Genomic DNA, 57671 nt, shown 5'->3' with positions numbered 1-57671 from the left:
CGAGGCCGGGAGCGAGGGCGAAGCGGCGGCCGAGGCGGCAGACGAAGAAGCCGAAGCTCCGGTCGAGGGGGAGGCAGAGCCGGCCGACGACGGCGAGGAGCCGGCCGACGACAACGACGACGACGGCGTGGACGCCGATGATGACGACGCCGATGATGACGACGCCGACGATGACGACGCCGACGATGACGACGCCGACGATGATGACGACGACGATGACGACGACGACGATGACGACGACGACGACGATGACGACGATGACGACGACGACGACGATGATGACGACTGAGCCGTCCGGCGGCGGAGTCGCTCAGTCGTCGACGGGGTCGGGCATCTCGTCCGCCAGTTTCTTCACCTGACGGTAGAGCGCGGGGTGCGCCAGGAGCTTGCGCAGGATCTTCCAGAGCTCGGGATCCGCCAGCCGCTCCATTTCTGTCGCGTCGCCCTTGCGGCGCTTGGGAAACGCTTCAGCGCCGCGCTGCTCGAGCTCCGTCATCTTGTCGACGAAGCGCTTGGTCGGAAAGCGTTCTCCGGACTCCCAGGCGAACACCTCGTCCGCCTCGATGCCCAGGACACGCGCGAGATCCTTGGCGGTGCAACCGAGCTTCTTGCGAAGCGCCTTGACGTCCTCCGGAGTCACCATCGCGGAAGCTAGCCGTCGCTCGGAAAAATGACAATCGCGGCTGGGGCAATTCCGATGCGGGTCTCCCATGCGCACCCCGATCCTGCTCGTCGCCATCGTGATTTGTGCCTGCGCGCCGGAGCTGCCGGCCCCGGATGCTCAGCGTGAGCCGCCGCTGGCGGTGGAGCTGATGCCGGACGCCCCAGTCGACGCCGCTCCCAGCGTGTTTCACGTTGCCGTTCGTGGCGCGGCGGCACGGGAGGCGCCGGAGGCCATCGTGATGGTGACGGGGGAGCTCAGCGACTATCACTTGCGGCGCATCGAACAGGAAGATCTGCCCGGTACTTTGCTCGAGCGCCTCGTGCCGGTGAGCGCGTGGGCCAGCGGAGACGACCTGTGGGTCGCGCCGGAGCGGCCGCTGGCAGCGGACGAGATCGCGAGCTTGGCCTCGCCGCGTCTGGGGCGCATCGCGACCGTCCGCGTCGCAAGCAGCGCCCCGTTGGCCCACAGGGTGTGGCCGCCGCCGGCGGTCGAGAGCGCGGATACGACCAGCGTGTATTGCACCGAGGCCGACGTGACCTTCAGCGCCGGCGCCGTGAGCCTCGAGCCCGGTGCGATCGTGGCGTGGCTCTCCCCGGGGGCGGACGACGAAAAGACCCTGGCGCAGCGTTGCCTGCACGTCGTCCCCCTCGCGCCCGTGGCGCCGCCGGCTCGCCTGGTGCTTCCCCCTGTGCAGGGCGACGTGGCCCTCGACCCCACGCCGTTGTCCATCGTGGCACCGAGCGCGCTGCGGCCGGCGAGCTGTGGCGCCGAGGAGCATCCCTTCGGCCCCGGCTGCATCACCGTGCTCGACGACCGCGCGCGCGTCCGTTCCGGGGACGCGGCGGCGCTTTGGGTCGTGCGCGCGCTGCCCGCGCCGACCCTGCGGGCGACGGCTGCGGGAGGCTCGTTCCTGATTTCCGGCTTGGCGCCTTCGTCCCAGGTCCCGCTATCCGTCGAGTACCGCGACGTGGGAGGCAACGTTCAGCGCTTCGACGCCACGTTGTTCACCGCCATGCCTCGGCCGCACGTGGTGATCACCGAGGTCATGGCCAATCCCTTGGGGCCGGAGCCCGCTTCGGAGTGGGTGGAGCTCGAAAACGACGGCAGCCTCGCCGTGGACGTCGCTGGGTTCGTGCTCTCGGACGGTGCTGGGGAGTCGGTCCTGCCCGAGCACGTGCTGCCTCCCGGGGCGCGGGCGCTGGTGGTGCGTCAGGACTTCGCGCCGGGGGTGGGCGGCGACGTGGCGCCAGCTCCCGGGACCGCGCTCCTCGCGGTGGAGGCTCTGGGCAAGTCCGGCTTGTCCAACGCGGGGGAAGCGCTGGAGCTTCGCGACGCTCAGGGCGGTGTGCTGTCGCGATTTCCGGCCCTCAAGGCCAAGGCCGGCCGCAGCATCGCGCGGCGCTCGCCGGCGACTCTGGACGACGACGCGAGCGGCTTCGGCGAGCACGCCGATCCCGGCGCGTCTCCCGGCGCGCCCAACGTGCTCGCGGAGTGAGCTCTCAGGTTCCGGCGATGGTCATGGAGGCGACGCGCAACGTGGGGGCGGCGGTGGATGTCTTGAACGTCAGATCGCTGCCGACCAGGTCCACGTTCTTCAGCATCGTGTCGAGATTGGACGACACGGTGATCTCTCCGACGGGGTAGGCGAGCTCGCCGTCCTCGATCCAGAAGCCGGCGGCGCCGCGGGAGTAGTCGCCCGTCACCGCGCTGAAGCCGAAGCCCATCATCTCCGTCACGTATAGGCCGCGCTTCGTCTGCTTGACGATGTCCTCCGCCGCCGTGTTGCCGGCGACCAAGTAGAAGTTGCTGGTGCTCGCCGAAGGGCTGCCGCCGCGGCGCGCGGCGCTGCCAGTGGAAGTCCGCTTCAGCTTCCGTGCGGAGTAGCAATCGAGCAGATAGGTCTTCAGCACGCCGGCATCGACCACGACGTTCTTGCGAGCGAGGAGGCCCTCGCCGTCGAAGGGATGCGAGCCAGGGGCGCGGGGGAGCAGCGGATCGTCGATCAACGTCACCAGCTTGCCGGCGACCTCGCTGCCCTCGCGTTCGACCAGGTAGCTGGCCTTGCGCCAAATCGCGCTGCCGAGGATGCAGCCTGCAAAGGTGCCGACGAGGGAGCGAGCCACGTCCGGGTCGAAGACCACCGGCGCCTCGCAGGTCGGCACCTTGCGTGCGCCGAGCTTCGCCAGCGTGCGCCGCGCTGCCTCGCGGCCCACGTCCTCGTCGGCTTCCAACAGCGACAGATGCCGACCGCCCGTCCAGTAGTGGCCTCGCCGGCGCTTGCCGCCTTCGTCCTCGACGACCGGCGCCACCGAGAGCGAGGCGTAGGAGCCGCGCTGAGTGCCCGTGAAGCCGCCGGAGAGCACCAGGGCGGAGGTGCCGGTGGCGCGGGAGAACGTCGCGCCCTCGCTCAGCTTGATGCGGGAGTCGCTTCCAAGGGCCGCTTTCTCCGCGGCCGTGGCGCGGCGGATGGCTTCATCCGCGGCGATGGACGCCACTCCGTCGTCGTACAAGTCGAGATCCGCGAGGTCGCCACGAGCGAGCTCCGAGGGATCCGCCGGCCCTGCCGCGGGATCCGGTTGACTCAGCTCGAGCAGGGCCATGGCATCGTCCACGGCGCGCTCGATGCCCGCCTCCGACAGATCGCTGGTCGACGTGAGCGCCACACGTTGGTCGCGCAGCACACGGAGCGCGACGCTCTTGGTGCCCGCTTCTTCCACCAACTCCGGCTCTCCCAGCCGGACTCGGGCACTCAGCTCCCAGCCGGCTCGCGCTTGAGCCTCGGCGATCTGGGCGCCCTTGCCGAGGGCACGTTGCACCAGTTTCTCGGCAAGAGAGACCAGCTCTCGTTCCTGCGAGTCCGTCATGGCTCGCGACCGTGTCGCGCCACGCGGCGGACGTCAATCGCGGCGCGCGCTTTGGCCGAGGCGCCGCAGGCTGTGAACCGTCCACGCCACCGCAGCGAGCAGCACGGCGCTCATCCACAAGAGCGCGTAGCCGAGGGGGCTGCCGGCCACCGGGCGTACCCCGAAATCGCCGTGGTACTGCGCGTAGGTAGCGGAAACCGTGAGCCGTGGTAGCGCCGCCGCGGCGAACACCAGTACGGCGAGGGCGGGCAGTGCGCCGAGCTTGGCCCAGGCCGAAGGTCGCGCCGTGCCCCGGGGCGCGGCGAGGACGAAACCGAGGGGTACGCTGAGCGCGTCGAGCAACACGAGGGACAGCTCGACGATGCGCGGCAATCGACGCGTGTCGATCACGTAGGCGAAGGACCAATCCGGTGCCAGGGCCAGGAAGTACGCCGCGATGGGCGCGAACACTATGGCGCCGAATACGCACACCACGACCAACGAGCGTGACAGCACCGTTCCAGCGCGACCGAGCTCTTCCCGCGCCGCCCAGGCAAAACCCACCCCCACCAGAAAGCCGATCAGCGGCGCGGGCGGGGCAGGCATGGTGGGCAGCAGACCACGAATCCCCCGCGATGGCGAGGCTACGGATTGCGGCTGCGCCGACCTGGCACTAGCTTCCCCGGACCGATGGATCCCGACAAACTGCGCGAGCTACTGGAACGAGTGCGTTCGGGGGACACCGACGTCGAGAGGGCCGTGGAGCAGCTCAAGAAGCTGCCGTATTCCGATCTGGGCTACGCCCGGGTGGACCACCACCGCGCGCTGCGCTTGGGAATGCCCGAGGTGATCCTCGGCGAGAGCAAGACGCCGGAGCAGATCGCGGGCATCGCTCGGCGGCTGATCGAGGCGGAGCAGAACGTGCTCGTCACGCGGCTGTCGGCGGACAAGGCCAAGGCCGTCGTGGCGGCGGTTCCCGAGCTGCGTTACGCGGAGCTGGCGCGGGTCGCGACCTTCGAGCACGAGCCTCTCGTGCCGCGAGCGGGGCATCCCGTGGCGGTGGTCACCGCGGGCACCAGTGACATCGCCGTGGCCGAGGAAGCCGTGGAAACCCTGAGGATGGCGCGGGTGCCGACGGTGCGCGTGTTCGACGTGGGCGTCGCCGGCATTCACCGAATGCTCGGCTCCTTGGACGAGCTCACGCGGGCACCCGTCGTGATCGTGGTCGCTGGTATGGAAGGTGCGCTGCCCAGCGTGGTGGGCGGCCTGGTGGGCTCACCGATCGTCGCGGTTCCCACGTCGGTGGGCTACGGCGCCGCCTTCGGCGGCATCACCGCGCTGTTCGGCATGCTCACGGGCTGCGCGTCCGGAGTCACGGTGGTGAACATCGACAACGGCTTCGGCGCCGCAATGGCGGCCGTCCGCCTGCTCGTCGGTCGCGCCGTGGCACCCGCGGATGAGGGCGCTCCGTGAGCGGACACGGGCACGGTCACGGACACGGTCACGGTCACGGAACGCAGGCGCCGAAGCGGCGGGAGCTCGCTGCGGGCGCGGGCCAGGGCAAGCTCTTGTTCCTGGACGCCGCGAGCGGCATCGCCGGGGACATGACGGTCGCTGCGCTGGTGGATCTCGGCGTGCCGTTCTCGGTGGTGAACGACGCGGTGGCCTGCCTCGGACTCCCCGGCATTCGCCTCGCGGTGGAGGCCGGCTTCGCCGGCGCCATCGGCGCCAGCCGTCTCGTCGTCGAGCTGGAGGCGCAAAACCGCGAGCGTTCGTACGCGGAGATCGAAGCGCTGATCGCCCGGGCGCCCCTCGAGTCGCGGGCGAAGGAGCTGGCCCAGCGCATCTTCCGCCGGCTGGCGGAGGCCGAGAGCGAAGTGCATCGCATCGCCATCGCGGACGTGCACTTTCACGAGGTCGGCGCGCTGGACGCCATCGCGGACATCGTGGGAGCCGCCGCGGCCTTCGCGCACCTGGGGGCCGAGGTGATCGCGAGCCCACTGCCCATGGGACGCGGACAGGTGGAGTGCCGACACGGTGTGCTGCCGTTGCCCGCGCCCGCTACGGTGAACTGTCTCCGTGGGGTGCCCACCTACGACGCGGGCATCGACGAAGAGCTGGTCACGCCGACGGGGGCCGCCATCGTCGGCGCCGTGGCGTCGAGCTTCGCGCGCTGGCCCGCGTTCGCTCCCGAGCACGTCGGTTGGGGGCGGGGGACGAAAGAGCTCACGGACCGACCCAACGTCTTGCGCGTGGTGTTGGGGACGGCCCAAGCGCCGGCCCGCGAGCACCACAGTCACGTGGTGGTGGAGGCGAACGTCGACGATCTCACCGGCGAGGTCGCCGCGCACGCCCTCGGGCAGCTGCTCGGCGCCGGCGCGCTGGACGCGTGGGCCCAGCCCATCACCATGAAGAAGGGACGCCCCGGCCTCACGCTCTCGGCGCTGGCTCCCGAAGACCGGGCCGATCACGTTGCGGAGGTGCTGCTGCGCGAGACCAGTACCATCGGCGTGCGCTTTCGGGAGGTGTCCCGTCGCGAGCGCCCGCGCCGAACCGTGGAAGTGGACACCGAGTTCGGGCGCATTCCGCTCAAGATCAGCGAGGGTCCCTTCGGTCCCCCGCAGGTGAAGCCGGAGTTCGACGCCTGCGTGAAGGCGGCCCAGGCCGTCGGCGTCCCGGTGCGGGAAGTGATCGCGCGGGCGCTTTCGGCGTACCGCGGTTGATCAATCCGGGCGCTCGATGGGCAGGCCCGACGCTTCCCAGTCGAGCACGCCACCGTCGAGGAAAGAGACGGGCACGCCCTGCTCGGCGAGCTCCGCCGCCACGTCACGGGTCTTGTCCCCCGCGCGGCAGTACAGCACGGGTGCGCCCGGCAGCATGTGAAGCTCCGCGAGCCGCCCTTTGATCTCGTCCAGCGGCATGTTCACGGCGCCGGGGAGGTGCGCGCGGGCGAACACCGGCGCTTCCCGCGTGTCGACCAACACCACCTGTCCTCGGCGCAGCAGCTCGGCGACCTCCATCGGTTTCAGGGCACCGGCGGCGCGAGGCAGAAATGGCTCCACCATCTCCTTCAGCTGAGCCTTGCGCAGGGCACCGACCTTGCCGCCGGCGGGGCGACCTTGGTGAAACACCACGAAGGTGGGGACCGACTGCACTCCGAGCTCGCGAGCGAGCATCGGCGAGCGATCGATGTCGACCTGCACCACCTTGGCCTTGCCTTCCAGCTCGCGCGAGAGGGCCTCGAGCTCCGGCGCGACCATCTTGCATGGGCCACACCATTCCGCGCCGAACTCGACCAACACCGGGATGTCCGTGGCGAGCACTTCTTGCTCGAAGTTCTGTTCCGTCACCTGCGGGAGGGGCATGAGCCGGTTAGTAGTGCCGCCCTCGACGTGTGGCAATGATCGGTTCAGGGACGGCCGCGGCGCGCCGACAGAGCGTCGTCGAGGCCGTCCGCGACCATGAACAGCGAAAGCGTGGTGATGCTGATGGCGGCGGCGGGGGCCAGCGCGAAATGGCGACCGAGGAGCGCGCCCCAGGACGGCAGCTCGGGGCCGAGCCCCAGCCCCACGAAAGACAGGGCGGCTTCCAGACCCACGACGTACGCGGCGGTGAGCGCGCCGCTCACCAGCACGGGGCCGAGGGCGTGGGGCAGCACGTGACGGCGAAGCAGCGCCAAGGAGCCGGCCCCGAGGGCGCGCGCGGCCACCATGAAGTCCTGGCCTTGTACGCGCAATACCTCGCCGCGCACCAGCCGCGCGAGCTCCAGGCCGCGCACCGTGCCGACCACGAGCACGAAGGCGGAAAGCGCGGACAGAGAGGCGAAGGACCGAGCCAGGATCAGCACCACCAACGTCGGCAGCGCCCCCGAGAGCTCGACGCTGCGACTCAACAGGGCGTCGAACAAGCCACCGCGTGTCCCGGTGACGGCACCCAGGGGCACGCCGATGGCGAGGCTCAGGGTCAGGCTCAGCACGCTCGCCAGCACCAGCGTGCGCGCGCCGTACACCAGCTCGCTGGCCCCCCGCAACGGCGCCCACACGGCCCATCCCTCCGCCGCCGTGAACACGTGCCCAGGCGCCGTGACGGCGGGCAGCAGGAAGAAGCCGTCCGCGGTGCGCGCCATGAGCGGCTGCGGCGAGGCGAGCACGTCTGCGAACACGCCGACGAGGGCGATCGTCGCCAGCACGCACAGCGCCACACGCGACGAGAGCTTCATTCGAGGGCCGCTCCCTGTCGATGGATGGCGACGCGCACCCGCGGGTCCAGACGCGCCAAGAGCAAATCGCTGCCGATCTGCGCCAAGGCGACGAACGCCGTTCCACCGAGGGCCATCGCCATCAGCCACGGGACGTCGCGAACCGCTGCCGCTTGCAGGGTGACCGGACCGAGGCCCGGGAGGCGAAACGCCTGCTCGAGCACGAAGGCCGCGGTGAGCAGTGTCGGCAGTTGCACGCCGGAGAGCGACAGCACCGCAGCGCTGGACGCGCGGAACACTCTGAGCGCCACCCGTGCGTCACTGGCGCCCTGGGCGCGCAGCGTGCGGACGTACTCCTGGTCCAGCGCCGTTCGCGATGCGGCGCGCTGGTAGCGCGAGACCAGCGCCAGGGACAGGAGCACCATGAGCGCGATCGCTCCTCCAGTTCCCGGGCGTCGTATGTCGGCGGGGGCCAGCAGGGTTGCCACGGTGGCGGTGGGCACGGCCACCACCAGCAGCGTCGCCGCCGTGGTCGACAGATCCAAAGGGCGGTGCGCTCGAACGGCACCGGCCAAGCCCACCGCGATGCCCCCGAGGTAGCCGGCCACCAGCGCCCAGAACACGAGCCACAACGAGACCGGTGCGCGCGCTTCGAGCAGGTCCAGCACCGGCTCCCCGCTCTCGGTGAGACCCAGGCGCTCGTCGGCGGCGCCGACGGCCCAGCGTCCGTACTGCGTCTGACTGAACATGGCGACGATGCGGCTCGGGCCGTCCAGCGTCGAGTACTCGCTCTTGTGCTTGCGCCACCAACGCCGCCACTCGGCGGCGACGCGTTCGGCGTCGGCGATGCTCGCGTCGCGCTCGACCCGGAGCGCCATCCCGGTCACGTGCGCGGCGGCGGCGGCGAGACGCCGCACGCGGCTCACGTCGTCTTCCGAGCGCACGTCTCCCATGGCGCCGACGAGCTCCGAGAGCGCGTAGGTGTCGAGCTGGAGCACGTCGTCGCGGCGCCCTACGGTGGAGCGCATTCCGAGCCGCTTGACCGCACGCTTGACCACCGCGGGGCGGAAGTCGATGCCGCGGTCTTGCCAGAAGCGCGTCCAGAACAGCACCGCGGTTTCGGGTCGTTCGAGCGCTTCACCGCCGCCCACGCCCATACGCCGCGCCACTGGCGCCAGCGCTACGGCCACCCGGGCGCGACCCGCGGGGGCGAGGCCGTCGAGGGCCGGCAGCACGAAGGGCAGCGCCGCGCCACCGAGGCGCGCCAGCTCGGCGTGCGCCTGCCGGTCGCCCTCCGCCACCCGCGCCATGGCGCCCAGTGCCAGGTCTCGGACGGACTGAGGAGAGGGCTGGAAGAAGCGGGGTAGGGCACCAGCGTCGCTGCGGCTCAGCGCCGCGAAGGAGAACAACGACACCAACAGCAGCGTCGGCACGATCCACAGGATCCGCCGCAGCGTGTGACGCATGGCTCAGCTCAACGCAGGAGCATGAATCCGGTGACGGCGACCAGAACCAGGGCGCACAGCACGGCCATGCCCACGTACTGCGGGGGCCACCCCGTGGTCGGGATGTCCACGGGCTCGTCCGCCAGATCGAACACCGGAGGTGGAGTGGAGTTTTGCCCGCGGGGCGCTTCGGGGGCCGACTCCGGGCTCGAATCCCCTTCGTCCTCTTCGGGGGGGTCGAGCGCCGGCGTGCTCATGCCGAACATCGTGTGGCCGACCTTGAGCTTGCGAGATTCCCGCGCGGCTTCCTCGCTGACCTCGGGAACCTGGACGTCTTCCGCCGAGACGGGCGCAACGCGCATGGTCACGTCGGAGCTGGGGGCTTCCGGCAGCGCGTACTTCTTGTACGCCAGCACGTCCTCGGCCGTGGGCGCGCTCAAGGCGGGTCCGTCGAAGCGAGACACGATCACGGTGATGTTGTCGTGTCCGCCCGCGAGGTTCGCCCGCTCGGTCAGCACCTTGCAGGCCTCCAGCGGGTCCGAGACGCTGACCAGCACTTCCCGGATTTCGTCCGCGCGGATCATTCCGGAGAGGCCATCGGAGCACAGCAGCAGCGTGTCTCCGGTCCGAAGATCGACGTAGGTGAGGTCCACCTGCACGGTGTCCGCCGTACCCAGGGCCTGCAAGATGATGTTGTTGTGCTCGAAGGTCTCGGCTTCTTCTTCGGTGAGCTGGCCGGCTTCGATCAGCTGATTCACCAGGGACTGATCCCGCGTGACCTGGACCAGCTTGTCCCCGCGCAGGATGTAGGCCCGGCTGTCCCCCACCTGCGCCACGAACAGCCGGGAGTCCAGCAGGGCGGCGATGGTGGCGGTGGTGCCCATGCCCCGGCGCGTGCGATCCGCCCGCGCCTCGTTGAAGATCCGGACGCCGGCGTCCTCCACCGCCTTGACCAGGCGCCGCGCCAAGTCGTCGCGGTCCAAGGGGGGATCGCCCTGGGCCAGGCGCTCGTAGATGATGTCCACGGCGAGCTGGCTGGCCACTTCGCCGGCGGCGGCGCCGCCCATGCCGTCACAAACGCCGAGCACGGTACCGCGGCGGCCCACCTGCTGGTGGCGGTCGGTCTCCATCAAGCTCCGGCTCTTGCGGGTGAGGTCCGCAACGAGGAAGTTGTCCTCGTTGTGCTCGCGGATCTGCCCGACGTCGGTGCGACCGAACACGTCCAGCGTCAGCTCGGCGTCGTCGCTCATCTCAGCCCTGCCCGCCGAGCTCGAGTCGGAACAGATGCTGGCCGACTCGCACGTGATCGCCATCCGTGAGCGGGTGTTCACCCCGGATTCGCAAGTAGGTTCCGTTCGACGAGCCGAGGTCCTTGAGACTGAACCCGCCCGTCGCAGTATCGCGAACGAGCGTCGCGTGTCGCCGGCTCATGAAGGGATCACCCGTGAACACGAGGTCGCCAGATTCCCGGCCGATGACCGTCTCGTCGCGTGACAAATAGTAGACATCCCGGGTAACGCCTTCGATGGTCCGTTGGCAGAGACGAGCGTGGCGCCCCGTCGCGGGCGACCCAAATACCTGGGTTCCCAGCTCGACGGCCGGCCCGAAGCCCTTCTCGGCGTCGTTCACGACCTCGAACCTTAACACCTCCAGCCCCACCAAGACCAAGTCCCCATCGTGCAGTGTCTCGCTGCCCCGGAGGCGAACGAAGACGCCGTTGGTGGAGCCCAGGTCCCGGACGAAATATTGGCCGTTTCGTCGGGTCACCCGGGCATGCCGGGGGGAGACGTAGGGGTCGCCGGGCAGCTGGATGTCGCCCTCTTCCCGTCCCACGTCGGTCTGATCGTCGCTCAGGGGGTACTGCCGGCCGGGGCTGCCGTCTTGAGCGATGACGATGAAGCGGGCGTGGCTCGCGGCGGGTGGTGGTGGCTCGGGACGCGGCGGCGGCGCGGAGGGCATGCGGGCCACGGGGGACTCGGGTCGCGTTTCTTGCGGCTCGCGATAGGGTCGCTCCGCCGCCTCGGCCGTGTCCAGTCGCGCACCACAGTACTGGCAGTAGGTCATGCCCGGCTCGTTCTTGCCGCGGCACCGTGTGCACACGATGGGACCCACGGGGGCCACGGGACCGGAAGCCAAGTTCACCACCGGCGCTGCCGCGACGGGAGGCGGCGGCTCTGCGAGGTTGTTGCCGCACTCCGGGCAGAAGCGGCTGCCCGGGGGATTCACCGTTCCACAACGACCGCAGGTCACCCCGTCACTCTCCATCTTGGGGGAGAAATCGAACTCCGGTGCGGGCGGCCGGGCGCGCACACCGGCCTCACCGCCGAGGGCGACTCCCCGCGGCGGCGTTGCTTCTACCCGAGGCGCGCTCAGACGATTGCCACAGTCCTGGCAAAACCTGAGATCATCCGGGTTGTCCCGCCCGCAGCGGTCGCACTTCACGACAGCGAAGAGGACCGCGCGCGCGGGGCCGAGTCAAGCCCAGTGTTGCCTACCAGCGCGCCAGCGGATCCCGCACCTCGAGCGACAGCTCCAGGGCGATGACGTGGGCCAGGCCGAAGCCCAGGTAGCGGTCGGCGCGCCGCTGCCCCGCCGTGTCGGTCCAACCCCGGAGCAGCAGCGGCCGGTAGGCGAGCCCGGCTCCCACGAGGGTGGTTCGGCTGAGCTGGAACTCCAGCCCGGCGCCGACGAAAGTGGTCACCCCCCCGGTCTCGGCCCCCCACTCGCTGCCGTACAGCGCCGCCCCCAGGCCGCCGGAGAAATAGGGGGTCAGGCGATTCCCTTGATCCAGGTAGTAGCGAGTTTCCGCCCGAATTTGCTGCAGGATGGCGAGCCGCAGCAGGTTCGAGGGGTCGTGTCGGGAGGCTTCGTAGGCGCCGCCCACGTACCACGGCCCCCGGGAGCGGTAGCCCACGCGGATGGTCAGGCCCCCACCGGAGCCGAAGATGCAGGGCGCGCTGGCGCCCGGGGGGCACACATCGCCCGCTGAGGCCACCGTCTCCGCCGTGAAGGCCACCCCGTACTGCAGATACTCGAAGCTCGAGGGCGGCGGATGTGCCGGCTGCCCTCGCGCTGGCGCCGCTACCCCCAGAAGGGCCGGAAGCAGAAGCCACGGTAGCCCGACCCGCATTGGCACTTCTTTACCGCGCTCCCGGCCTGGCAGCCATCCCCCGGTCCCCAGATTCGACGACTCTTGGCGTCGCTGGCCTTGACGTCGTCGCCGCGGTTCGTCTAAAGCCGGGGCCACAGCCAGGGAGCACGATCGTCGATGGACATCTACCTCGACCGGCGCGCGGTGCGCCATATCCGCCTTTCCGCCCAAGAGGCCGTGGAGGAAGGGGACACTGAGTCCCTACGCGAGGATATCCTCGAAGCCTTCACGGAAGATCAGGTCGAGGAAATCGAGCGCCGACTCGATACCGGAGACTTTTTCGAGTTCCTCACGGACGTTCTGGACGAATGGAATGGCGATGACGTGGACGAGCTCTTCGAGCTGCTGGAGACCCAGCTCGGCGAGGTCGGCATCGACATCAAGACCGACGTCAAGAGCGAAGAAGACGACGAAGAAGACGACGACGAAGACGAGGACGAAGACGAAGACGTCGACGAAGACCTCGATGACGACTTCGTCGACGAAGACTAGAGCGCATCTCACCAAGTCGTGAAATGCGCCCGAGTTTGTTGGTCCGGCGCGCTGGCCTCAGGGTTCGAGATCCCTGAGCACGTAGGCGTGACAGCTGTGGCTGCCCTTGGGCGTCGGCGCCGAGGGGCACAGGGCGCGCGCGCACGGCGCGTAGCGTGAGTCGGGCAGCTCTTTCGCCAGCGTGGTGACCGCGCTGCACACGCGGCGCCCATCGCCGGCCTTCCGCGCCAGCAGCGCTTCCTGCCACAGGGCGTCGTCTCGGAGCAGCGTGGTGGGGAAGCTCGCGTATACCTGGTGGAAGGCGTCCATCGCCCGTCCGGGTTGGTTCAACGCGTCGCGGTAGAGCTTCGCGATCTCGAACTGAGCCTCGGCGTAGCGCGGCTTTTCGTAGCTGCCCTGCAAGTGGGACGGCTCCCGCTGGTGCAGCATGCGCTCGAGGAGCTCTACGGCCTGGGCGGGGTGGGAGCGCTGCTTCTCGATCTTGGCGGCGTACCACAGGGCGTCGTCCCAGTAGGCGCCGTCGGGGTAGGGATAGTGATCGGCCACCCACAGATAGGCGGCCAGAGCGGCGTCTTGGTGGTCGAGCTCGTCGAGCTTCTTCGCTTTTGCGTAGGCGATGCTCTCGCCGAGCTCCGTCTTGCCCAAGCGCGCGTCGAGGCTCTCGAGCCAAGCCAGCGCCGCCTCGCCCCCCTTCTGGTCCTGCAGCCAGCTCGCGTACTGCACCAGCGCTCGGGGAGCGAGGCCGGAGGCAGGGCGGTCGACCATGCTTTGCTCGAGCAGTGCGTAACCTCGCGCCGGGTCGCCGGTGTCGATCTCGATTTGCGCGACGTCATAGGCGGCGCGCGCCGCGCGGGAGCTCTTGGGGAAGTTCTTCAGCAGCTCTTCCAGCACTCGCCGCGCGTCCTCGTTCTGCCCCGCGCGTCGCAGTGACGCGGCCTGTCGATAGAGTGCCTCCGCGCGGTCGCGCTTCTTGTCGGCGCTCTGGTAGGCGGCGCGCCAGTGGCGCGCCGCTTCCTCGTAGCGGCCGCTCGCATACGCGCGCTCTGCCGCCGCGCGATCCTGCAGGTACGGCTCCGGCAGGCTCGGCGCGCAGCCCGCCACGGCCCAGGCGACGACCAGCGCCAAGCCGCGCTTCACGTGTGGTGCTCCTCGGCGGCGTGGGTCTGCTCTTCGATCACGGCGGCGAGGAGCCCCGCGCCGCGCTCCACGTCCGCTGCGCTCGCGTCCAGGTGCATCACGGCGCGCAGCGTGCGCGGGGCGATGGTACCGAGCAGCACTCCGCGCTCCTTCGCGGCTGCCAGCACGGCGTCTTCGTTCGCGCGCTCGAGCACCACGTTGACGATGTTCGTCTCTACCGCCGACACGTCCACCCTCGCGCCCCGCGCCTGGCTCAGCACTCGGGCAAAGGCCTTGGCCTTGTCGTGGTCTTCGACGAGACGGCTCATGTTGGCGTCCAGCGCGTACAGCGCCGCGGCGGCCAGGATGCCGCTCTGCCGCATGGCGCCGCCGAGCATGCGACGGAAGCGATGAGCCTCGGTGAGCAGCGCGTCGGGGCCCACCAGCGCGGAGCCCACCGGTGCGCCGAGCCCCTTGGAGAAGCACACGCTGACGGTATCCGCGGGGCGCGCCAAGCGTTCGAGGGAGAGGCCGGTGGCCGCGGCGGCATTCCACAGCCGCGCGCCGTCGAGGTGCACCGCGAGGGACAGCTCCCGCGCGCGGGCGGCCACGCGCTCCGCGGCATCTTGGGGAAACACGCGGCCACCCGAGCGATTGTGGCTGTTCTCCAGCACCACCAACGCGGTGCGCGGCATGTAGAACGCCTTCGGCTTGAGGGCGGCCTCGAGCTCCGCCACGTCGAACAGGCCGCCCTGGCCCGCCACGGCAATCTGAACGCCGCTCAGGGCGCCCGCCGCCCCCGACTCGAACCAGGCGCAGTGAGAGCCCTCGCCGATCACGATCTCGTCGCCCCGCTTCGTTTGCACCATCAGCGCCAGCTGGTTGCTCATGGTGCCCGAGGGCACGAACAGCGCGCGCTCCTTGCCCAGCAGGGACGCCACGCGCTCTTCCAGCGCGCGCACGCTGGGATCTTCTCCGTAGATGTCGTCGCCCACCTCCGCGGCCGCCATGCGGCGGCGCATCTCGGCGCTGGGACGGGTGACGGTGTCGGAACGAAGATCGACGAGCATCGAGGGCGTATATAGCCTGCCGCGGCGTAGGCGTCCCCGGCGCTTCCGCGGCGGACCGACAAAATCAAGCGGAGCTTGGGCCTTGGGCGTGTGCCAGCGCCGACGTGAACAGCTCATAGGCGATGAGCTGTGTGGCCTGAGCCAGATTGACGGAGGGCTGGTTGGCGGCCATCGGGATGCGGACGCGGGCGCCGGCCAGCTCCAGATCCTCGCTGGAGAGGCCGGTCTTCTCGTTGCCGAAGACGATGGCGATGCGCTCGCCGCGCTCGGCGCGGTCGAGCAGCTCCGGAGCGATGGTGCGGGGCGCGAGCACGCCGCTGACGCCGGGGCGCGCGGTGGTGGCCACCACGAAATCGACGCCCTCGAGGGCTTGGGGCAGCGTGTCGACGACCGGCGCGGCGAGCAGCACGTCCCGCGATTTCACTGCCATCTTGAGCGCCATCTCGTGGCGAGGTGCCGCCAAGCGTCCCGGCTTCACCAACGTCAGCTGGGTGAAGCCCATGGTCTTGATGGCGCGAGCGGCGGCGCCCACGTTCTCGGGGTAGTGCGGGCGCACCAAGACGAACGTCGTCTGGCGATGCAGCGGGAGCTGCACCGCGGGGGTCGGCTCAATCACTTCCTTGAGCATCGCGACGGGGATTGTCGGAGCGGGCACAGCGGAAGCCGATGTGCGGGCTGCGCGCGGTGGGATCGGCGTTGCCGCGGGCCGCGCTGCGCAGCCAGGGGCCGGCGCTGCCGTAGTGCCCGCCGCGAACCACGCGGCCGGCGGTGCCGAGCAGGTTCGGCGGGCCCTTGGGATTGGTCGTGGCGCCCTCGGCGTAGCCCGGGACGTAGCGGTCCGACGCCCACTCGGCGACGTTGCCCGCGAGATCGAGGAAGCCCTCGGGAGTGCGTCCGGCGGGGAACGAGCCGACCGGCGCCAGCTCGGAGAAGCCGTCGCCGGCGTCGGTGGTGTCGAGGCCCAAGCGGCCGTGGTTGGCGGCGTGGGAGTTGTACAGATTGCCCCAGGGAAAGCGGCGGTTCTCCACGCCCCGGCCGGCCCGCTCGAGCTCGGCCTCCGTGGGCAGCCGGGCGCCGCGGAACTTGCAGTAGTCCCGGGCGTCGTCCCAGCTCACGAAGGTGGCCGGATAGCGGGGGCGATTGAAGCGTTCGGCGCCGTCGGCAAATGGCTGGGCGCGACAGCGCCCGAGGGCGACGCAGCGGCCATAGGCCTCGACCGTGACCTCGGTGCGATCCAGCCAGTAGCCGTCGAGGTGCACGCGGTGGCGACTGAGCTCGTCGGAGAACATCTCCTCGCGGCAGCGATGGCCGAGGGGCTCACGGGCGCACATGGCGACGGCGTCGAGCACCTCCGTCACCGTGGAGCCCATGTAGAACGTGGAAGCCGGCACCCGGATCATCAGCGAGCGCGGCGCACGCAGGGTGACCAGACCACCCGTGACGGCGTGCTCCGCGGGGTTCTTCGCCTCGCGACCGAAGTGAGGACGCGTGTCGGCGGCGTGTAGCGTCGAAGGTGCTCCGACGATGGGCAGACCCAGCCCGAGCCCGAGCAGGGCCCATCGTCCGAGCGCGCGCACCGTCACCTCAACACGAGCCTGCACACGCCGTCTGGAAGCACTGCAACATCGCGTTGAACGCGTTGGCTCCCGACAGGTACTGCGAGCAGAACTGACTCGCGCAGGTATTCAGGTTGGAGGCGTTGGAGCAGAACTGCCCGAGACAGCTGTTGAGGCCGGAGCAGGCGGTGTTGCCAAAGCAGGCTTGTAGCTGGGAGCAGCAGTTCGAGCCCACACACTGGTCGCACGCCGCGCTGCCCGTCTGGACTTGCACCGCGCAGGTGCCGCCGCCGCCGCTACCGCCGGTGGCGCCCACGCCGCCGCTGCCGCCGGACGGCGTGCCGCCGCTGCCGCCGGTGGCGCCCACGCCACCGCTGCCGCCCACGGCCCCGCTGCCGCCAAAACCGCCGCTGCTGGCGCCCCCCGTGCCCGCAGCGCATTGGGTCAGACAGCCGTTCGGATCCCCGGTGTTACACAAGCAGGTATCGAAGCACGCTTGGCAGCTGCTGCAGTCCGGCGCGCTCGAGCAGCCCGGCGGGGGACCGCCGTCTCCGCCGCCACCGGCGCCTCCGAGGCCCGCGTCGTTGTTGGAGGAGCTGCAGCCGACGAGCACGCTCGCCGCGAGTCCGAGAGCCCAGAGAACCGTTGTCGTGCTTCGCCGCGCCACGGCGAGAGCGTAACCCGTAAGCGCCGAGCGGACCACCGCTACAAACGACAATCGCCGAGAGCCCGGAGGCCCTCGGCGATTGAACAGTGCACGCTCAGCCGCCGGCGCACTCGGTCTGACAGCTCTGGATCAGGCAGGCTTGGCCGCTGAACCAGGACGTGTACGTGTTGTCGTCCGTGGGGCACAGCCCCGTGAGGCAAGTCTTCAGCTTCGCAGTGTCTCCCGCGGCGCTGCCGATGCACGCCTGCGCGTCAGTAGCGTGCTGGCCGAGGCAGGTGTTGAACGCCGCGCACGTAGTGTCGTTGATGCAGGCCTCGAACTGGCTGCAGCACTTCGCAGCGCCGCAGTCCGCGCACGCCGGCGGCACACCTTGAAGCTGCACCGAGCACGTAGCGCCACCGGTGCCGCCTGCGCCGCCCGTGGCACCGGTGCCGCCGGTCGCGCCCACGCCGCCGGAGGCGCCCACGCCGCCGGTCGCGCCCACACCGCCGGAAGCGCCCACGCCGCCGGTCGCGCCGGTAGCGCCTGTGCCGCCGCTGCCACCGCCCGCGGTGCCGGCACCGCCGCCGCTTCCACCATCACTGCTGGAGCTGCACGCTCCGAGACCGACGACCGACAAGCTGAGTGCTGCGAGCACGCTGACGAGCTTCATGCGAATTCCTCCGATGGATCCCAAGTGCCAAGTCGCTCCGCGCTCGAGCACGAGCGACAAAGGACGCAGCGCAAATACCGCCGCCGAGCGTTGGGGGTCAAGGTGACTTCGGCTTCGATTTGACGCTGACACCCGCATCGGCGCTCGGGGTTCCAGCATCGTCGTCTTCATTCATCAGGGCTGGAAGATTTGTCGCTCCGTCCGCGTCGGCGTCGGTCGCGTCGTCGCTGCCTGCATCGCGCTCCGTGACGGTGCGATGCGTGTGCTCTTCGCTTTCGGCACTGCGCTTCGCACGCGTCGGCGGGCTCTCGGCGAGAAAGCCGATGGGCTCCGCCGTGGGGGCGGTGGAGGCGATGGGTGCGGGCAGCGGCGACGTGTCCTGTCGCGAATAGATCCACAGGCCTCCGGCGCCGAGCAACGCGCCGATCACGAAGCCGCCTATGGCGAGGCGCGCGCCGCGGCGTTCGGCGCCGTGGCGCATGGCCTGCTCGCGGCGCTGGTCCGGAAGCGTCGGCATGTGCGAGCGCGGCGCGGCGAGCAGCGCTTCGGACAGCGCGCGCCCGAAGTCGTCGGTGCTGGGCCAACGCTTCTTGGGCTCCTTGTCCAGCGCCCGCAGCAGCACCGTGTCCACGTGCGGATCCAACCCCGACGCCGCGGCGATCAGCGGCGGATACTCCGTGGCGATGCGTGTGGCGACGGCCAACGCGTCCTCTCCCGGAAAGGCGCGCCGACCGCTGATGGCTTCGTACAACGTGGCCGCCAGGCTGAACTGATCCGTGAGCGGCGAGAACTTGCCGTGGTGGATCGACTCCGGTGCGCTGTATGCCGGCGTGCCGAGCAGCCCGCCGTCCCGGGTCAGGGTGGAATCCGGCACCCGCGCGATGCCGAAGTCGGCGATCTTGGCGCCGGTGCGCGACAAGATCAGGTTCTCCGGCTTGATGTCCCGGTGGAGCACGCCCGCCGCGTGGGCCGTGTTCAGCGCGTCACCGATCTCGCGGGCGACCTTGGCGGCTGCCTCGGGGCCCAGCGGCCCCCGCCCGAGGCGCTCCTTCAGGGTGACGCCTTCCACGTACTCGAACACGAGGTAGAGCCCGAGCTCCGGATCCTCCCCCATGTCGTGGAGAGAGACGATGTTGGGGTGCAGCACCCGCGCGGAGGCGCGCGCTTCTTGCCGCATGCGATCGAACAAGCTCTGGCGCTGCTCCGGCGGAAGCTTCAGGTCGTCCCGGAGCAGCTTGATGGCTACCAGGCGGTCCAGCACGGGATCTCGGGCCAGGAGCACGCGTCCCATGGCGCCGTGTCCCAGCGCACGGACGATCTGGTAGCGCCCGATCGCGTCGGGCAAGGCGGGTTCGGGGAGATCCATCGAGCCGGGGGCCTCATCTATCCCCACAAGCCCCCGCCTGCCAACGCCTTCAGTCGCTTCCGGCGTCGGCGATGGGCTTTGGCGCGGGCTTCTTCTTCTTCTTCGGAGGGGCTCCGTACTCGGTGCGGAGCTTCTTCATCAGCCCGTCCCGGAGCACCGTCTCGTGGTAGCTGGGCATCTGGGGGAGCTGCACGAAGACCTTCACGTCGTCGCGGGTCTCGACGATTTCCACCGAGCCGTTGGTGGGCTGCTTGTGCCCCGGCGGCTCGTAGCGGAACAGGATGTAGGCCGCGTCGGGGTCTTTCTCGACCACCTCGTAGCCCATGTCGACTCGCAGGTAGCGCAGCGCTCCGTTGTAGGTCAGCGCCTTGCTGTACTCGGAATCGCCTTCGACCCGGGCCGAGGCGCCCGTCGCGCTCATCACGGATGCCAGCACCAGGCCCGCGGCGCCGAGGAGCCAGAGCTTCTTCATCGCCTGCCGTGGTGCCCCACCCCGGCGCGGGTGGGCAAGTTTTACGCGCGGGCTTCCAGGTCCTTGGTCTCTGGAGTCAGCGCCTCGCGCACGCTCTCGTGCTCCGCCACGAAGCCCCAGGCCGCCGCGGCGATGGTGATGCCCGTCTGCGCCAGGTACAGGATCAGGACGAAGGCTGCGCCCGGTCCCACCACGTCTTCAGGAGCGAAGTACATGGCCAGGGCAGCGTAGACCGAGATCTGGAACGCGCCGAAGAAGCCCGGGGCGTTGGGCAGCAAGATGCCCAGGGCCAAGACGCCCATGTTCACGCAGGCCTCCCAGTAGTCCATCTGATCGAAGCCGCAGCCCCAGGCCAGCAGCCAGGAGCCGAGGGCGTTGGTCAGCCAGTACAGGATGGTGACTGCGATGAAGGGCGCGCTGTAGCGGGCTTCGGGCAAGAAGCGGAGGCCCTCCGCCACCTTCTCGACGCGTTCACCGAGCCAATCCGCCAGGCGAGGCGAGAAGCGCCCCACCACGGAATGGGTCATGCGTCGGGCCAGCTCCCGTCGCCAGTAGTACACGCCCATGGCCACGAACGCGGCGGCGAACAGCACCAACGCAGCGTAGGCGGCGCTGGGCACCACCGCGGCGGGCACCGGCAGATTCCCGATGCGGCTCGGCAACGGATCCAGCGGCCGGGACAGCGACAGCCCGGCGAACAGAAACAAGCTCAGCACCAGGCCATCGATGATGCGCTCGGCGCCGATGGTCCCGGTCGCGGCCCAGCCGGAGAGCTGCCCCTTCTTGCGGACCAGGATGGGCCGCACCATCTCGCCCGTCCGAAACGGCAGCACCACGATGGCCAAGAACCCGATGAACGCGACGTTGACCACGCGCTTGAGGGGAACGCGGTGAATCGGCTCCAAGAGCCAGTACCAACGGGCGGCTCGGAGCCAGTGCACGACGGACCACAGCACCACGTAGGCGGGGATCGTCCACCAGCGCATGCGCGCAAAGGCGTCGCGACCCGGAATGATGGGCAAGGCTCCGGCGTGGAGCAGCCACACGAAGCCGGCGCCGATGGCCAGGGACGTGACCAACTTGAACCAGTGGCGCGAAAGCCAGCCCCGGCCGACGCTGCTCGGGCGCGGGCTCACTCCGGCAGCTTCCCCGAAAGCAGGTCGAGGGGCCCCTCGCGGAACAGGAAATCGACCTCTTCCGCTCCGTACAGCTGGGCGATGCGATCCATGCCCGCCTTCACTTCGTCGACGTCCGCGGGGCGATGCGCGTCGCTGCACGCCGCATGGTACAGGCCTCGCTCCAGAAGCTCTTCGGCCGAACGCTGTGGCTTGCGTCCGTACTTGCCGATCAGCGCTGCGGCGTCGAGCAGCGCCGCCACGCCCGAGTCCACCAGTCGCTCCAAGATCTCCGGATCGCGCCAGATGCAGCGGTAGCGCTCCGGGTGGGCGATCACCGGCAACAGCCGCCTCTTCGCGCGGATGTCGAACAGCCGATGGTCGATCATGGGCGGGAAGTCGATCTCGTAGAACTCGAGCAGCACGGCTGCTTCGCCGGGGTAGGGCAAGCCTTCCCCGTTCATGATGCGCCCGAACACTATTTCGTCGAAGTAGTGTTCGCTCGAGAGCGCGACCTCCGGCAGCTCGCCGTCCGTCGCGAGGTGGGGCGCCATGCGATCGTAGGCGGCCCGCAGATCCTCTCGAGCATTGTCGAACATTCCCGGTCGCATGTGGGGCGTGGCCACCACGCGATCGAAGCCGATGCTCTTGAGAGCGCGCAGCATGGCCAAGCTCTCGTCGGGGGATCGAGCACCGTCGTCGATCCCCGCGATCCAGTGGCAGTGCAGATCCACGAAGCCGCGCATGAGGCGGCGAGGGTAGCACCAGGTCGGGGCGGTCAGGCCAGACGAGAACGCCCCAAGATCCGGGCGCAGCCACCAGCGACTCGTACCAACGCCGCGTCCAGCTGCGCGCCGTCCCCCGCGCCGCACACGAGCACCGACACGCCGTCGATGCTCAGGCGCCGCACCTCGGTCCGTCGGCTGAGCACGTCCAGCCGTGTCGGAACGACGTCGTTGGCCGGCTCGTCGGCGGGGAGCAGGGGAGCCAAGGCGGCGAGCTCCTCACAGGTCTCCCAGAATCCCGAGCCCGCCACCAGCACGCCGGTCTCGTCGGCGACGGCGAGGGCCTCCACGGCTCCTTCCCGCCGGGCCGCATCGAGCATGCGACAAAGGGCGCCCAAAGCGTCGGTGCTGCGGTCGCTACGTCGTTCCGCCGCCCCCGAATAGATCGCGCCGACTGTCGCATCCATGGCGGGACCTTTTCGCAGGGCCGCAAGTCGTGGGCCAACTTTTTCCCCGATGGAGTGCTGCCGCGGGCCGGCGTCGTCGTGGTAAAGGCGGCATTCGGCTCATGTCCCAGTCCCTCCGCCCCTTGCTCGACGACCACCGCGTGGTGCTGTGCGTGGGCAGCGGCGGCGTCGGCAAGACCACCATCACGGCCGCCCTGGGTCTGGCTGCCGCCCAGCGCGGCCAGCGAGTGCTGTGCCTCACCATCGATCCCGCCAAGCGGCTCGCCAACAGCCTGGGCCTCGATCGCATGACGGGGGAGGCCACTCGGGTGGACGACGCGCTGTTTCGCGCCGCTGGGGTCGAGGTCAGCGGCAGCCTCACCGTGATGATGCTCGACACCAAGCGCACATTCGACGAGCTGGTGGTGCGCCACGCCTCGAGCCCCGAAGCGCGTGATCGCATCCTGAACAATCGCTTGTATCAGTACGTCTCCACCAGCCTGGCGGGCACCCAGGAATACATGGCGATGGAGAAGCTCCTCTCCGTCAAGCGCGACACCGCCTACGACCTCATCATCCTGGACACGCCCCCCACCAGCAACGCGCTCGACTTCCTGGATGCTCCCAATCGCCTGATCAACGCCCTCGACAGCGCCGCCATGCGCTGGTTCATCCAGGCCTTCGAATCCGGAGGCAAGTTCTCCCTGAACCTGGTCGCGCGCAGCGTGGCGGTGGTGTTACGCGGCATCGGCCGCCTCACGGGCGGTGGCTTCCTGGAGCAGATGGCCGAGTTCATCACCGACCTGAACGACCTGTTCGGTGGCTTCCGCGAACGCGCCACGGAGGTGGCCAAGGCCTTTCGCGGCGACGAGTTCGCCTACGTGATCGTCACCACGCCTGCGCCGGCCAGCATTCGCGAAGCGGTATTCTTCGCCGAGCGGCTGGAGGAGCAGGACATGCGGCGCGACGCCTTCGTGGTCAATCGCGTCCACCGCCGCCCGCGCTCCAGCGCGAGCTTGGAACAGGTGAAGTCCGCGGTGGAGCGGCACCATTTGGAGCTCGACGCCGGCGGCAGCGAGCGGCTGCTCCGCGCCCTCGAAGAGGAGTCGGCGCTGGCCGAGCTCGACGCTACCCACGTTTCCGAGCTCGAGCAGGTGATCGTGGGTGCCGACCCGCACCCCGTGCGCATCGACATTCCCGCGCTGCCCAGCGACGTCCACGACATCGAAACGCTCGCCGGCATCTCCGCCCTGTTGTGTCCGCCCTGAGCATTTTCTTGTCGCTGCGGCGCGGAACCTCGCGGGGCCGTTTCCGCGGCGCAGCAACAGAAATACTCAGGAGCGATCCCCGCGCTGTCGGTACACGACCTTGATGGGCACCGCGGAGAAGCCGAAGCTCTTTCGGATCTGGTTCACCACGAAGCGCTGGTAGCTCTTGTCGATCTGGCCTGGGGCGTTGCTCATGGCCACGAACACCGGCGGGGCCGTCTGTGCCTGCGTGATGTAGTAGATGCGCGGCGCGCGCCCCCCGCGGGTCGGCGGCGGGCGTTCCGCCAGCACCTGCTCGAAGAATCGGTTGAGCTCTCCGGTGGGCACGCGGCGATAGAACTCCTCGCGGGCGCGCCAGACTTCGTCGAGCAGCGCTCGCACGCCGCGCCCGGTCTTGGCGCTGAGCTCCACCACCGGGGCGAAACCCGCGAAGCGCACGGCGTCCCGGGCGTCGTCCCGAGCGCGCTTCAGACCTTGCTTGTCGAGCAAGTCGGCCTTGTTCAGGCCGATGATCACGGCGCGCCCGCGATCCGTGCACAGCCCGAGGAGGCGCGCGTCTTGCTCCGCCAGCCCTTCGGAGCCGTCCACCATCAGGATCACCACCTCGGCGCGCTCCACCATGCGCAGCGCTCGGATCACGCTGGCAGACTCCACGCCGCGATCCACCTTCGGCTTCTTGCGGACGCCGGCGGTGTCGACCAACACGAAGTCCTTGCCCTCGAAGCTCACCACGGAGTCGACGGGATCCCGTGTGGTGCCGGGGCGCGCGTCCACCAGCGAACGCTCGGACCCCGTCAGGCGATTGAACAGCGAGGACTTGCCCGCGTTGGGGCGCCCGAGCAGGGCAATGCGGGGCAACTCGCCAGGGTCGCTGGCTCCGGTGTCCTCCTGCCTTGCGGGGAGCGCTTCCCGCAGCGTCGCTTCCAGCTCCGCGGTGCCACGGCCGTGCAGGGCGGAGATGAGAATCAGTCGATCGATGCCCAGCTCGTAGAGCTCCGTGGCCTCTTGGGCGCGCCTGTCGCTGTCCGCCTTGTTGGCCGCGTAGATGACGGGCTTTTCGCTGCGTCGCAAGAGCTGCACTGCCTCGCGGTCCGCCTGCGTGGGCGGCGCGCTGCCATCGAGCACGCAGATGACCACGTCCGCCTCGGCGATGGCGGCGCGCACGTGGCGGGCGATGCCCTGACCCATCGGATCGTCGGTATCGGGATCGAAGCCTCCGGTGTCGATCAGTGTGATGTCGCGGCCGTGCACGTGGGCGTCGGCATAGTGGCGATCCCGCGTCACCCCCGGCGCGTCGTGCACGATGGCCAGCCGCTTGCCCGTCAGGCGGTTGAACAGCGTGCTCTTGCCCACGTTGGGCCGCCCCACGATGGCGACGATGGGGGTCACGTCACTTCCTCCGTACGCGGCGGGCGCCGCGTGCCACTGGAAGCTTGGCGTCTGCTTCGGCGTCCGCCGGTGTGTCGTAGCCGAGCTCCGCCAGCTGCCGCGGCACGTTCTTCCAGCGCGGGCTGACGCGCACGAACAGCTCCAGATGGAGCTTCTGGCCGAGCAGTTGCTCGATGCGTTCCCGGGCGGCGATGCCGATGTCGCGAATGCGCTCGCCGCCGCGTCCCACCAAGATGCGCAGCTGGCCTTCCTTCTCGACGTGCAAGGTGGCCTTGGCGATCATCACCTTGGGTCCGGTCTCGATGGCGTCGATGGTCACCGCCACGGCGTGGGGCACTTCCCGGGCGGCCTGGGCCAGCACTTGCTCCCGCACGTATTCGCGAACGAAGAACGCGGTCGAGCGATTGGTGAGGGTGTCCTCCGGGTAGCCCGCGGGGCCCTCCGGCAAGAGCTTCGCCAAGGCGTCGAGCACACGATCGACGCTGCCGTCCTGGCGCACGCTGATGGGGACGATCTCGGCCCCTGGCAGGGCGGCCTGGAAGTCGGTCATCAAGGGCAACAGCTTGCTCTTGTCGTGCACCAAGTCGACCTTGTTGATCACCAGCAGCGTCGGGTGGTCCTTGGGCACCAGCTCCAGGACGGCGCGGTCGCGCTCCACTGCAGAACGCGGCCAGCGCGGATCCCGTCGCTCGGGAACGTCCGTCATGAGCATCACGACATCGGCGCTACGGGCGGCATCGACGGCCGCGGCGTTCATGCGGCGGCCGAGCTCCGAGCGCGGCCGGTGCAGCCCTGGCGTGTCCAGGAAGGCGATCTGCGCGTCGGAGCGGTTCACCACTCCCAGCAGGGCGTCCCGCGTGGTTTGCGGCAGCGCCGACACGATCGCCAGCGGCTCGCCCAGGGCGGCATTGAGGAACGTCGACTTGCCGACGTTGGAGCGGCCCACCAGGGCCACGGTCCCGAAACGCATGGAGGCGCGGAGCCTAGTGCCAATCCGCGATCCAAACCAGCCGACCGCCAACCTTCGCTTGTGGAATTCCGAGGGTTGATTTACGTGACCCGCGAGCATGGCACACGCCGACGCGACCGCTCTCGGAGACTCGAAGGCCGGCCAAGAGGCCGAGGCAGCGCCCCAAGCTGCCACCGCCGCGCCGCCCAGCTCCCACAAGCGGCGACTGCTGTTGCTCACGACGGCCGTCATTACCCTCGCCAGCTTGTTCGGTCCCATCAGCGCCAGTGGCCTGTGGGATCCGCCGGAGCTCAAGGTCGCGGATCTCGCTCGGCGCATCGCCCTGAATCTGCTCGGCGGCCCCCAGACGCTGGCGCTGCAAGACGCCGTCAACTCGGTGCCCACGCTGGGAGAGCTGGCTCGGGGGCAGCTGCCGTTCACCAGCGTCGCCCTCGGCTTTCGTCTCTTCGGCCTGCACGAGTGGGCGGGCCGCTTGCCGCTGGCGCTGTGGGGTCTGGTTGGAGTGCTCGCGACCTATGCGCTGGTGAGCCGCCTCGCGGATCGCGCCGCGGGCGCATTCTCGGCGCTGGCGCTGGCGACCATGCCGCTCTATTTCGTCCACGCGCGCACCATCCTCGGGGACATCGTGACGATGGCCTCCATCGCCATCGCTGCGTGTGGTCTGGGCATCGCTGCCTTCGATAGAGCCGAGGCTCGCAGCGTGCGGCGGGGACTATGGGCACTGCTCGGTTTGGTCGGCCTGGCGGCGGGCTTCGGCACCCGCGGCGCTCTCATCGGCGTCGCGATCCCGGCGCTCGGCATCGGGCTCGCGTGGGCCACGATTCGGCTCTCGGTGCCGCGCTCCGGGGATGCCTTCGCGACCCTGGTCGGCGGCGCGTCCCTGCTGATCGGCATCGCTGCGCTGGCGCTCGGGCTGAACGCCCTCGGCACGGCAGCGGCCACACCCACCAAGTTTTCCATGTGGGTGGGGGCGCCCATCAATCCGCCGCGGCAGCTGCCTACCTTCGACGAGGTCATCCACTATCTCGGGCACGGCCTGTTCCCCTGGAGCGCGGTCCTGCCCTTTGCCATCGGGCGACTGCTGCGCGCTCCCTCCGAGACGGATCCCAAGGCCTACGAGCGGCAGCTCGCCCTCCGGGTGCTGCTCATCGTGCTGTCCGGCACCGCCCTCGGCATCTATGGCTGGATGGCGCGCTACGTCGGGACGCTGCCCTACGGCGGCGTGTTCGCCCTGGCCGCCATTGCCGGCGTGGCGTTTCGCGAGTTCGAGAAGGACGCCCCCGGCTCTCGCACGCTGGCCATGGGCGTCGCCGCCCTCGCCATCTTGTTCTTCGAGGACTTCCGGGAGATCCCGGACAAGGGCCTGTCCGCCTTCGTGGTGGAGGGCGCGCGCTTCCCGGACTCCTTCAAGGTGGCGGGCACTCGCATGCTCAAGATCGCGACGCTGGCGTTCGTGGCCTTGTTCTTCGTGGCCTTCATGGAGAAGGACGGCGAAGGCAAGCCGCGATTCCAGAAGGACGAGTACCTCGGCTATCTGAAGACGATCCGCAGCCTGTGGAACGGCAACCTGTGGTTCACCTTGCTGGTGGCCGAAGCGGCCCTCATCGGCTACGGACTGCTCACCTTCTTGAGCCACGAGAAGTTCCACTGGCGGCAGTTCGAGGGCATGAGCCGCGACGTTCGAGAGCTGGCCATGGTGGGCTGGATCGGGCTTCTGGTGCTGGTGCTGGTGCTGCCACCGCTGGTCATGATCGGTCGCGACGTCGCGCGCCTCGTCTTGGACCTGCTACCGGTGCGTCGCGCCGTGGTGGCTATCGGCTCCGTGGTCGCCTTCGGGGCCGTGATGAGCTTCGGCTACTACCCCGCGCTGGCCGCGCAGATCTCCCCCAAAGAGGTGTTCGAGGCCTACGAGAACCTGGGCAAGGACGAGCGCTTGGCGCTGCTTGGTGTGGGCAGCGGCAGCGCCAGCTACTACGCCGGCCGCGAGGTGCCCACGTTCAACAACGCCCCCACCGCCTTCGAGTGGCTGATGGAGGGCAAGGAACGTCGTTGGATCGTGACCCGCGCCTCCGACTTGCCGCAGCTCAACAGCATGTATCGCGGCCGCAGCAAGCCCCCCACGAACCTGCCGGTGCTGGACGCTCGCTCGAGCGAGATCCTGCTGGTGAGCAACCGCCTGGCCCCCGGGGAGAAGAGCCAGAATCCCTTCGATGCTTGGATCCTGGATCAAGCGCCGCACCCGGCGAACCCCTTGAACGCCAACTTCGGCAACCAGCTCGACAACGTCGGCTGGGAGGTCACCACCCCCGACGGCAAGGTGGTGGACTCCGTGGTGCCGGGCAAGCCGTATCAGTTTCGCATCTACTACAAGGTCGTCACGCCCATTTCCGGCAACTGGGAGACGTTCATCCACATCGATGGCTTCCAGCGCCGCTACAACGGGGATCACCCCACGCTCGAGGGGAAATACCCGCTACACCTCTGGCGCGTAGGCGACTACGTCACGGACATCCACGAGTTCACGCTGGAGCCCAACTTCACGCCGGGCGAATACTCCGTGTTCTACGGCTTGTTCATCGGCAGTCGCCGCCTCGAGGTCAAGCGCGGGCGCCAGAACGACAATCGCCTGGAGGCGGGACGACTGCGCGTGCGCTGATCTCGTGACAGCGGCGAAAAACGAGGTTAAGGCCCGTTCGTGGCGGACGACGGATCGGAAGCGAGCGAGCGGCGGGCGGCAGATCGCGTCGACGTCGTGTGGTCCGTCGACTGCGAGACGGAAGACACGTTCCTGTACGCGTCCATCACCAACATCTCCGAGCTCGGCATCTTCGTGAGCACGCGAGAACCCTTGCCCGTCGGCACCCGGCTCACCTTGCGCTTCGCTCCGCCCGGAGCGCGCGAGCCCTTCGTGCTCCAGGGCGAGGTGCAGTGGGTGAACCCCGTCAAGGTGCTCGCGGAGAACCTGAATCCCGGCATGGGAGTGCAGTTCGTGGAGCTCGGGGTGGGGGACCGCGAGCGCATCGTGGATGCCATCCACACCATCGCCTACGTGCGCGAAGCCGCTAAGAATTAGGGCGAGTGCGAAGCGGAGTTCGCGCCGGAGTGTCGGCCGTGCGCTGGACCGGTGGCGCCGTTCGTGACAAAAGCCGGGCCGTGGGGGTGATGGGAGCGACGATGCGCCTACGTTTTGCAGCCGATATCAAGACCTTGCTGTGGGTAGCGATGACCATCGCCCTGGTGGCGGTGCAGTTCGCGAAGCCCACGCTCACGCCCTACCTGTTCTGGCTGTCTTGCTACTTCGCGCTCACCTGCGGCGTCATCGCTCACAACCACAACCACTGCCCCACCTTCCACGGCAAGGTGGCGAACGAGATCTTCGCGAGCGTGATCTCCATCTTCTACGGCTATCCGACGTTCGCCTGGATCCCCACCCACAACCTGAACCACCACAAGTTCGTGAACCGGGCCGGGGACGCCACCATCACCTGGCGCTACACCAATCGCCACAACGCCTTGATGGCGATCACGTACCCGTTCATCTCGGGCTACTTCCAGGCGGATCCCACCAACGCGTTCATCAAGAAGGCCAAGAGCCAGAACAAGAAGCTCTATCGCCGCATCGTGCGCCAGTACGTGGTGTTCGTGGGCTCTCACGTGGCGCTCTTGTCCCTGGCCATCGGCCTGCACGGCGTCCGCACCGGGCTCTTCGTGTGGGGCCTGGCGTGCGCCGTCCCGGCCATGTTCGCGCTGTGGACCATCATGTTCTTCAACTACGTGCAGCACGTGCACACGGATCCGTGGTCGCGGCACAACCACTCCCGGAGCTTCGTGGGCCGCGGCATCAACTTCTGCCTGTTCAACAACGGGCTGCACGCCGCTCATCACGAGAACGCCGGCACGCACTGGAGCAAGCTCCGCGACGTGCATGAAAGGCTCGCGCCGAACATCGACCCGCGGTTGATGCACAAGAGCATGTGGGGCTTCTTCTTCGTGCAGTACCTGCTCGCGCCCTTCTTCCCCAAGCTCGGCACCGAGCAAGTGGGCCGGCCGCCCTTCGAGCCCCCGGACGGCGGCAAGCTGGATCTCGCCTCGGCGGACGTGGCCGTCGGCGACGCCGGCGACAACGAAGCGATGCTCCCCGCCGAGTGACTCGCGACGCCGAGTGACTCGCGACGCCGAGGGACTCGCGACGCCGAGGGACTCGCGGGCCGATTTCTTCGTCTTCATTTGTTGGTGCGGCGCGAGCCCCGTCGCGGGTCGTCGTCACGCCGCGGCGCGCGCCCCGTCGCGGGTCGTCGTCACGCCGCGGCGCGCGCCGCAGCGGTTCCGCGCCGTCCCGACAAGACCCTCAAAAGGCGTTGCCCGGGGTGTCCGTCTTTGGCTCGGTGGTGGGCTTCGCGGCAGGCTTCGCGGGGGCCGGCGCGGCTTTGACGGCCGGCAGGGAAGCGCCCGCGGCGGCCTTCGCTTTGCGGCTCGCCACGCGGTCCGTATCCAGCGCGGCCAGCGCGAGCTGCGCGCGATCCCCGTAGCCAGGAGCTTCGAGCAATGCCTGGTAGTTGCGACGAGCGTCCTCGGTGCGACCCAGCGAGCGGTAGCAGTCTGCCGCTTGCCACGTCGCCTCGTTGCCCACACCCGAGCCCCGGAACTTGGTGCCCACGGATTCGAAACGCGACGCAGCAGTAGTGCAGCCGGAGGACGCGCGCACCGCTTGGGCTGCGAACAGCGCCGCGGAGGCGGAGTTTTCACCACCGCCATTGGCAACACTGTCGAAGTCGCGTTGCGCCTCCACGTAGTTTCCGGCGCGGTAGTTCTTCATCGCCTGATCGTAGAGGGACGCCCCGCCGTCGCCGCCTTCCGCCTTCGCGGTCTTCTTCTCGGCGGCCTGGTCCTCCGCTTCGGTCATCGGCTCCGGCGGGCCTTCGTCCGAGCGCGAACGCTTCATCGGAGCCAGCTGAGCACCGTGCGCTTGGGCTGCGCCGGGAGTGTCGCTCTCGGTGGGCTTCTCGGGCACGGGCACGATGGCGACGGACTCGCCTTCGCTCTCGGGTACGCCACGCTCGGTCACACGCACGCTGTCGCGCTCACCCGGCCGCACGCGGATCAAGAGCAGGCTGGCTCCGATCATGAGCATGAACAGCGCGGCCATCGCCAGCTGCGGTCGCATGGCGTAACTCGCGATCATGGAGAAACCACGGCCGAGGCGACGGCCAATGGGCAGCTGCGCGCGGGCGCTCTGCTCGGCCTTCAGGATGCGCTCCGTGAGGCCCGAAGGCGGCTCGATCAGCGGCAAAACGCCCACTTCCCGCGTCGCCCGCAAGCGCTGACCGATGCCTTGGCAGCGCGAGCAATGCTCCATGTGGCGCATTGCCGCGGCTTCCGTGAGCTCGTCCAGCTCCTCGTAGAGGAGATCGAGCACGACACGATCGAACTTCTCGCAGTCCATCTCGATCCTCAGCGCAGCGCGCGCGCGTACTCCTCGAAGTCCGACAAGGCCTGTTGCAGCCGATCCAGCGCGTAGCGCATGCGGCTCTTCACGGTGTTCTCACCCACGCCGGTAACGGCGGCGATCTCCTTGAACGGAAGGTTTGCGATCTCGCGAAGCAAGAACACCTCGCGCTGGTCTTCGGGCAAGGAGTCGACGGCCTCGGCGATCTTGCTGGCGACCTGTGAGCCGGCGACCACGCGCTCGACGCTCGCGCTCGGATGGCCATCGGCGATGGACTCGCCGAGCGGACGCGCGCCGTCGTCTCCGCTCGTCGGTTGATCGAGGGACGGGTGGCGGCGGTGGCTGGCCTTGCGGTGCTGGTCCACGCACAGATTCCTGGCAATCGTGTAGAGCCAGGTGGAGAAGCGGGCTTCGTGTTTGAAGTCCGCGGCGTTTTGCACCACACGCATGAAAACGTCCTGGGTCAAATCTTCCGCGGTGCTCGGGTGTCGTAGTTGTCGGATCACGAAGTTGTAGATGGGTCGCTCGTACCGACGTACGAGCTCACCAAAAGCCTCACGGTCGCCTCGCTGGTAGCGCACCATGAGCATCTCGTCCGTCGCGTCTCCTCGCGCGGCCGCCATCCCCATCACCTGTCCTTTTCCGCCAGGTAACGACGAGACGAGCCGCTGCATTCGAGCCGAGCGAGCGAGGCCCCGAGGGTCGGAGACTCGACAGCGCTCGTTACTTTTCGACGCGCGGCCACGGGATTCGATCTACCGGAGCCCTGGCCGCCGGTCACGCGCGAGAGAGCCTTTGAATCCGCGGGGTCTGGCCCCTGTCGGCCAGCCGTTCGAAATTGGCTATGGGGGCTTGGCCCCCCATGTTGCATTCCACTGTGCTCGCCCCTGTTGCAGCCTGGGCGAATCCCGAACATAAGGGGTCGTTAGTCGAGAGTTTTGATTTGGGGTGCGGCGGATAGCCTTACCCTTCGTCTTATTCCATCGAGAGGGACAACGATGCGACGCTCGAAGGTGATCTGGTTGGCGGTTTTCGCCCTGCTCCTGCTGACGGGGGCTGCACACGCGCAGGGTGCCGAGCCTGCGGACGCCAAGCCCACCACGGCCGACGCGGGGGCGACGGACGCGAAGAAGGACGAGGCGAAGCCCGCGGATGCGAAGGACGCCGACAAGGCGGACGCGACCACGACGCCTGCAACCGGAACGCCCGCACCCACCGCCGCGACCACCGCTCAGCCGAAGGAAGGCGACAAGCCCGCCGAGACCGGCAAGATGGACGGAGCGACCTATCAGGTTCGATTGCGCGAGCTCGAGCAGCGCGTCGACGAGCTGAAGGAGCAGATCCGCCGGAGCCACACTCGCCTCAGCTTGCTGAGCGAGACCATCCTCTCGGGTGGCGTGGGCGGTGCACGCGCGGAGATCCAGTTCACCAACGACATGAGCAACATCTTCCGGCTCACGCGGGCGTTGTTCGTTCTCGACGGCGCGGTCCAATACAACAAGCAGGACGACACCGGCGCCCTCGCAAGCCAGAAGCACATCCCGATTTTCAGCGGATCCATTCCGCCCGGGGATCACACGTTGCAGGTGTTGCTACAGCTTCGCGGGCACGGCTACGGCGTATTCTCCTACCTGCGCGGCTATCGCTTCGAGGTGAAGTCGAGCCACAGCTTCACGGTCACGGAAGGTAAGACCATCGAGCTCGAGGCCGTCGCCTGGGAGAAGGGCGGCGTGACCACTCCGGTGGAGCAACGTCCGGCCATCCGCTACGTCGAGAAGATCCGCAGCGGCAACGCTCCGTCCAGTGGCGCTTCGTCCAGCGGCGGTGACAGCAAATCGAACGTGTCCGGCTCGCTGTCCATCGGCACGGGAGGAAAGTGATGGGATTGCACCGCGCCCCCCGTTGGGCGTTGGCGGCACTCGTGTTGTCCCTGGGGGTGCCGAGGTCGGCCTTGGCGCTGAGCTCTTCGGACGCTCGGGGCCGCGCTCAGCTCTCGATCAAGAACGTCGAGACCGACCTGCCCAACGTGCAACGAGCCGCGGCCCGCGCTCGGGCCAAGAAGCTGACGCCGGCACAGCGCATCGCCGCGGGCGACATCCTGTATCGCAACAAGGATTACGACCGGGCCATCGACGTGTTCTCGCAGGTGGTGGAGCTCTACCGGCAGGGCAAGGCAGACGCGGCCTCCAATGCCGACGCGCTGTTCCTGCTGGGTGAGAGCTACTTCCATTCCAAGCAGTACCTCTCCGCCCGGCGCGAGTTCATGGAGCTCTTGGACAAGGGCGCCCAGAGCCCGTACTCCACCTACGCCGGTCGCTCGGTCTCGCGCTTGGTCGACATCTCGCTCCGCACCGACGACCTCAACCGCCTGGACGAGATCTTCGCCAAGCTGAACCAGCTGCCGCAGTCGGACGCGTCCGGCTCGCTGCAGTACGCCCGCGGCAAGGCCCTGTTCGCCAAGAAGGACTACGACGCCGCAAAGTCGTCGCTCAATTCCGTCGCGGCGGACTCCCCCTATGCACACCAGACGCAGTACCTCTTGGGTGTGGTGCTGGTGAAGCAAGCGGCCCCGGCGGCGCCGCCGCCGTCGGCCACTCCGGATCAGCCGGAGGTGGCCACCAGCGGCACCGCCGCGCCGGAGCAGCCGGTGCAGAAGGCGCGCTACGCCGCAGCCATCGAGCAGTTCCGCAAGGTGACTCGCATGAAGGGCGACACCGAGGCGCACCGCCACGTGGTGGACCTCGCTTGGATGGCGATCGGTCGGCTGTTCTACGAGAGCGACAATTTCCTGGACGCCGCCGAGGCCTACTCCCACGTGGACCGGACCTCTCCGGAGTTCTCGACCATGCTGTACGAGCTGGCGTGGGTGTACGTGCGCCTCGGGGACTACCAACGCGCTCAGCGCGCGCTGGAGGTGCTCAGCATCACGGACCCCGAGAGCCTGCGGCTGGCGGACGGTTCCCTGTTGCGGGCCGACCTCATGCTGCGCTCGGGCCAGTTCGACAAGGCCCTCACGCTGTACCGCAGCGTGCGCAGTCGCTTCGATCCCATTCGGGAACAGGTCGACACCTTCCTCAAGGACGTGACCGATCCGGCCGTGTACTACGACCGACTCGTGGAAGAGGACGTGGAGACCAGTGATCAGCCCGGTGGGGCGCTGTCCCCCGTGGTGGTGCAGTGGGCCCGGGAAGAAGCCGAGAACGACCGCGCCTTCGCCGTCATCGACGACGTCGCGGCGTCCCGGGATCTGATCAAGCGCTCCCGGCGCCTGATCATGAAGCTGAACGCCGTGCTGGGCGCGGGCACTCGGGTGCGCGCGTTCCCGGAGCTGCAGGCGTCCATGGAGCAGACGCTCGGCTTGCTCAACAAGGTGGGGCAAGCCCGCCGCACCCTGGCTCTCGGAATGGACGACGAGGCGGGTTCCGCCGGTGGCGAGCTCGGGAAGGTGCGGGCGGAGCGCCGAGCGCTGATGAAGCGCATGGCGCAGCTTCCCGTCACCCCTGGGGACTTTTCGCGACGTGAGTCCGCGGGCGAGACGCAGTGGAACAAGGTGAGCCAACAGCTCCAGCGCCTGACGCTGGAGGCGGACCGTATCCAAGCCATCATCAACGGCCTCAAGCGAGTGCTGAAGGACGCCGACAAGTTCGGCGTGACCTCGGATCCGAACAGCCGCCAGCGCTTCCAGGCGGAAATCGCGGCCAACGAGCGAGACCTCGAGATCTACCGCAAGCGGATCAAGGACTACCAGGACGCTGTCGACATGGGGAAGGTCCAGGTCGGCTTCGGGGATTCGCGCTTCCAGGAAGACGACAACGTTCGCCGGCGCTTCCGCCAGGTCTTTGCCCGCGAGGTGCAGCTGGTGGCCAGTGGCCAGGACAACGCCGACGCGCAAGCCTACGCCCGGGCGATCCAGCCGCTCTTGTCCCGGGCCGACACCGTCGAGGATTCCCTGGAGAACACCAAGGCGAGCCTCGAACGAGAGGCCGAGGACCGCGCCAAGAAGCTCGAGCAAGAGGTTCAGGCAGAGGTCAACAACATCGAGAAATACTCGGGGGATCTCGACGCCTTGGACCAGCAGGCCCGGCTCCTGGTGGGGGAGATCGCGATGAAGAACTTCGGCCTGGTGCGCGACCGCCTGAAGAGCATCGTGCTCCGCGCGGACGTGGGCATCGTCCAACAGGCATGGGAAGTGCGCGAGGAACAACGGATGCGAGTCCGCAACTTGCAGCGTGAGCGCTCCCGCGAGGAGCAGAACCTGAACGACGAGCTCCGTGAGGTGCTCGACGACGCGGGAGACGATCTGTGAGTCGTGCTCTGAGAGCGATTGGACTGAGCGCCGCACTGACGGCGCTGGGAGCGGCATTCCTGCCGGGTTCGGCCTGGTCCCAGCCCGCCCCGGCAGCGTCCGCATCTGCGAGCGCCGCTCCCTCGGCGAGTGCGGCTCCGGCGGCCAGCGCCGCGCTGCCCACGGCGAGCGCGACGCCGGCCCCGGCGGCGTCGGTGCCGACCATCAAGCTCAAGAAGGGCGCGCCGCCGCCGCCGCCGCCCACGGAGCAGCAGCTCAAGGCCCTCGCCATCCTCAAGGACGAAGCGAAGTCCTACGAGTCTGGGGCCAAGAGCTTCCGCGACACGCTGACCATGATCGTGCGCCACCACTATGAAGAGCGGCGCCGGCGCATCCTGTCCGCTCTCGATCGCGAGATTTCGATCGAGAAGAAGGGGCTCGTCGATGCGCGGAACGAAGCCATCAAGCGGCTCGAGAAGTTCATCGCCCTGTACAGCGGTGACAACGCGCACCCGTCTGCCACTCCGGACGCCATGTTTCGTCTCGCCGCGCTCTACGAAGAGCGCGCCCGCGAAAGCCAGGACTCGGACATCTCCACGGGTCTCGATCCCGCCATCGCGCTCTATCGCCGCATCATTGCCGAGTACCCGAACTACGAAGAGATTGCCGCGGTCCATTACTTCTTGGGCCACGCCTACACCGACTCCGCGAAGCTCGACCAAGGGCAGCAGGCGTGGCGTTCGTTGGTCTGCGCGAACCACTACCAGGTGAAGCCGGATCCCGACGACGCCTCCAAGATCGAGCTGCAGCCGCTGCCCCAGGACCACGACGACAAGTTCTGGACCGAGTGGTACAACAAGAACCCCGTCCCGCTCGATCAGGCCGGCGGCAAGAAGGCCGGCGCCAAGCCCAAGAAGGCGACCATCACGGGAAGTCAGCCCTACGGTACGGACGAGGAAGAGCTCACCTTCAAGGATCCGTATCCGACGGACTGCAAGCCGTTGCCCCAGGAGCTTCGGCCCGGAGAAGAGCCGCGCTACCTGGCCGAGGTCTGGTGGCAGATCGGCAACTTCCACTTCGATCAGATCGATCCCCACGGTGGGCCCTACAACCTGAATCGCGCCGTCAGCGCGTACGATCACTCCCTCGAGTACAAGAAGCCGCCGCTGTACGGCGTCGCCATGTACAAGCAGGCCTGGACGTACTTCAAGCAGCAGCGCTACCACACCGCGGTCGATTGGTTCGTCAAGCTGCTCCACTACGCGGACGAGCAAGAAGAGAAGACGGGTGATCCGGGCGCGGACTTCCGCCAGGAGGCCTACACCTACATCGCGGGCTCGCTGACCTACGTCGATTTCGAGGGGCCGCCGCCAAACGACCCCTACATTCCCCGTAACGACGTCCTCGATCTGGAAACGGATCCCCTCATCGCCGAGCAGAAGATGGCGATCGCGATTCAGCGGGTGCAAGACCCCCAGCTGATCCCGCAAGACAAGAAGTGGACCGTAGAGATCTACAAGGCGCTCGCTCAAGAGTTCATCGAGATCACGCAGAACCGAAACGCCATCGCGACCCTCGAGCTCACGCTCCAGAAGTTCCCGATGGATCGCGACGCGCCGGTGATGCAGAACAAGGTTGCCGAGCTGTACGACCAGCTGAGCCGCCTCTCTCCCGAAGGTTCGGCTGCGCGAGCGGAGTACGCGGCCAAGGCCCTCGAGGCCCGAACCAAGCTGGCCGCCTATGTGGGCACCACCCCGTGGACGGACGCCAACCGGGACGACCCGGAGGCCCTGGCCCAAGCGGAAGCGCTGGTGAAGGGCGGCCTGAAGCGCGCGGCGGCGGACCACACCAACCAGGCCCGGGCGCTGTACAACCAGGCTCTCGAGCGAAGCGACGAAGGCGAGCAGCGAGCGCTGATCGACAAGTCGATCGAGGAGTATCGCCTCGCGGAAACGGGTTGGGCCGCCTACCTGGCGCAGGACCCGAACGCGCTCGACGCCTACGAGAGCAAGTTCTGGCTCGCGGACGCCCGCTACTGGGTGGTGGTGCTGCAAATCGCCGTGGGCCGCACGCCCACGCCGCAGGAGATCGCGTCGGCGCGTGAGGCCGCCGTCGCGGTCCGCGACTCGAACGAGGACGACAAGTACCTGCAGCCGGCGGCGTACTACGTGGTCACCATCGCCGAGAAGGTGCTCGAGGATCTCTACCGCCAGAATCAGGAGTCCGGCGGCAGCCGCGGCATCGCCAAGCGCGAAGAGGTGGAGTTCACCGGCGAAGGCGAGGACCGCAAGGTCGTCAAGACACCGCTGCCCCAACCGGTTCTGGACGCCGTCCAGGCGCGCGACGAGTACAACGCCCGCATCCCGCTGGATCAGGATCCCAAGCAGAACGGTCTTCTGTACGCGTTCCAGTCGGCGGACTACTTCTTCGTCTACGGACAGTTCGACCAAGCGCGCCCGCGTTTCAAGGCGCTGTACGATCAGTACTGCGGCAAGAACGAGTGGGGCCACAAGTCGTGGGTGAAGTTGGTCAGTATGAGCAACTTCGAGAACGACGCCGAGCAGAGCCGCAAGCTCGCCGAGGGCAAGAGCTGCGCCTACGACGAAGATTCCAAGAAGGCAGAAGAGGGCCTGCGCAAGCCGGTGATTCAGGGCTCCTACTACGTGGATGCGCGCAAGCTCTACGAAGAAGCCGAGAAGATGCCGGACGGCCCCGCCCGCAAGAAGAAGTGGCGTGAAGCTGCGGCGGCGTACAAGGCCGCACTGGATGCCGCACCGGATCGCGACGAAGCGCCGGAAGCCGCCATGAACGGCGCCTTCGCCTACAAGCAGGTGGGCGAGTACGACAAGGCCATCGAGATGTACGAGCTGTTCATCTCGAAGTACGGCGACGAAAAGACGCTGCAGAAGCTGAAGAACGGAGACCCGAAGGCCAATCCGCCGGTCGCCGCCCAGCCGAAGAAGTACGAAGAGCGCGTCAAGTTCCTGAACACCGCCTACACCACGTTGGCGGAGGCCTACGTGCTGTTCTTCGACTACCCGAAGGCGGCGGAGACCTACGACAAGATCAGCTCCATCCAGCACTTCAAGCCGGAGGATCGGCGCGAGGCGGCGCATCAAGCGCTGTCACTCTATGCGAGCCTCGGCGACCAAAGCGGGATGAGCAAGGCGAGGAACCGCTTCAAGGAGCAAGGCGCCTCCCCCAGGGAGCTCGCGGAAGCGGACTACATCATCGCCAGCTCGGATCTGAAGAAGTGGGACCAGTACTCGCCGGACACGGGCGCCAACCAGAGCGCGCGCAAGACGGCGCAGGCGTCGATGCAGAACTATTACAACGCCAACAAGAAGAACACGGCGGCTGCGCAGTACGTGGTCGACGCCGCGTACTACGTCGGCAAGATGAAGAAGGCATCGAATCAAGGCGACACCAACAAGTGGTGGCAGAACACCATCGCCGCCTACGACGCCTACAAGAAGGTGGCGCCCACCAAGGACGGCAAGAACACCGCAGTAGGCTCCCGCGAAGCGAGCATGGCGGCGGAGGCCGACTACACCTTGGTGGAGCAGGACATCGACCGGAACTTCGACTACGACAACCCCAAGCACAAGTACAAGGGCACCGCCGTCAAGGTGATCGAGGCCTACCGCAAGAACGCCGTCGAAGCGAAGAAGTGGTACGACAAGCTCCAGGGGGTGGTGGACAAGTACGTGTCGCCGGAGTGGACCACCGTGGCCATTGCGCGGCAGGGCACCGTGTATGACGCCCTGCGCACGGGCCTGTACAACACTCGCCCGCCGGAGCTCGTGATGTTCGACGCCAAGACCGAGGCGCTGCTGAAGAAGGCGGAGAACAGCGACAATCCGGACCTTCAGGAGAAGGCTGACGCCGTCCGCGTGAAGGTACAGCAGGCCTGGCGCGACGCTCGCGACAAGGAGCTCGACAGCGCGGACGGTATCGTCGTGGATCGCTACGGCAATGCCATCGTGCTCGCGCGTCGCTACAACGTGTCGAATCCCGCGGTCACCCACGGAATTCGCCGCTTGGCGTTTCTCACGGACGTGATCGGGGAGGCCAAGATGCAGCAGCACGCGGCCCAGGTGAAAGACCTCAACTACACGCCGGGCATGTTCCAGCGCATGCGCCCGGGTCAGATCACCACGCCCGAACCGAAGGGGACGCCACACCCGCTCCCTGTGCTGGCGCAGTGATGGAGGCGATGGGAATGAGACTCGACAAGTCGTTCACGTTCGCTTTCGTCGCCGCGCTGGGGCTTTCGCTCTCGGCGTGCGGTGGGAAGACGCCGCCGAAGGTTCCCGAAGGAACCAAGGTGGACACGCCCGCCACGGGCGGTCCCGGTGCGGTGTACGGCCCAGGCGGGCAGCAGTACGCCGTGACGGACGCGCCTTCCAGCGGTGAGGCGGCCACCAATCGACCGAAGATGAACGCGACTGCGGCCCAGGCCTACGCCGCGGGCATGGCGGCGTTTCAGTCCGGGGATCTGCAGGGTGCCAAGCAGCAGTTCACCCAGGCGACGCAGGCGGACGACAAGGCGTATCAAGCCTTCTACTCCCTGGGCGTGGTCAAGGAGCGTCTCAACGAGATCAGCGGCGCGCTTTCTTCCTACACCAAAGCCGTGGCCATCGTGCCGGACTACGAGCCCGCGATCGTGGGCTACGCGGAGCTCTTGGCTCGCACCGGCAAGGAGAGCGAAGCGGAGTCCTACCTCAACGGCAAGCTCGCCAAGATGCCGAAGAGCGCGGCCGTTCCCGCGGCAATGGCGGAAGTGAAGTCCATCCAGGGGGATTCCGGGGAAGCCCAGAAATACGCACGGGACGCTCTCAAGAAGAATCCCGACTATCGCCCCGCGATGGTCACCATCGCTCGTGATCACTACCGGCGCCGCCGGCTGGACCTGGCACTGTACACCTTGCAGGCCATTCTCGACGGTTTCGGCACGGAGAACCCGGCGCGGGATGCCACCAATGCGCAGGCGTTGCTGCTTCGCGGTCTGATCTACAAGGAGCAGGGCAACCGCGCCGGCGCGATGAAGGACTTCCAGCAGGCGGTGTCCATCCGTCCTGATTTGGTGGAGGCGCGCGTGCAGCTCGCGGGCTATCAGCTCGAAGCCGGCAACGCGACGGAAGCCGCCAAGCTCTTGGAGGAAGCCGTCAAGTACGACAAGGACAACGTCATCGCCCGCCTCAACCTGGGCGATGCGTATCGGCTCTTGGGCAAGGCGGGCGACGCAAAGAAAGAGCTCGAGTGGGTGGCCAGCAAGGACCCCAATCTGGCGGAGGTCCACTACGATCTCGGGCTCTTGTATCTGTTCAGCGAGAACATCCCCGGCGTCACGCCCGCCGACGCCGTGGACAAGGCGATCTCGGAGCTCGAGAAATACAAGAAGATGAAGCCGCACGGGAAGGCGGGCGAAAAGGACGACACCGACGAGCTCATCACTCGCGCCAAGACCAAGAAGGCCATCCTGGCTTCCAAGGCCCAGGAGAAAGCCGCGGCGAAGCCGGCGGCCAGCGGCGGATCGAGTGGCGGCTCCACAGGATCCATGCCGCCCGCGGATGGAGGAAAGAAATGAAGCGCACCACGTTCGCCGCACTGTTGCTGGCCTTCGCCGCCTTTGGCGTCTCGGCCTCCGCCGCAGCTCAGGGCAAAGGGCGCGTCGTGACCATCAGCGAGGTCACCATCGTTGGTCGCGTTCAGAAGCCCATCGCCGCGGTGGACGTGAGCCGCATTCAACCGAAGCTCACCCTGGCAGAGTTGCGCCAGCCGTTCTTGGATCGCATCGAGAAAGCGATCTACAGCGATCCGTTCTGAGCGTGCTCGCGAGCGCTGTCGCGTGGTTGGTCGCGGCGGCGTGCGCCGTGGCGAGCTGGCGACGACTTCGATCCCTGCGCACCGCGCCGGGGAGTGAGCTCGATTCGCGACTCGGCGTACGCCGCGTGCGGACGCGTGTCGCCGCCGAGGCTTTGTTGGACCAGCTCGCAGAGGGGTCGATTCGCGATGCTCTCGGCGACGTCCTCCGGGCGGAGGGCGAGCGGGCCATCGTGGGCGCGTTGAACGAGCTCGGCCTCGAGATGCGCGAGGAGCTCGAGGTAGGCGGTCGCATCCCCGCGGCGGCGGCGCGAGTGTCACTGGCTGCGGGAACGCTGGCGGCGGTGGTCGCGCTGGCCGGCAGCTTGGGCGGGGAGGGGGCCGTGGCCCTACCCGAAGCGTTGCTGGCATTCCTGGGTGGAGCCCTAGGGGCCGGGACCAGCGCGGGCATCGGCCGACGGGCCGATGCCCGCACCAAGGAGCGCCGAGACCGGTTCAACGGCTTGCTCCGCGACCTGGCCAGTATTCTCGAAGTGCCCGAGCCAGCCTCACGGCGCTAGATCCCCCGCGAATTCCACGGGTTCTCAGTGGACCGAAGGCGGCCTGCCGTCTAACCTGTGGAGCGCCACGGAACTTTCCGTCGGGTGTGGCTGTCGAAGACCTCACCCCGGGAGACCGTGCGCTCGCGACGGTAGAGGAGACAGCCCAGCATGACCCAGCAGCCTTATCAGCAACCCGGCTCTCAGCGTCCGGGCCAGATGACCGCCGTGATGCGCGCCGTAGCGCTCAGCGGTCCCAAGGTGCTTCGGATCGGGTTGGTGCAGGGCGGTCGGATCATCGAAGAGCGCATCATCAAGCAGCGCACCCACGTGACCGTGGGTCCCAGCGAGAAGAGCATGTTCGTCGTCGCGACGCAGAACGTGCCGCCCAACTTTCGGATCTTCGAGCTAGTGGGGAACGAGTATCACCTGAACTTCCTCGACGGGATGACGGGGCGGATCGCGCTGCCCACGGGTATCTCGGACTTGTCGGTGCTCAAGGGACAAGCGCGGCGCACTCAGCAGGGCGCCTACCAGATCCGCCTCACGGAGGACTCTCGCGGCAAGGTGGTGATTGGCAACACGACGCTGCTGTTCCAGTTCGTCACTCCGCCACCGGTGCAACCCAAGCCGCAGCTTCCGGTTGCCGTCACCAGTGGTGCCACGAGCATCGACTGGCCCACCACGATGATCGCGGCGTTCTCCTTCTTGCTGCACTTCTTGGCGATCGGCGCTGCCTATTCGGATTGGTTGGATCCCGTCGTGGACGACGAGGTGAACGTCGCCGGCTTGGTGGACTCCGTGAAGAACCTGCCGCCGCCTCCGCCGGTCGAGGAGACCGAGGTCACGGACAACGTGAATGCGGAGAAGGCGGAAAAGGCCGAGGCACCGAAGAAAGCGTCTTCGGGTGGTGGCAAGGGCGCGGGAGCCGGCAAGGGCACGGGCGGCGCCATGAGCAACGCTCAGGCCGCGGCGCTCGCCAACGAGCTGGATCAGCTCGAGCTCGCGACTCTCGGCGCGCTGTCCAGCCAAGGTCCCGCGACTGCTGGCGTGCTCCACGGCGGCGAGGTTCCGACCTCCGCTCTGGACGCGGCCGCGGCCAGCGGCGCTGGCGTGTCGGCGGGAGGCCCCGGCGGGCTCAAGCTCGGTGGCGGCGGCGGCACCATTCGCCCGGGCATGGGTGGTGGCGGCTTGGCCACCATTGGCGCCACGGGCACGACCGGCGGCGGTGGCACCGGTGAGGTCAAGAAGGTCAAGGGCCCGAAGGGCGCGGCATCCGTCGGTGGCGCCGCAGTGAGCGGCGGTACGGTCAGCAACGCCAGCCGCGTGGTCGCGGGCATGCGCGCAGGTTTCCGTGCTTGTTACAACCGCGGCCTGCAAGAGAACCCCGACGCCCAGGGCAGCATCCGCCTGACCATCCGTGTGGGTCCCGGCGGCGAGGTCCAAGGCGTGAGCGCGTCCGCTGGCGGAAATCTCCCGGGCTCGGTCGTCAGCTGTGTGCGCTCCCGCGCGTCGGCGGCGCAGTTCGATCCACCGGAGGGTGGCAGTGCCGTCATCAACGTGCCCGTCACCTTCGTGAAGCAGTAGCGCCGAGCCCCCCGCTCGAGTGCGAGGCGTCCGCGCCGTTTTCCGCGGCGAGCCAACATCCCTGAGCCAGGGGTGAATGGCCCATCACTCTGGCGCATCTGATCCAGGGTCGAAGGGTGCTCGGCGCCCGGCGGAGCACCCAGCGTTTCCCAGCCAAGACTTTGAAATCATGAGCAAATCCGAAAGATTTCGCCGCGTTGACAGGCCCGAGGGCGGCCCCTATACTGGCCGGCAACTCATGTCCCGAGGGAGGCATTCTTCTATGCGCGTAGGTAGGCGCTTGTGGTCTGGCGCAGCTGCCGTCGTGGTGGTGTGCGGGTTCGGCGTGGCCGCCGCGCAGCAAGGGGGCGCCACCGCTTCTCCCGCCGTGCCGGAGCTCAACACGCAGCAGGACGTAAAGCTCACTCCGGAGCAGATGCAGAAGCAGGCCAACGGCTATCTGCCCGAGATGGAGCAGGGTGCCGGCTTCGTACGCAAGCAGCTCGCGGAAGCGCGTCAGGCTCGGGATGTGGTGAAGGTGTTGTGCCTGAATGACAAGCTCAATCAGGTAGATGTGGCGATCCGCTCCGCCAGGGATCGCATGCCGAATCTCAAAGTGGCCGTCGACCGCAAGGACGACGACCAAGCACGTCACGAGTTCACCGTGATTCAGGTCCTGCGGGACCGCGTGCGAAGCCTCGTTGCCGAAGCCAACCAGTGCATCGGTGAGGAAACGGGGTTCGTAGGCGAGTCCGAGGTGACCGTGGACATCGATCCCACCATTCCCGACGACCCCTCCCAGTTCCCCGACGACCCGCTCGTTTCTCAACCCCCGTTCATCAGCAGTCCCACGCAGTGATCCGAAGTTCTGTCTGGGGGCGGGATGGAGTATCCATCGCGAATCCGGCGGAACAGGACCTGATTCGAGATGAAGAAAGTTGCCTTCCTTGCCGCGGCGCTGGCCGTCGCGACGACGACGTTTTCCGCTGCGGCACAGCAGCCGTGGATCAAGGACCGATCCTACGGCGAAGGCATCGGTATCCGCACCGGTAACCTGGAGCTGCACCCGGGCATCGCCGGCGAGTTCGGATACGACTCGAACTACTTCCAGCGCGCGGACGACGAGAAGCCCATCGTCTCCATGTTGCGCCTGCGTGTCACGCCGCACCTGACGCTTTCGACTCTCGGTCAGCAGCGTCGCGGGCAGCAGGGCAATGCTGCGCCGCCCACCTTGAACTTCCGCGCGGGCGTGTTCGCCTCGTACAACGAGCTGATCGCGACGGACTCGCAATACTCGAGTGAAGCGTCGGACCAGCGGCACGTGGATGCCGGCGCCAACTTCTCCTTGGACATCCTGCCGCAGCGTCCCTGGGGCTTCGACCTCTACGGCGACTACCTGCGGACGGTGGAGCCCTCCAACGACTTCAACACCGACCGCGCCTTCGACCGCGACAGCTTGCGCTTGGGCGCGGGGATCAACTGGCGGCCGGGCGGCGGCCTGTTCGAGTGGCGCTTGGGCTACGAGCTCCAATACAACTACTTCGAGCGCACGCTGTTCCAGGATTTCAACAACGCCCAGCACTTCGTGAAGATGCGGAACCGCTGGCGCTTCCTGCCGCGGACGGCGCTGATCTACGAAGGGGACGTCGGCTTCCTGCGCTACTCCCAGACGGACACGCAGAACAACGCCCAGACCATCCGCTCCCGCATCGGCGTGAACGGCCTGGTGACCAACCATTTCGCGTTCTTGGCGTTGGGCGGTTGGGCCGCCAGCTTCTACGAGAGCACCGGCGGCATTCCGGTGCGGAATTACGACGGCCCGGTCGGCCAGGCCGAGCTCAAGTGGTTCATCCTGCCGCAGCCCACGCTGCAGCCGGGGGATGCCACGGCGGGCCTCGCGTCCATCGCCATCGGCTACGTGCGCGACTACACCAACAGCTACCTTGCGGATTACTACCGGCGGGATCGCGGCTACGCGAACCTCTCGTACTTCATCGGCGGCCGGGTGCTGCTGTCGGCCGAGGGCGGCCTCTCCCACCTGACGCACTCCACGTCGTTCTTCACGGACGGTACGGTGCGCAACGCGAGCTTCGGTGAGAACCGCGTGGATGCGCGGCTGTTCGCCGAGTACCGGCCCAGCGACACCATCGGCATCAACACCACCCTGCGTTACGACGCCGCGCTGGACGATAACCGCATTCGCGACAGCCAAGCGAACCCGGCATCAGTCGACAACCTGCAGTTCACTCGCTACCAGGCTTGGCTCGGCGTTCGCTGGTTCATGTGATCCTCGGCCGGCAGAGCCCGGTCCCCGCCTGACAAGATGTCTTCACTCCTGAAAGCGCGGCTCGCGGCGCTCTTGGCCGTGGTGCTGTTGGTGGTCGGTTGCGGCTCCAACATGGACAACTCCCACGTGCGGCTGGCGCCGCCGCAGGAGAGCACCACGCTGGGCCCGGGGGACGTGTTCCAGATGGAGATCGTGGGTGAGAAGGACTTACCCACGGAGTATCAGGTCGCTTCCGACGGCACCGTGGATCTGCCGTACATCCAGACGGTGAAGGTGGGGGGCCTGGAGCCGCAAGAAGTGGCGCGGGTGGTCCGCGAGAAGCTCATCGAAAAAAAGATCCTCACGGACCCGAGCGTGGTCATCTCCGTCAAGGAGTACAGCAGCAAGCGGGTCACCGTGTTGGGACAGGTGCAAAAGCCCGGGAGCTTCCCGCTCACGCCGGGGCTCAGCCTAGTGCAGGCGGTGAGCTTGGCCGGCGGCTTCACGTCCATCGCGAACAAGGACCGCGTGAACCTGACCCGGCGGACCAAGACCGGCACTCGCACCGTCGTGCTGTCCATAGATGCCATCATGGAAGGCCGGTCGGCGGACATCCCGCTGCAGGCGGGCGACTCCATCTACGTGCACGAGCGCGTGTTCTAACGCGCGTAGCGCGCGGACAGCACGAAGCGGTACTCCGGCGCGGTGACGCCGGCGAACTGGTCGGAGCCACGGCTGGAGAGCGGGATTGCCGTGCCGCCGCCCAGCGCGAGGGCGAAGGCCGGATCGGCGGTGGGGACCGAGCGGAGGGACGCGAGCCACTCGCTCACGATCAGGGTGGAGCCGTCGGGTTGGCTCACCAGCGTGGGATCCACGTACGCCTCGGCGCCGAAGCCGAGCAGCTCGTCGTCGAGGAGATCGACGGAAAAGCCGAGGGCGCTGTGCAGGGTGGCGCCGATGCGCGCGGACGCGAGGCGTGCCGTGCGCGCGATGCGAGCGCCGACAGCGCCGGCGAGGTGCAGACGTCCCACCTCGGCCCCGAGCAGCAGCTCCGGCGCCACGCGGAAGGCGCCACTCGACGCGTAGCGATCCGCGTCGCCTACGGGAACGGAAAGCGTGAGGTTCGCGCGCGCGCCGAAGCCGCCGGCCGTGCGCCAGGCGTCTGGGACGGGCAAGGCGTAGCCCGCGCTGATGCGCGGGTCGTGCACCGCGGACGAGCCAATTGGTGGCGCGCTCTGGCTGGTGACGCCTTCGGCTCCGGAGCCGCGTTGGTGCAGCGTCACGGGCGCAGCGAGGCCCAGATCTAGATCGCCGGCCACGTAGGACCACAGATACGTGGCGGTGAGCGCATCGCGCACGACGTTGATCTCGCGTCCTTCGGGGTCCGACGATTGCGCCTTGAGCAAGATCGGTCGCGACATGTAGCTGAGGCCCATGCCGTAGCCGAACCCTGGGGCCGAGCTGCCGGCGCGCGGAATGCCGAAGAAGCGCGTGGCGCCGGGCGCGAACCACAGGTTCTCGGAATCGATGCAGGTGGAAATCCCCGATGCCGGGTCGCAGTCGACGTCGGTAGCTCGGGCCTGGGGCGCGATGAAGAGCAGAGTGGCGACGAGCGCGCCGGCGAGGGCGGAGCGAGTCATGGGCCGGGACGATAGCGCGACGGTGGCCCCGCCGTCCGCTGATCTGTGCTACCCGGTGTCCCGTGATCGACGCCGATACGCCCCTGTTGCTCGGCTCGGCGTCGCCGCGTCGGCGCGAGTTGCTCGCGGATCTCGGGATCCCGGTACGGGTACGGCCCGCTTCGGTGGACGAGAGCGTCGCGCCGGGTGAGGGGGCCGCGGCGTACCTGCACCGCGTGGTGGACGCGAAGCTCGCGGCAGTGGGAGCCGAGGCGACGGCGGACGTGGGGGGGCTCTTGGTGGCCGACACCTCGGTGGTGGTGGATGACGAGATCCTCGGCAAGCCGGCGGATGCCAGAGAGGCGGCCGAGATGCTGCGCCGACTGGTGGGGCGGGCCCACGTGGTGATGACGCGCTACGCGATTGCGCGCCCCGGGCCGGAGCGGGTGAGCGCCCGCACGGTGGAGACCCGCGTGGTCATGCGCGGCGCCAGCGCCGACGAAATCGCGCGCTATGCCGCCACCGGCGAAGGGTTCGACAAGGCCGGTGGCTACGCGATCCAGGGCATCGGCGCGTTCTTGGTGGAGCGCATCGAGGGCTCGTACTCCAACGTCGTGGGACTACCGCAGTGCGAGGTCGTTCGGGATCTGCTCGACGCCGGCTTGCTGCATGGCTTTCCGTGAGCGCGCCGCGGCGAAGTGACGCTGCCATCGCCACTTCCGTGGGCCTCGTGGCGCGCCTCGCCGTTGTGCTGTGGGCCTACCCGCGCTTTCCGCCCACCGCCGACGGCGACTTCTACCACGTGCTCGCGACGCGCATCGCCGAAGGCCACGGCTACAGCTGGCTGTGGAAGGACGGAGCCGTCACCGCCGTCGCGCACTATCCCGTCGGCTATCCGGCGCTCGTTGCCGGGCTCTACGCCGTGTTCGGCGATCATCCGGTCCTGGCGATGTTGCTCAACGCGGCGCTCGGGGCGGCGAGCGTGTGGGCCGTTCATCGCATCGCGGCCACCGTCGCGACCCGCACGGGCGCCCTGTTCGCCGCGCTGGCGGTGGCGCTGCATCCGGGGCTGGTGCTGTATACCCCGGCGTTGATGACGGAGGGCGTCACCGCGTCGCTGGTCGCCCTGGCGGCGTGGTGCGCGGTGCGCCGCCGCACCGCGGCCCTCGTCCTGCTCGGCCTGGTGCTGGGCGTCGCGACGCTGGTGCGCCCCCAGACGCTGCTCTTCGCGCCGCTCTTCGCCCTGGTCGCCGCGCCGCGGCGGCGCGTCCTTTCGGCTCTCGGCGTCACCGCCATCGCTGCGGCGTGTGTGGTGCCCTGGACCGTGCGCAATTGCCGGGCGATGGATCGCTGCGTGGTCGTCAGCGCCAACGGAGGCTGGAACCTGCTCATCGGAGCCACCCCCGGTGCCAACGGAACGTTCGTGCCCATCACCGGGGACAGCGTGCCCGAGCCCTGTCGCACGGTGTGGGGAGAAGCAGAGAAGGACGTCTGCTTCGAGGGCGCCGCGACGAAGCTGATTCGCGAGCGCCCGCTGCGTTGGCTCTCGCTGATCCCCGCGAAGCTCTCCTACACCTTCGACTACGCCGGCGCTGCGGGATGGTACCTCCACGCCTCGAACCCGAGCGCCTTCGGGGATCGGGCGAAGCTCCGCTTGGGCGTGATCGAGACCTTCTGGCAGCGGGCACTCACGGTCCTCGCGCTCTTCGCCGTCGCCCGGGCCGAAGCCAAGCGCCGTCGGGCGCGTTGGGCCCTGGCGGTCGTCGGCTCCTTGGTGTTGCTCTCGCCCCCGGCCTGGGTGGCCATCGTGCTCTTGTGCGTCTCGGCGGCGCTCCTGGGCCGCCGGCTGCTCGATCACCCTCCGGCGGGGCTCTGCCTCGGGGCCCTCGTCGCCACGCTGCTGACCCACGCCGTGTTTTTCGGTGCCGGTCGCTACTCGCTGCCGTGCTTTCCGCTGATCGCCGCGCTGGCGGGGACGTTTTTGACACTTCGCCCTGGGCCGGGCGATACTTCGTCGGACCCAAAGGAGCCGTCTACATGCCCCTGATCGAGACCGAAGAGGCCGCCCGTCGGCTCGCCCGCGCCATCGCCAGCGATCTCTCCCTGTACAACGAGGAGAAGATCATCCGCGGCATCGAGCAAGACAGCCTGTTCGACGAGCTCAGCGAGGAAGTGGAAGAGGGTCGGGCGCTGTACAAGAGCCGAGTCTCTCCTGATCTGTACGCTAAGAACTTCTACGATCGCGCCTTGGTCGACATCTTGGTGAAGTCCAAGGGCCACATCAAGAGCAGCATCTGGTAGACGCTTGCCGCGCTTCGTGCTCGACGACGAGCTCGCCGGCGAACGCATCGACAAGGTCCTCACCCGGCTGATGCCCGGGACTTCCCGCGCGTCCGTACAACGCTGGATCGACGAGGGGCGTGTGCACCTTGGCGGCCAGCCGTGCCGGCAGAAGGACGTGGGTCGCGCCGGCGACGTGATCGACGTGGATCCCGGACCCGCGCCGCCGAGCCGCGCCGAGCCGGATCCAGGCGTCGAGATCGACGTGCTGTTCGAGGACGCGCACCTGGTGGTGGTGAACAAGCCCGCCGGCTTGGTGGTGCACCCGGCGCGGGGCCATCGCGGCGGCACCCTCGTCAATGGCCTCCTGGCCCGACCGGATTTCCGCCGCCCGCCGAGCGATCCCCGAGATCCGGAGGGGGCGCTGCGGCCGGGCATCGTACAGCGGCTGGACAAGGACACCAGCGGCGTTTTGGTGGTGGCCAAGGACGACGCCACCCGCGAAGGGCTCAAGGCGCAGCTCGCCGTGCACAGCGTGGAGCGAGCCTATCTGGCGCTCACCGTGGGCGTGCCACGAGATGGCACGCTCGACACGTTTCACGGTCGCCATCCAAAGTCGCGGCTGCGCTTCACGTCGCTTGGTGACTCCGGTCGTCGTGCCGTCACTCACGTGAGCGTGATCGCGCGACTGGCCGGCGGTCGCGCCGCGCTGGTGCGCTGTCGGCTCGCCACCGGGCGTACGCATCAGATCCGCGTGCACCTGTCCGAGCAGTGCAAGACGCCGATACTGGCCGACGCGCTGTACGGACGTCCGCTCGCGGATCCCGATCTCGGTGCCATTGCGGATGCCCTCGGCCGGCAGGCGCTCCACGCCGCCGTGCTCGGCTTCGTGCATCCCATCACGGGTGCGGAGCTGCATTTCGAGGCGCCGGTGCCGGATGACTTCGCCCGAGCTCGAGCCGCGCTGTCCGCTCTTTCTCGATAGAATGTCGGTCCGCCGCGGTAACGCCGCGCACTACGTCAACGGCGGCGGCGCCAACGCACGATGAAGTAGCCGATCGCGACGGCGATGATCAGCCCGCCGACGACGCCGATGCCCCAGGGCGGCCAAGCGAACTTGCCGCGAGCCAACCCGGGTGCGGGGCGCTCGACGACGATGCGCGTCTTCGGGCCAGCGCCCGCCGCGCCGGCGTCGAGGCTGACCGACTCTTGTCCCATGGGTAGCGACCGCTTACACAGCTCTTTTCGGCGGCGCAACCGACTCGTGCCCGCGGGACGTCTTCTGCTAAGCTCGCGACCCGCTTTTCCGGAGTCTCGAGCTCAGTGACCGCTTCTGCTTCCCCCATCGCCGAACCTTCTCGCGACGTCGAGCTGCTCGACGGCTGCGCCCGAGCCGTGAGCCGGCTCAAGGAGCAGGTGGCCCGGGTGGTCGTGGGGCAGGACGAGGTCGTTGACGCGATGCTGGTCACGCTCTTTGCCCGAGGCCACGCGCTGCTCGTGGGCGTGCCTGGCCTCGCGAAGACGCTGCTCGTCTCCAGCGTGGCGCGGGCCCTGAGCTTGACCTTCGGGCGCGTGCAGTTCACGCCGGATCTGCTGCCCGCGGACATCACCGGTACCGACGTACTGAACGAGGTGGAAGTGGGCGGCGCGGTGCGCCGAGAGATCCGCTTCATGGCCGGTCCCATCTTCAAGAACCTGGTGCTCGCGGACGAGATCAACCGGACCCCGCCGAAGACCCAGGCGGCCCTGTTGCAGGCGATGCAGGAGCGTCACGTGACGGTGGGCGGCTCGACCCACGCGCTGCCGGATCCGTTTCAGGTGTTCGCCACCCGCAACCCCATCGAGCAAGAGGGCACCTACCCACTTCCGGAGGCGCAGCTCGACCGCTTCTTGCTCGAGGTGCATGTTGGCTACCCGACGGAAACCGAGGAGCGAGAGATCGCTCGCCGCACCACCTCCGGAGCGCCGCAGGAAATCGAGCCCGTGCTCGACGTGGACGAGCTGCGAGCCCTCGGGGCGCTCGTGCCGCGCATCCCCGTCACGGACGAAGCCGTGGATCTCGCCGTGCGGCTCGCCCGGGCCACGCGCCCCAGCGCGCCGGACGCACCAGAAGAGGTGCGCCAGTACGTGCGCTTCGGTGCGGGGCCGCGGGGCAGCCAAGCGTTGGTGCTCGCCGCCAAGGCTCGCGCGGCGGTGCAGGGGGAAGCCGCAGCGGACATCGAGGACGTCCGTCACTTGGTGCTGCCCGCGCTCCGACACCGGATGGTGCTGAGCTACCGCGCGGAGGCCGACGGCGTGCGGGACGCGGACGTGGTGGCGGCAGTGTGTCAACCCAGGTGAACAGTGGGTCTAACGCGCTCGAAACGCCGGGGCGCGCTTTTCGCAGTAGGCGTCGAGCCCTTCGCGGGCGTCGTCGCTGGCGAACAGCTCGGCCTGCAGCTCCCGTTCCAGGGCGAGGCCTTGATCGATGGGTAGATCGATCGCCGCTTGCACGGCGCGCTTGATGCGACCGACCGCCAGCGACGCCTTGGATGGTGGCGTGAACTTGTGGGCGTAGTCCCGCACCTTCGCCTGGAAGGTCTCGACGTCTCGCGTCTCCCACAAGTAGTGGACCACGCCCCACTCGAGGGCCTGCTTCTGAGAAAAGTACTCTCCCTCGATCATCACCTGCATGGCGCGAGCCCGGCCGATGAGGCGCGTCAAGCGCTGCGTGCCGCCGGTGCCCGGCAACACGCCCAGGCGAACCTCGGGCAGACCCATCTTGAAGTCCCCCTGCCGCGCGATGCGCACGTCGCACGCCATGGCGACCTCGAGGCCGCCTCCCACGGTGTGTCCGTTGAGCGCGGCGATGCTGAGCTTGGGGGTCTCTTCCAGGCGACGCAGGGTCTCGTTGGCGTGCAGGCAGAAGTAGTACTTGAAGTTCTGGTCCGCCTCTCGGAGCATGTCGATGTTGGCGCCACAGCAGAAGTAGCGGTCCCCCGAACCCGTGAGCACGATCACGTGGACGTCGGGATCGAAACGCGCCTCCAGGATGGCGTCATCGAGCTCCTTCATCATCTCGTGGGTGTAGGCGTTGACCGGCGGGTCGTTCAGGGTCACGACCGCTACGCCGTGGTGCGTGTCGTAGTCGACGAGATTCCCCATGGCCCGTGGACACTAATGGCCCATCCCGTAGCTGGCAATCCATGGATTCTCGGCTACACGCTCGGTCATCTGGGAAGCGGCACCCGCCCCGCCAAGGCTGATTTCCGTGGTGACGGGAGGCATTTCGGGCGGAATTGGCGCTAAGCTCGGGCACTGCCCTGCATGGACCGAGACAGCCTCAAGCTCGAAATCAAACGCTTGATCCTCACGGAGCTCGACATCCGAGACAAGACCGAAGCGGACATCGACGACGCCGCACCCCTGTTCGGCGAAGGGCTCGGCCTCGACTCCCTGGACGCCCTGCAGCTGGCGATGGCCATCGAAGAGCGCTTCGGCGTGGTGATCCCGGAGGGTGAAGAAGCCAAGGTCATCTTCGCTTCCGTGAACGCCCTCGCGGACCACGTGCTCGCCACCCGATGACAAGGGCCCGTATCGCCGTGACGGGGGTCGGTGTGGTCTCCGCGCTGGGCGCCGACCAGAGCTCCACCTTCTCCGCGCTGATTGCCGGGGAGCGTGGCATCGCGCCGGTGACGCTGTTCGACGTGGGCGGACAGCGCAGTCGCTTGGCGGCCGAGGTGCGCGGCCTCTCCCCGAGCGACGTCGCGCCGCGAGGGCAGGGGAGCGAGTGGAGTCGGAGCGACGCGCTGGCGGTCTTGGCGGCGCGCGAGGCGCTGGCCTCGGCCGCGGTGCCCGCGGGGCAGCCGCTCCACTTGGCCGTGGGCGCGACCACCGGTGGGATGTTCGAAGCCGAGAGCGTGCTGGCGCAGATGCACACCGCTGGCGAGAGCGATGCGGCGCGGCGGCTTTTGTCCTATCCGCTGTCGACGTCCGCGGAGCGAGTGGCGGAGAGCGTCGGGGGAGTGGTGGAGCAAGCCACGCTGTGCAGCGCCTGCTCGAGCGGCGCCAACGCCATCGTGCTGGGGGCGGCGTGGCTCCGTTCCGGCGCAGCGCGGCGCGTGTTGGTCGGGGGTACCGACGGACTTTGTCGCCTGACCTTCGCCGGCTTCAACGCCCTGGGTGCCACGGACCCCGAGCCTTGTCGGCCCTTCGACGTTGGTCGCGCGGGCCTGAACCTGGGCGAGGGCGCCGCCTTCCTGGTGATGGAGCTCGAGGAAGAGGCCGTGGCTCGAGACGCGACGGTGCTCGCATGGCTCGACGGCTGGGCCGTGGGCGCGGAAGCGCATCACATCACGCATCCCGAGCCGGGCGGAGCCACGGCGGCGGAGCTCATCGAGCGTGCGCTCCGCTGTGCGGGGCTCGGGCCGCGAGATCTCGACTACGTGAACGCTCACGGCACCGCGACACCTCAGAATGACGTCGCCGAGGCCGCGGCGCTGCGGCGGGCCCTGGGTGAAGAGACACATCGGGTGTGGGTGTCGTCCTCCAAGGCGCAGGTCGGCCATACGCTGGGCGCCGCCGGCGCCGTGGAGGCCGTTTTCTCGGTGCTGGCCCTGGCGCGGGGCGAGATCCCGCCCACCGTTGGGCTCGAGCATCCCGACCCGCAGGCGGACCTCCACTACGTGCGTCACCGCGGCAAGCAGCTTTCGATCCGCTCGGCGCTGTCGAGCTCCTTCGGATTCGGTGGCACCGACAGCGTGTTGGTCTTCACCCATGCGGGGGCCGAATGGCGCGGTGCCGACCCGCGGGCCCGGCGCACGTTGGTCACGGCGCTGTCGAGCATTGGTCCTCTCGGTCGGCTGCGCGGCATCGACAACGCTCTGCTCCTCGCGGACGCCGGCGCCGCACCCGCGGAGCTCGAGGATCCCCTGGCGGCGCTGGACCCCGCGCGCTCGCGTCGCTTCGATCAAGCCTCGGCGCTGGCGACCAGTGGCGCGGAGATGGTGCTCGAGGGACGCGATGGCCGCGGCGTCGGGCTGGTGGTGGGTTCGGCGTTCGGCAACGTGGAGCGATCGGTCCACTTCCTCGAGCGACTGTTCGAGCGCGGTCCGCGCTTCGTGAGCCCTGCGGAGTTCCCGCACCTGGTGCCGTCGGCCCCATCGGGCAACGCATCCATCTACCTGGGCCTCACCGGGCCCGTGCTCGGGGCGGCGCGCCTCTCGGCGTCCGCCGAGGCGAGCGTGTCCATCGCTTGTTCATTTTTGGGTTTGGGCGTCGCGGAAGCGATGGTGGCGGGCGGCGCGGAGCCCCGCGACACGGTGGTGGACCGCGTCCTCGCGCCGCTGCACGTGGACGGCGCGGGCGGTGAGCGGCCTGGCGGTGCCGCGTGCCTCTTGCTCGAAGCGAACGCTCCCGAGGCGTTGGCGGAGGTCGTGCTGTGCCGCGAGCTCTCCCGCGCGACGGAGCTGCCGGATCCTGGCGAGGGCGCCGTGGTGATCACCACCCTGTCCGCCGAACGCCACGACGCCGTCCTCGGCGACGGCGCCTGGGCGGCGGTGCCGCGGCGCGCGCTCCATTCCGGCCTGGGGCGCGCCGAAGCGTCGAGTGGCTACGCTCTCGTCGCCGCTGCCGCCCTGGTGGCGCGAGGGGAGGCGTCGGAAGCGCTGGTGCTGGGCGGCATGCGGAGTGCGGTGATGGCCACCTTGCTGCGGAAGCCCGGGGCGTGACGGCGCGGGTCATCGCCTACGCAGCGGTATCGGCCCAGGGCCGCGGCGCTTCGGCCGTCTCCGTGGGCGACGCTGGCGACGCGCCGCCTTCCCGCATCGCCCGCGACGCGGCGCTCGAACGCGCCGGCCTGACACGACCGTACTGCGCGCGTGCGGCGCTGCCACCATCGAAGGATCGCGGCCGCGCGGTGCTGGAGCTCGTGGCGCAGGATCTGGCGGCGGACCTCGAAGCGCACGCCGTCGCGGGCCGCCTCGCCGTCGTGGTCGGCACTTCGTCCGGGGGCATGCAGAGCCTGGAGCACGCGGTCGCGGGGCGCGCCGTGGATGCGCGGGCCGTCCCGTACTTCGGTCCTTTGGCTGCCCTGGAGCGCTTCCACGCGGCGACGCGCATCCAGGTGTTGGCCGCGTGTGCGTCGTCCACTTTGGCCATTGGCATCGCCCTGCGACTGTTGCAGCAGGGCGCGGCGGATCTCGCCATCGCCGGCGGCTACGACGCGGTCAGCGATTTCGTCGCGGCGGGCTTCGAGGCGCTGGGCGCGACCAGCGCCGAGGTCCGGTCGTTTCGCCTTCAGCGGGAGGGCCTGGCGTTGGGCGAAGGCGCGGCGCTCCTGGCCCTGGCGCGGCCGGAAGCGTTCCCCGACGCGCCGACCTTGGGCTACGTGACGGGTTTCGGCGCCAGCTCCGACGCGCGTCACGTGACGGCGCCGGATCCCGATGGCCTCGGCCTCGCGCGGGCCGCCGAGCGCGCGCTGGCAAACGCCGGACACCCTCCGATCCACGTCGTGAGCGCGCACGCCACGGGCACCCCCCACAACGACGGCGCCGAGGCGCGGGCCATCTCCCGCGTGGTCTCGAGCGACGCCGTGGTGCATCCGTTCAAGGCGGTGGTGGGTCATTGTCTCGGCGCCGCCGGCGCGCTCGAGAGCCTGGCGGCTCTCGACGCCCTCGAGCGCGGCGTGCTGCCGGCGGCGGCGGGTGAGGGGAGCGTCATACCGGAGCTGTGCGCGCGGCTCTTGTCCCGCGTGGAGCGGGGCAACCCCGAGCATGCGTTGAAGCTCTCCAGCGCCTTCGGCGGTGCCAACGCCGCGCTGGTGCTTTCCAACTCGCGCGGGCCAGAGCCGTCCACGCCGCGGCAGGTGTACGCCAGCCCGGCGCTGTCCGTGAGCTCGCCGGAGGTCGACCCAAAGCTGGTCCGTATCCCACCGGAGCGCCTCTCGCGCCTCGACGCCCTGAGTGCCTGGGTGCTCGCCGCGGCGGTCCGTGCGCGGCCTCTGCTGTCGCACCTGGACCTCGGCGGCGTGGGCGTGGTGGTCGCGACGGCGGCTGCCACGCTCACGATCGACGAGGACTTCGAGACCCGTCGGACGCGCCGCCGGGCGGAGCCCCGCCGCTTCCCGCCCACGTCCCCCAACGTTTGCGCCGGAACCGCGGCCATCGGGCTGGGACTTGGGGGGCCGTCCCTGTCGGTGGGGGCCGGGCCGGAGCCGCTCGGGGAGGCGCTGATGGTCGCCCGCGCCCTGATCGCCGCGGGGGACGCAGGGGCGATGATCGTCATTGCGGCGGAGGACGTCGGAGATTTCGTCCGGGAGCTGTGGCGTAGCGCGGGCTTTGCGCCGCTCGCGAACGGGGCCGTTGTGGCCGTGCTGGGGGCGGATCCCGCCCTGGGCCGAGCGCTACCCGCGGACCCCACGGAGCTTTTTCGCGGGCTGAAATGAAGCCTTGCCCGGCCCGCCCGGCTTTGGCAGTGTGCCGGCCGGAATGCGCCCCGGTTTTCGGGCGTTTAGCCGACACGCTCCGCATGCGAAATCGACGCGTTCGCCTTTTTCCCCTGGTCGCGGCCCTGCTCTTGGGTCTGCTCGTGGTCAGCTGTACCCCCGAGTACATCCCCAACACGGACGTGGAGGACACGGCCGAGAATCGGGGGGTCATCTCCTTCTGTGAGGAGTATCGCAGGGCCGTCGAGCAGCGGAAGATCGGGCTCTTGCTCCAGCTCGCAGCGCCCTCGTACTACGAGGACGGCGGCAACGTGGATGCGACGGACGACATCGACTACGCCGGGCTGAAGGACTACCTCGAGGACAAGTTCAAGCAGACCAAGGCGATTCGCTACGAGATCCGCTATCGCAAGGTCACCCACGGTCGGAAGGACCATCTGCTGGTCGACTTCACCTACAGCGCTTCCTACAAGATCCCCACGGACAAGGGAGACGTCTGGCGCCGCACGGTGGCCGACAATCGCCTCGAGCTCGTGCAAAACGGAGACTCCTACAAGATCCTCTCCGGCATGTGACACGTTGCGTCACATTGAAGTTGCTGACCGGGTGGGCCGTCGGTCAAACTCACTCTACTGCCTCACCTCTTGGCCGAGCGCCCGCAAGGCTTGGTCGAGGGAAATGACGCAGTAGTGTTAGGACGCCAACCCGCGTCGGGTTGGCCCAGGACGACCCGCAACAATGCACAAGCCCAAGGTCGCCTTCGTGGGAACCGGGGGGGCCGCACGAGGCATCGCGCATCTCGGAGTGCTCAAGGCC

The 57671-nt window shown here is 68.5% G+C and carries 55 protein-coding genes and 1 pseudogene (2 of these 56 only partly in view); 29 read left to right on the top strand and 27 right to left on the bottom strand.

Features of this window, described 5'->3' with window-relative positions; all coding sequences use genetic code 11:
* Positions 1–289, top strand: partial view of an SMC-Scp complex subunit ScpB gene (gene scpB, locus H6717_12355; GenBank protein MCB9577804.1) — the end only. The gene continues 1037 nt to the left of window position 1, outside the view; the window shows 289 of its 1326 coding nt (coding positions 1038–1326); its start codon lies beyond the left edge, outside the window; the stop codon is at positions 287–289.
* A gap of 21 nt (positions 290–310) precedes the next feature.
* On the opposite strand, the gene H6717_12350 is transcribed toward scpB, so the two are convergent.
* Positions 311–712 carry a helix-turn-helix transcriptional regulator gene (locus tag H6717_12350; protein MCB9577803.1) on the bottom strand — a complete coding sequence of 134 codons (402 nt, stop codon included), beginning with the start codon at positions 710–712 and terminating at the stop codon, positions 311–313.
* On the opposite strand from H6717_12350, the gene H6717_12345 reads away from it, so the two are divergent.
* A complete protein-coding gene (locus H6717_12345; protein ID MCB9577802.1) occupies positions 711–2159 on the top strand; it encodes a lamin tail domain-containing protein in 1449 nt (482 codons plus the stop codon). The genes H6717_12350 and H6717_12345 overlap by 2 nt on opposite strands.
* A 4-nt stretch (positions 2160–2163) precedes the next feature.
* On the opposite strand, the gene H6717_12340 is transcribed toward H6717_12345, so the two are convergent.
* The gene (locus H6717_12340) at positions 2164–3528 is read right to left on the bottom strand and encodes a TldD/PmbA family protein (protein ID MCB9577801.1); all 1365 of its coding nucleotides are present in this window, start codon (positions 3526–3528) and stop codon (positions 2164–2166) included.
* A 33-nt stretch (positions 3529–3561) separates the two neighbouring features.
* Positions 3562–4113, bottom strand: coding sequence for a hypothetical protein (locus H6717_12335; GenBank protein ID MCB9577800.1), 552 nt, complete (start codon positions 4111–4113; stop codon positions 3562–3564).
* Between the two features lie 84 nt (positions 4114–4197).
* Between H6717_12335 and larB the strand changes: the two genes are divergently transcribed.
* Positions 4198–4980, top strand: a complete 783-nt coding sequence (gene larB, locus H6717_12330; protein ID MCB9577799.1) for a nickel pincer cofactor biosynthesis protein LarB — start codon at positions 4198–4200, stop codon at positions 4978–4980.
* A 131-nt stretch (positions 4981–5111) separates the two neighbouring features.
* Complete coding sequence (gene larC, locus H6717_12325; GenBank protein ID MCB9577798.1) at positions 5112–6230, top strand: nickel pincer cofactor biosynthesis protein LarC; 1119 nt, start codon at positions 5112–5114, stop codon at positions 6228–6230.
* On the opposite strand, the gene trxA is transcribed toward larC, so the two are convergent.
* From trxA to H6717_12295, 6 genes are read right to left on the bottom strand one after another with little or no spacing between them, the layout of a single operon-like run.
* On the bottom strand, positions 6231–6872 hold the full coding sequence (gene trxA, locus H6717_12320) for a thioredoxin (GenBank protein MCB9577797.1): 642 nt from the start codon (positions 6870–6872) through the stop codon (positions 6231–6233).
* Positions 6873–6916: 44 nt separating this feature from the next.
* On the bottom strand, positions 6917–7726 hold the full coding sequence (locus H6717_12315; GenBank protein MCB9577796.1) for an ABC transporter permease: 810 nt from the start codon (positions 7724–7726) through the stop codon (positions 6917–6919).
* Entirely contained in the window at positions 7723–9171 is a 1449-nt protein-coding gene (locus H6717_12310) for an ABC transporter permease (protein ID MCB9577795.1), read from the bottom strand. Before H6717_12310 ends, H6717_12315 begins: the two co-directional genes overlap by 4 nt.
* An 8-nt stretch (positions 9172–9179) precedes the next feature.
* Positions 9180–10400 (bottom strand): Stp1/IreP family PP2C-type Ser/Thr phosphatase, encoded by a 1221-nt coding sequence (locus tag H6717_12305; protein ID MCB9577794.1) that lies wholly within the window; start codon positions 10398–10400, stop codon positions 9180–9182.
* A 1-nt stretch (position 10401) separates the two neighbouring features.
* Positions 10402–11592, bottom strand: a complete 1191-nt coding sequence (locus H6717_12300; protein MCB9577793.1) for an FHA domain-containing protein — start codon at positions 11590–11592, stop codon at positions 10402–10404.
* 49 nt (positions 11593–11641) lie between these two features.
* Entirely contained in the window at positions 11642–12280 is a 639-nt protein-coding gene (locus H6717_12295) for a hypothetical protein (protein MCB9577792.1), read from the bottom strand.
* Positions 12281–12418: 138 nt separating this feature from the next.
* Between H6717_12295 and H6717_12290 the strand changes: the two genes are divergently transcribed.
* Positions 12419–12793: a hypothetical protein gene (locus tag H6717_12290; protein ID MCB9577791.1), complete on the top strand. Its 375-nt coding sequence runs from the start codon at positions 12419–12421 to the stop codon at positions 12791–12793.
* Positions 12794–12850: 57 nt separating this feature from the next.
* On the opposite strand, the gene H6717_12285 is transcribed toward H6717_12290, so the two are convergent.
* The 11 genes from H6717_12285 to H6717_12235 all read right to left on the bottom strand — a co-directional run bounded on the left by H6717_12285 (position 12851) and on the right by H6717_12235 (position 21999).
* On the bottom strand, positions 12851–13930 hold the full coding sequence (locus H6717_12285) for a tetratricopeptide repeat protein (GenBank protein MCB9577790.1): 1080 nt from the start codon (positions 13928–13930) through the stop codon (positions 12851–12853).
* On the bottom strand, positions 13927–14979 hold the full coding sequence (locus H6717_12280; protein MCB9577789.1) for an aminotransferase class I/II-fold pyridoxal phosphate-dependent enzyme: 1053 nt from the start codon (positions 14977–14979) through the stop codon (positions 13927–13929). Before H6717_12280 ends, H6717_12285 begins: the two co-directional genes overlap by 4 nt.
* Positions 14980–15043: 64 nt before the next feature.
* Positions 15044–15595, bottom strand: coding sequence for an RNA methyltransferase (locus tag H6717_12275; GenBank protein ID MCB9577788.1), 552 nt, complete (start codon positions 15593–15595; stop codon positions 15044–15046).
* Positions 15588–16562 (bottom strand): SUMF1/EgtB/PvdO family nonheme iron enzyme, encoded by a 975-nt coding sequence (locus H6717_12270; protein MCB9577787.1) that lies wholly within the window; start codon positions 16560–16562, stop codon positions 15588–15590. Before H6717_12270 ends, H6717_12275 begins: the two co-directional genes overlap by 8 nt.
* A 1-nt stretch (position 16563) precedes the next feature.
* The gene (locus H6717_12265) at positions 16564–17202 is read right to left on the bottom strand and encodes a hypothetical protein (protein ID MCB9577786.1); all 639 of its coding nucleotides are present in this window, start codon (positions 17200–17202) and stop codon (positions 16564–16566) included.
* Positions 17203–17296: 94 nt separating this feature from the next.
* Positions 17297–17854 carry a hypothetical protein gene (locus H6717_12260; protein ID MCB9577785.1) on the bottom strand — a complete coding sequence of 186 codons (558 nt, stop codon included), beginning with the start codon at positions 17852–17854 and terminating at the stop codon, positions 17297–17299.
* 97 nt (positions 17855–17951) lie between these two features.
* Positions 17952–19220 carry a serine/threonine protein kinase gene (locus tag H6717_12255; protein ID MCB9577784.1) on the bottom strand — a complete coding sequence of 423 codons (1269 nt, stop codon included), beginning with the start codon at positions 19218–19220 and terminating at the stop codon, positions 17952–17954.
* Positions 19221–19269: 49 nt separating this feature from the next.
* Positions 19270–19692: a hypothetical protein gene (locus tag H6717_12250; protein ID MCB9577783.1), complete on the bottom strand. Its 423-nt coding sequence runs from the start codon at positions 19690–19692 to the stop codon at positions 19270–19272.
* Positions 19693–19733: 41 nt separating this feature from the next.
* Positions 19734–20828, bottom strand: a complete 1095-nt coding sequence (locus H6717_12245; GenBank protein MCB9577782.1) for a flippase-like domain-containing protein — start codon at positions 20826–20828, stop codon at positions 19734–19736.
* Entirely contained in the window at positions 20825–21553 is a 729-nt protein-coding gene (locus tag H6717_12240; GenBank protein ID MCB9577781.1) for a protein tyrosine phosphatase, read from the bottom strand. The genes H6717_12245 and H6717_12240 overlap by 4 nt, the downstream gene beginning before the upstream one ends.
* A gap of 32 nt (positions 21554–21585) precedes the next feature.
* On the bottom strand, positions 21586–21999 hold the full coding sequence (locus H6717_12235) for a hypothetical protein (protein ID MCB9577780.1): 414 nt from the start codon (positions 21997–21999) through the stop codon (positions 21586–21588).
* A 140-nt stretch (positions 22000–22139) separates the two neighbouring features.
* Here H6717_12235 and H6717_12230 point away from each other — a divergent pair, with 140 nt between their 5' ends.
* Positions 22140–23246, top strand: a complete 1107-nt coding sequence (locus H6717_12230; protein ID MCB9577779.1) for an ArsA family ATPase — start codon at positions 22140–22142, stop codon at positions 23244–23246.
* Between the two features lie 66 nt (positions 23247–23312).
* Here H6717_12230 and der read toward each other — a convergent pair whose 3' ends face one another.
* Together der and era are read right to left on the bottom strand one after the other, a co-directional pair.
* Positions 23313–24635, bottom strand: a complete 1323-nt coding sequence (der, locus tag H6717_12225) for a ribosome biogenesis GTPase Der (protein MCB9577778.1) — start codon at positions 24633–24635, stop codon at positions 23313–23315.
* 1 nt (position 24636) lies between these two features.
* On the bottom strand, positions 24637–25605 hold the full coding sequence (gene era / locus H6717_12220; protein MCB9577777.1) for a GTPase Era: 969 nt from the start codon (positions 25603–25605) through the stop codon (positions 24637–24639).
* 97 nt (positions 25606–25702) lie between these two features.
* On the opposite strand from era, the gene H6717_12215 reads away from it, so the two are divergent.
* The 3 genes from H6717_12215 to H6717_12205 all read left to right on the top strand — a co-directional run bounded on the left by H6717_12215 (position 25703) and on the right by H6717_12205 (position 29754).
* Entirely contained in the window at positions 25703–28261 is a 2559-nt protein-coding gene (locus tag H6717_12215; protein ID MCB9577776.1) for a glycosyltransferase family 39 protein, read from the top strand.
* 39 nt (positions 28262–28300) lie between these two features.
* Positions 28301–28678, top strand: coding sequence for a TIGR02266 family protein (locus tag H6717_12210; GenBank protein MCB9577775.1), 378 nt, complete (start codon positions 28301–28303; stop codon positions 28676–28678).
* Positions 28679–28767: 89 nt separating this feature from the next.
* Positions 28768–29754: a fatty acid desaturase gene (locus tag H6717_12205; GenBank protein ID MCB9577774.1), complete on the top strand. Its 987-nt coding sequence runs from the start codon at positions 28768–28770 to the stop codon at positions 29752–29754.
* A 199-nt stretch (positions 29755–29953) separates the two neighbouring features.
* Here H6717_12205 and H6717_12200 read toward each other — a convergent pair whose 3' ends face one another.
* Positions 29954–31048, bottom strand: a complete 1095-nt coding sequence (locus H6717_12200) for a zf-HC2 domain-containing protein (protein ID MCB9577773.1) — start codon at positions 31046–31048, stop codon at positions 29954–29956.
* Between the two features lie 8 nt (positions 31049–31056).
* A complete protein-coding gene (locus H6717_12195; protein MCB9577772.1) occupies positions 31057–31674 on the bottom strand; it encodes an RNA polymerase sigma factor in 618 nt (205 codons plus the stop codon).
* A 648-nt stretch (positions 31675–32322) separates the two neighbouring features.
* Between H6717_12195 and H6717_12190 the strand changes: the two are divergent.
* The 10 genes and pseudogenes from H6717_12190 to H6717_12145 all read left to right on the top strand — a co-directional run bounded on the left by H6717_12190 (position 32323) and on the right by H6717_12145 (position 46196).
* Positions 32323–32931, top strand: a pseudogene (locus H6717_12190) (hypothetical protein).
* On the top strand, positions 32931–35357 hold the full coding sequence (locus tag H6717_12185; protein MCB9577771.1) for a tetratricopeptide repeat protein: 2427 nt from the start codon (positions 32931–32933) through the stop codon (positions 35355–35357). Before H6717_12190 ends, H6717_12185 begins: the two are co-directional and overlap by 1 nt.
* The gene (locus tag H6717_12180) at positions 35354–39544 is read left to right on the top strand and encodes a tetratricopeptide repeat protein (GenBank protein MCB9577770.1); all 4191 of its coding nucleotides are present in this window, start codon (positions 35354–35356) and stop codon (positions 39542–39544) included. Before H6717_12185 ends, H6717_12180 begins: the two co-directional genes overlap by 4 nt.
* Positions 39545–39552: 8 nt before the next feature.
* Positions 39553–40926 carry a tetratricopeptide repeat protein gene (locus H6717_12175; GenBank protein MCB9577769.1) on the top strand — a complete coding sequence of 458 codons (1374 nt, stop codon included), beginning with the start codon at positions 39553–39555 and terminating at the stop codon, positions 40924–40926.
* The gene (locus H6717_12170) at positions 40923–41165 is read left to right on the top strand and encodes a hypothetical protein (GenBank protein MCB9577768.1); all 243 of its coding nucleotides are present in this window, start codon (positions 40923–40925) and stop codon (positions 41163–41165) included. The genes H6717_12175 and H6717_12170 overlap by 4 nt, the downstream gene beginning before the upstream one ends.
* 2 nt (positions 41166–41167) lie before the next feature.
* On the top strand, positions 41168–41722 hold the full coding sequence (locus tag H6717_12165) for a hypothetical protein (GenBank protein MCB9577767.1): 555 nt from the start codon (positions 41168–41170) through the stop codon (positions 41720–41722).
* Positions 41723–41872: 150 nt separating this feature from the next.
* A complete protein-coding gene (locus tag H6717_12160; protein ID MCB9577766.1) occupies positions 41873–43288 on the top strand; it encodes an AgmX/PglI C-terminal domain-containing protein in 1416 nt (471 codons plus the stop codon).
* A 280-nt stretch (positions 43289–43568) separates the two neighbouring features.
* Complete coding sequence (locus tag H6717_12155) at positions 43569–44126, top strand: hypothetical protein (protein ID MCB9577765.1); 558 nt, start codon at positions 43569–43571, stop codon at positions 44124–44126.
* A 69-nt stretch (positions 44127–44195) separates the two neighbouring features.
* Positions 44196–45554, top strand: a complete 1359-nt coding sequence (locus tag H6717_12150; protein ID MCB9577764.1) for a hypothetical protein — start codon at positions 44196–44198, stop codon at positions 45552–45554.
* Positions 45555–45590: 36 nt separating this feature from the next.
* On the top strand, positions 45591–46196 hold the full coding sequence (locus tag H6717_12145) for a polysaccharide biosynthesis/export family protein (GenBank protein ID MCB9577763.1): 606 nt from the start codon (positions 45591–45593) through the stop codon (positions 46194–46196).
* Here H6717_12145 and H6717_12140 read toward each other — a convergent pair.
* Positions 46193–47173 (bottom strand): hypothetical protein, encoded by a 981-nt coding sequence (locus tag H6717_12140; GenBank protein MCB9577762.1) that lies wholly within the window; start codon positions 47171–47173, stop codon positions 46193–46195. The genes H6717_12145 and H6717_12140 overlap by 4 nt on opposite strands.
* A 62-nt stretch (positions 47174–47235) precedes the next feature.
* Here H6717_12140 and maf point away from each other — a divergent pair, with 62 nt between their 5' ends.
* From maf to H6717_12120, 4 genes are all read left to right on the top strand, one after another.
* Positions 47236–47835 (top strand): septum formation protein Maf, encoded by a 600-nt coding sequence (maf, locus tag H6717_12135; protein MCB9577761.1) that lies wholly within the window; start codon positions 47236–47238, stop codon positions 47833–47835.
* Complete coding sequence (locus H6717_12130) at positions 47781–49199, top strand: glycosyltransferase family 39 protein (protein ID MCB9577760.1); 1419 nt, start codon at positions 47781–47783, stop codon at positions 49197–49199. Before maf ends, H6717_12130 begins: the two co-directional genes overlap by 55 nt.
* On the top strand, positions 49190–49453 hold the full coding sequence (locus H6717_12125) for a hypothetical protein (GenBank protein MCB9577759.1): 264 nt from the start codon (positions 49190–49192) through the stop codon (positions 49451–49453). Before H6717_12130 ends, H6717_12125 begins: the two co-directional genes overlap by 10 nt.
* A 70-nt stretch (positions 49454–49523) precedes the next feature.
* A complete protein-coding gene (locus H6717_12120; protein ID MCB9577758.1) occupies positions 49524–50417 on the top strand; it encodes an RluA family pseudouridine synthase in 894 nt (297 codons plus the stop codon).
* Positions 50418–50452: 35 nt separating this feature from the next.
* Here the strand turns inward: H6717_12120 and H6717_12115 are convergent, their stop codons facing one another.
* Entirely contained in the window at positions 50453–50650 is a 198-nt protein-coding gene (locus H6717_12115) for a hypothetical protein (GenBank protein MCB9577757.1), read from the bottom strand.
* A gap of 240 nt (positions 50651–50890) precedes the next feature.
* Between H6717_12115 and H6717_12110 the strand changes: the two genes are divergently transcribed.
* Positions 50891–51772, top strand: a complete 882-nt coding sequence (locus H6717_12110; protein MCB9577756.1) for an AAA family ATPase — start codon at positions 50891–50893, stop codon at positions 51770–51772.
* Between the two features lie 9 nt (positions 51773–51781).
* On the opposite strand, the gene H6717_12105 is transcribed toward H6717_12110, so the two are convergent.
* On the bottom strand, positions 51782–52576 hold the full coding sequence (locus H6717_12105) for an enoyl-CoA hydratase/isomerase family protein (GenBank protein ID MCB9577755.1): 795 nt from the start codon (positions 52574–52576) through the stop codon (positions 51782–51784).
* A 162-nt stretch (positions 52577–52738) separates the two neighbouring features.
* Between H6717_12105 and H6717_12100 the strand changes: the two genes are divergently transcribed.
* From H6717_12100 to H6717_12080, 5 genes are all read left to right on the top strand, one after another.
* Positions 52739–52996 (top strand): hypothetical protein, encoded by a 258-nt coding sequence (locus H6717_12100; GenBank protein ID MCB9577754.1) that lies wholly within the window; start codon positions 52739–52741, stop codon positions 52994–52996.
* Positions 52993–55140, top strand: a complete 2148-nt coding sequence (locus H6717_12095) for a 3-oxoacyl-ACP synthase (GenBank protein MCB9577753.1) — start codon at positions 52993–52995, stop codon at positions 55138–55140. The genes H6717_12100 and H6717_12095 overlap by 4 nt, the downstream gene beginning before the upstream one ends.
* Complete coding sequence (locus H6717_12090; protein ID MCB9577752.1) at positions 55137–56855, top strand: 3-oxoacyl-ACP synthase; 1719 nt, start codon at positions 55137–55139, stop codon at positions 56853–56855. Before H6717_12095 ends, H6717_12090 begins: the two co-directional genes overlap by 4 nt.
* A gap of 131 nt (positions 56856–56986) precedes the next feature.
* Positions 56987–57430: a hypothetical protein gene (locus tag H6717_12085; GenBank protein ID MCB9577751.1), complete on the top strand. Its 444-nt coding sequence runs from the start codon at positions 56987–56989 to the stop codon at positions 57428–57430.
* 163 nt (positions 57431–57593) lie between these two features.
* Positions 57594–57671, top strand: partial view of a patatin-like phospholipase family protein gene (locus H6717_12080; protein ID MCB9577750.1) — the 5' end (the start) only. It continues 843 nt past the right edge of the window; only the first 78 of its 921 coding nucleotides appear in the window; it begins with the start codon at positions 57594–57596; its stop codon lies beyond the right edge, outside the window.

This window comes from Polyangiaceae bacterium (genome assembly GCA_020633235.1).
Lineage (GTDB): Bacteria > Myxococcota_A > Polyangia > Polyangiales > Polyangiaceae > JACKEA01.
This window is presented reverse-complemented; position numbering and strand designations above follow the sequence as displayed.

Coding starts and splice junctions, on each gene's coding strand:
- H6717_12345 (MCB9577802.1), top strand. CDS start 711: ATGCGCACCCCGATCCTGCTCGTCGCCATCGTGATTTGTGCCTGCGCG.
- H6717_12350 (MCB9577803.1), bottom strand. CDS start 712: ATGGGAGACCCGCATCGGAATTGCCCCAGCCGCGATTGTCATTTTTCC.
- H6717_12340 (MCB9577801.1), bottom strand. CDS start 3,528: ATGACGGACTCGCAGGAACGAGAGCTGGTCTCTCTTGCCGAGAAACTG.
- H6717_12335 (MCB9577800.1), bottom strand. CDS start 4,113: ATGCCTGCCCCGCCCGCGCCGCTGATCGGCTTTCTGGTGGGGGTGGGT.
- larB (MCB9577799.1), top strand. CDS start 4,198: ATGGATCCCGACAAACTGCGCGAGCTACTGGAACGAGTGCGTTCGGGG.
- larC (MCB9577798.1), top strand. CDS start 5,112: ATGACGGTCGCTGCGCTGGTGGATCTCGGCGTGCCGTTCTCGGTGGTG.
- trxA (MCB9577797.1), bottom strand. CDS start 6,872: ATGCCCCTCCCGCAGGTGACGGAACAGAACTTCGAGCAAGAAGTGCTC.
- H6717_12315 (MCB9577796.1), bottom strand. CDS start 7,726: ATGAAGCTCTCGTCGCGTGTGGCGCTGTGCGTGCTGGCGACGATCGCC.
- H6717_12310 (MCB9577795.1), bottom strand. CDS start 9,171: ATGCGTCACACGCTGCGGCGGATCCTGTGGATCGTGCCGACGCTGCTG.
- H6717_12305 (MCB9577794.1), bottom strand. CDS start 10,400: ATGAGCGACGACGCCGAGCTGACGCTGGACGTGTTCGGTCGCACCGAC.
- H6717_12295 (MCB9577792.1), bottom strand. CDS start 12,280: ATGCGGGTCGGGCTACCGTGGCTTCTGCTTCCGGCCCTTCTGGGGGTA.
- H6717_12290 (MCB9577791.1), top strand. CDS start 12,419: ATGGACATCTACCTCGACCGGCGCGCGGTGCGCCATATCCGCCTTTCC.
- H6717_12280 (MCB9577789.1), bottom strand. CDS start 14,979: ATGCTCGTCGATCTTCGTTCCGACACCGTCACCCGTCCCAGCGCCGAG.
- H6717_12260 (MCB9577785.1), bottom strand. CDS start 17,854: ATGAAGCTCGTCAGCGTGCTCGCAGCACTCAGCTTGTCGGTCGTCGGT.
- H6717_12255 (MCB9577784.1), bottom strand. CDS start 19,220: ATGGATCTCCCCGAACCCGCCTTGCCCGACGCGATCGGGCGCTACCAG.
- H6717_12250 (MCB9577783.1), bottom strand. CDS start 19,692: ATGAAGAAGCTCTGGCTCCTCGGCGCCGCGGGCCTGGTGCTGGCATCC.
- H6717_12240 (MCB9577781.1), bottom strand. CDS start 21,553: ATGCGCGGCTTCGTGGATCTGCACTGCCACTGGATCGCGGGGATCGAC.
- H6717_12235 (MCB9577780.1), bottom strand. CDS start 21,999: ATGGATGCGACAGTCGGCGCGATCTATTCGGGGGCGGCGGAACGACGT.
- era (MCB9577777.1), bottom strand. CDS start 25,605: ATGCGTTTCGGGACCGTGGCCCTGGTGGGCCGCTCCAACGTCGGCAAG.
- H6717_12215 (MCB9577776.1), top strand. CDS start 25,703: ATGGCACACGCCGACGCGACCGCTCTCGGAGACTCGAAGGCCGGCCAA.
- H6717_12205 (MCB9577774.1), top strand. CDS start 28,768: ATGGGAGCGACGATGCGCCTACGTTTTGCAGCCGATATCAAGACCTTG.
- H6717_12200 (MCB9577773.1), bottom strand. CDS start 31,048: ATGGACTGCGAGAAGTTCGATCGTGTCGTGCTCGATCTCCTCTACGAG.
- H6717_12195 (MCB9577772.1), bottom strand. CDS start 31,674: ATGGCGGCCGCGCGAGGAGACGCGACGGACGAGATGCTCATGGTGCGC.
- H6717_12185 (MCB9577771.1), top strand. CDS start 32,931: ATGGGATTGCACCGCGCCCCCCGTTGGGCGTTGGCGGCACTCGTGTTG.
- H6717_12175 (MCB9577769.1), top strand. CDS start 39,553: ATGGGAATGAGACTCGACAAGTCGTTCACGTTCGCTTTCGTCGCCGCG.
- H6717_12170 (MCB9577768.1), top strand. CDS start 40,923: ATGAAGCGCACCACGTTCGCCGCACTGTTGCTGGCCTTCGCCGCCTTT.
- H6717_12160 (MCB9577766.1), top strand. CDS start 41,873: ATGACCCAGCAGCCTTATCAGCAACCCGGCTCTCAGCGTCCGGGCCAG.
- H6717_12150 (MCB9577764.1), top strand. CDS start 44,196: ATGAAGAAAGTTGCCTTCCTTGCCGCGGCGCTGGCCGTCGCGACGACG.
- H6717_12145 (MCB9577763.1), top strand. CDS start 45,591: ATGTCTTCACTCCTGAAAGCGCGGCTCGCGGCGCTCTTGGCCGTGGTG.
- H6717_12140 (MCB9577762.1), bottom strand. CDS start 47,173: ATGACTCGCTCCGCCCTCGCCGGCGCGCTCGTCGCCACTCTGCTCTTC.
- H6717_12125 (MCB9577759.1), top strand. CDS start 49,190: ATGCCCCTGATCGAGACCGAAGAGGCCGCCCGTCGGCTCGCCCGCGCC.
- H6717_12120 (MCB9577758.1), top strand. CDS start 49,524: ATGCCCGGGACTTCCCGCGCGTCCGTACAACGCTGGATCGACGAGGGG.
- H6717_12115 (MCB9577757.1), bottom strand. CDS start 50,650: ATGGGACAAGAGTCGGTCAGCCTCGACGCCGGCGCGGCGGGCGCTGGC.
- H6717_12110 (MCB9577756.1), top strand. CDS start 50,891: ATGCTGGTCACGCTCTTTGCCCGAGGCCACGCGCTGCTCGTGGGCGTG.
- H6717_12105 (MCB9577755.1), bottom strand. CDS start 52,576: ATGGGGAATCTCGTCGACTACGACACGCACCACGGCGTAGCGGTCGTG.
- H6717_12100 (MCB9577754.1), top strand. CDS start 52,739: ATGGACCGAGACAGCCTCAAGCTCGAAATCAAACGCTTGATCCTCACG.
- H6717_12095 (MCB9577753.1), top strand. CDS start 52,993: ATGACAAGGGCCCGTATCGCCGTGACGGGGGTCGGTGTGGTCTCCGCG.